This is a genomic window from Lagierella sp. (genome assembly GCF_029983815.1).
GTDB lineage: Bacteria > Bacillota > Clostridia > Tissierellales > Peptoniphilaceae > Mediannikoviicoccus.
The window spans coordinates 173,015-217,079 of sequence record NZ_JASBYU010000002.1 but is presented as its reverse complement, the minus strand read 5'-3'; the positions used below and the strand labels follow the sequence as shown (position 1 = coordinate 217,079).

37 protein-coding genes (1 of these 37 only partly in view) are annotated in these 44,065 nt (G+C 36.3%); 6 read left to right on the top strand and 31 right to left on the bottom strand.

Annotated elements, in window-relative coordinates:
- The first annotated feature begins 620 nt into the window (after positions 1-620).
- Positions 621-2,654 carry a cell wall-binding repeat-containing protein gene (locus tag Q1K37_RS02190; protein ID WP_300408920.1) on the top strand — a complete coding sequence of 678 codons (2,034 nt, stop codon included), beginning with the start codon at positions 621-623 and terminating at the stop codon, positions 2,652-2,654.
- A gap of 46 nt (positions 2,655-2,700) precedes the next feature.
- On the opposite strand, the gene Q1K37_RS02185 is transcribed toward Q1K37_RS02190, so the two are convergent.
- The 31 genes from Q1K37_RS02185 to Q1K37_RS02035 all read right to left on the bottom strand — a co-directional run bounded on the left by Q1K37_RS02185 (position 2,701) and on the right by Q1K37_RS02035 (position 39,567).
- Complete coding sequence (locus Q1K37_RS02185) at positions 2,701-4,014, bottom strand: MFS transporter (protein ID WP_300408918.1); 1,314 nt, start codon at positions 4,012-4,014, stop codon at positions 2,701-2,703.
- Between the two features lie 7 nt (positions 4,015-4,021).
- Positions 4,022-4,381 carry a hypothetical protein gene (locus tag Q1K37_RS02180; protein ID WP_300408916.1) on the bottom strand — a complete coding sequence of 120 codons (360 nt, stop codon included), beginning with the start codon at positions 4,379-4,381 and terminating at the stop codon, positions 4,022-4,024.
- Positions 4,371-6,020, bottom strand: a complete 1,650-nt coding sequence (locus tag Q1K37_RS02175; RefSeq protein WP_300408914.1) for a rhodanese-like domain-containing protein — start codon at positions 6,018-6,020, stop codon at positions 4,371-4,373. The genes Q1K37_RS02180 and Q1K37_RS02175 overlap by 11 nt, the downstream gene beginning before the upstream one ends.
- A 277-nt stretch (positions 6,021-6,297) precedes the next feature.
- Positions 6,298-7,812 (bottom strand): bifunctional phosphoribosylaminoimidazolecarboxamide formyltransferase/IMP cyclohydrolase, encoded by a 1,515-nt coding sequence (gene purH / locus Q1K37_RS02170; RefSeq protein ID WP_300408913.1) that lies wholly within the window; start codon positions 7,810-7,812, stop codon positions 6,298-6,300.
- Positions 7,800-8,420, bottom strand: a complete 621-nt coding sequence (gene purN / locus Q1K37_RS02165; RefSeq protein ID WP_300408911.1) for a phosphoribosylglycinamide formyltransferase — start codon at positions 8,418-8,420, stop codon at positions 7,800-7,802. The genes purH and purN overlap by 13 nt, the downstream gene beginning before the upstream one ends.
- Positions 8,404-9,426: a phosphoribosylformylglycinamidine cyclo-ligase gene (gene purM / locus Q1K37_RS02160; RefSeq protein ID WP_300408909.1), complete on the bottom strand. Its 1,023-nt coding sequence runs from the start codon at positions 9,424-9,426 to the stop codon at positions 8,404-8,406. Before purM ends, purN begins: the two co-directional genes overlap by 17 nt.
- 8 nt (positions 9,427-9,434) lie before the next feature.
- Positions 9,435-10,712 carry an amidophosphoribosyltransferase gene (locus tag Q1K37_RS02155; RefSeq protein ID WP_300408907.1) on the bottom strand — a complete coding sequence of 426 codons (1,278 nt, stop codon included), beginning with the start codon at positions 10,710-10,712 and terminating at the stop codon, positions 9,435-9,437.
- Between the two features lie 2 nt (positions 10,713-10,714).
- A complete protein-coding gene (purE, locus tag Q1K37_RS02150) occupies positions 10,715-11,191 on the bottom strand; it encodes a 5-(carboxyamino)imidazole ribonucleotide mutase (protein ID WP_300408905.1) in 477 nt (158 codons plus the stop codon).
- Positions 11,192-11,420: 229 nt separating this feature from the next.
- Positions 11,421-12,107, bottom strand: coding sequence for a phosphoribosylaminoimidazolesuccinocarboxamide synthase (locus Q1K37_RS02145; protein ID WP_300408903.1), 687 nt, complete (start codon positions 12,105-12,107; stop codon positions 11,421-11,423).
- A gap of 351 nt (positions 12,108-12,458) precedes the next feature.
- Positions 12,459-13,919 (bottom strand): IMP dehydrogenase, encoded by a 1,461-nt coding sequence (gene guaB, locus Q1K37_RS02140; protein ID WP_300408901.1) that lies wholly within the window; start codon positions 13,917-13,919, stop codon positions 12,459-12,461.
- A 107-nt stretch (positions 13,920-14,026) separates the two neighbouring features.
- Positions 14,027-14,713: a GntR family transcriptional regulator gene (locus Q1K37_RS02135; protein ID WP_300408899.1), complete on the bottom strand. Its 687-nt coding sequence runs from the start codon at positions 14,711-14,713 to the stop codon at positions 14,027-14,029.
- 71 nt (positions 14,714-14,784) lie between these two features.
- A complete protein-coding gene (locus tag Q1K37_RS02130) occupies positions 14,785-16,059 on the bottom strand; it encodes an L-serine ammonia-lyase, iron-sulfur-dependent, subunit alpha (protein ID WP_300408897.1) in 1,275 nt (424 codons plus the stop codon).
- Positions 16,060-16,228: 169 nt separating this feature from the next.
- Complete coding sequence (locus tag Q1K37_RS02125) at positions 16,229-17,194, bottom strand: aromatic acid exporter family protein (RefSeq protein ID WP_300408895.1); 966 nt, start codon at positions 17,192-17,194, stop codon at positions 16,229-16,231.
- Between the two features lie 159 nt (positions 17,195-17,353).
- Positions 17,354-17,959: a hypothetical protein gene (locus Q1K37_RS02120; protein WP_300408893.1), complete on the bottom strand. Its 606-nt coding sequence runs from the start codon at positions 17,957-17,959 to the stop codon at positions 17,354-17,356.
- 10 nt (positions 17,960-17,969) lie between these two features.
- On the bottom strand, positions 17,970-18,206 hold the full coding sequence (locus Q1K37_RS02115; RefSeq protein WP_300408890.1) for a helix-turn-helix transcriptional regulator: 237 nt from the start codon (positions 18,204-18,206) through the stop codon (positions 17,970-17,972).
- Between the two features lie 237 nt (positions 18,207-18,443).
- Positions 18,444-19,574, bottom strand: a complete 1,131-nt coding sequence (locus Q1K37_RS02110) for a transglutaminase family protein (protein ID WP_300408888.1) — start codon at positions 19,572-19,574, stop codon at positions 18,444-18,446.
- Between the two features lie 155 nt (positions 19,575-19,729).
- Positions 19,730-21,472 (bottom strand): proline--tRNA ligase, encoded by a 1,743-nt coding sequence (locus tag Q1K37_RS02105; RefSeq protein ID WP_300408886.1) that lies wholly within the window; start codon positions 21,470-21,472, stop codon positions 19,730-19,732.
- Positions 21,473-21,796: 324 nt separating this feature from the next.
- Positions 21,797-22,732, bottom strand: coding sequence for a hypothetical protein (locus tag Q1K37_RS02100; protein WP_300408884.1), 936 nt, complete (start codon positions 22,730-22,732; stop codon positions 21,797-21,799).
- A 149-nt stretch (positions 22,733-22,881) separates the two neighbouring features.
- Positions 22,882-23,928, bottom strand: a complete 1,047-nt coding sequence (locus Q1K37_RS02095; protein ID WP_300408882.1) for a HAMP domain-containing sensor histidine kinase — start codon at positions 23,926-23,928, stop codon at positions 22,882-22,884.
- Positions 23,929-23,930: 2 nt separating this feature from the next.
- Positions 23,931-24,617 carry a response regulator transcription factor gene (locus Q1K37_RS02090; RefSeq protein WP_300408880.1) on the bottom strand — a complete coding sequence of 229 codons (687 nt, stop codon included), beginning with the start codon at positions 24,615-24,617 and terminating at the stop codon, positions 23,931-23,933.
- A gap of 9 nt (positions 24,618-24,626) precedes the next feature.
- Positions 24,627-25,274, bottom strand: a complete 648-nt coding sequence (phoU, locus tag Q1K37_RS02085; RefSeq protein WP_300408878.1) for a phosphate signaling complex protein PhoU — start codon at positions 25,272-25,274, stop codon at positions 24,627-24,629.
- A gap of 8 nt (positions 25,275-25,282) precedes the next feature.
- On the bottom strand, positions 25,283-26,032 hold the full coding sequence (pstB, locus tag Q1K37_RS02080) for a phosphate ABC transporter ATP-binding protein PstB (RefSeq protein ID WP_300408876.1): 750 nt from the start codon (positions 26,030-26,032) through the stop codon (positions 25,283-25,285).
- Entirely contained in the window at positions 26,025-26,861 is an 837-nt protein-coding gene (gene pstA / locus Q1K37_RS02075) for a phosphate ABC transporter permease PstA (RefSeq protein WP_300408875.1), read from the bottom strand. The genes pstB and pstA overlap by 8 nt, the downstream gene beginning before the upstream one ends.
- Complete coding sequence (pstC, locus tag Q1K37_RS02070) at positions 26,858-27,739, bottom strand: phosphate ABC transporter permease subunit PstC (RefSeq protein ID WP_300408873.1); 882 nt, start codon at positions 27,737-27,739, stop codon at positions 26,858-26,860. Before pstC ends, pstA begins: the two co-directional genes overlap by 4 nt.
- Before the next feature lie 13 nt (positions 27,740-27,752).
- Complete coding sequence (locus Q1K37_RS02065; RefSeq protein WP_300408871.1) at positions 27,753-28,685, bottom strand: substrate-binding domain-containing protein; 933 nt, start codon at positions 28,683-28,685, stop codon at positions 27,753-27,755.
- A gap of 228 nt (positions 28,686-28,913) precedes the next feature.
- Complete coding sequence (locus Q1K37_RS02060) at positions 28,914-33,260, bottom strand: cell wall-binding repeat-containing protein (RefSeq protein WP_300408869.1); 4,347 nt, start codon at positions 33,258-33,260, stop codon at positions 28,914-28,916.
- Positions 33,261-33,549: 289 nt separating this feature from the next.
- Positions 33,550-34,389: a hypothetical protein gene (locus Q1K37_RS02055; RefSeq protein ID WP_300408867.1), complete on the bottom strand. Its 840-nt coding sequence runs from the start codon at positions 34,387-34,389 to the stop codon at positions 33,550-33,552.
- Between the two features lie 66 nt (positions 34,390-34,455).
- The gene (locus Q1K37_RS02050) at positions 34,456-35,367 is read right to left on the bottom strand and encodes a 1-phosphofructokinase family hexose kinase (protein ID WP_300408866.1); all 912 of its coding nucleotides are present in this window, start codon (positions 35,365-35,367) and stop codon (positions 34,456-34,458) included.
- An 8-nt stretch (positions 35,368-35,375) separates the two neighbouring features.
- Entirely contained in the window at positions 35,376-36,509 is a 1,134-nt protein-coding gene (locus Q1K37_RS02045) for a zinc ribbon domain-containing protein (RefSeq protein WP_300408865.1), read from the bottom strand.
- Positions 36,510-36,611: 102 nt separating this feature from the next.
- Positions 36,612-37,178, bottom strand: coding sequence for a hypothetical protein (locus Q1K37_RS02040; RefSeq protein WP_300408864.1), 567 nt, complete (start codon positions 37,176-37,178; stop codon positions 36,612-36,614).
- A 28-nt stretch (positions 37,179-37,206) separates the two neighbouring features.
- Positions 37,207-39,567, bottom strand: a complete 2,361-nt coding sequence (locus Q1K37_RS02035) for a glycogen/starch/alpha-glucan phosphorylase (protein WP_300408863.1) — start codon at positions 39,565-39,567, stop codon at positions 37,207-37,209.
- Positions 39,568-39,712: 145 nt separating this feature from the next.
- Here Q1K37_RS02035 and Q1K37_RS02030 point away from each other — a divergent pair, with 145 nt between their 5' ends.
- The 5 genes in view from Q1K37_RS02030 to Q1K37_RS02010 are tightly spaced (at most 9 nt apart) and all read left to right on the top strand, a layout consistent with a single transcriptional unit that may run on beyond the window.
- Positions 39,713-40,783, top strand: coding sequence for a D-alanine--D-alanine ligase family protein (locus Q1K37_RS02030; protein ID WP_300408862.1), 1,071 nt, complete (start codon positions 39,713-39,715; stop codon positions 40,781-40,783).
- Positions 40,783-42,165 (top strand): UDP-N-acetylmuramoyl-tripeptide--D-alanyl-D-alanine ligase, encoded by a 1,383-nt coding sequence (murF, locus tag Q1K37_RS02025; RefSeq protein WP_300408861.1) that lies wholly within the window; start codon positions 40,783-40,785, stop codon positions 42,163-42,165. The genes Q1K37_RS02030 and murF overlap by 1 nt, the downstream gene beginning before the upstream one ends.
- A gap of 9 nt (positions 42,166-42,174) precedes the next feature.
- Positions 42,175-42,621, top strand: coding sequence for a DUF188 domain-containing protein (locus tag Q1K37_RS02020; RefSeq protein ID WP_300408860.1), 447 nt, complete (start codon positions 42,175-42,177; stop codon positions 42,619-42,621).
- Positions 42,611-43,534, top strand: a complete 924-nt coding sequence (locus Q1K37_RS02015) for an ATP-binding cassette domain-containing protein (RefSeq protein WP_300408859.1) — start codon at positions 42,611-42,613, stop codon at positions 43,532-43,534. The genes Q1K37_RS02020 and Q1K37_RS02015 overlap by 11 nt, the downstream gene beginning before the upstream one ends.
- Positions 43,534-44,065: the start of an ABC transporter permease gene (locus Q1K37_RS02010; protein ID WP_300408858.1), read on the top strand. It continues 713 nt past the right edge of the window; the window shows 532 of its 1,245 coding nt (coding positions 1-532); its start codon is at positions 43,534-43,536; the stop codon falls past the right edge of the window. The genes Q1K37_RS02015 and Q1K37_RS02010 overlap by 1 nt, the downstream gene beginning before the upstream one ends.

Genomic DNA, 44,065 nt, shown 5'->3' with positions numbered 1-44,065 from the left:
AGCTATTGCAAGGCTTACAGGAGATTTGCTCTTTTTTTACTGTCAAATTCAGGATCTATAATAAGTTTATCCATAAATGGAAGATTTTGCAATGTTATTAGAGAAATGGGGAAGTTTTTTGCTTGCAAAACTTCCAGAAAACTTTTTTGCCTACTAGAAGTTGTTAGACGAAGTTTTATAAACTTCACAAACCGCTTGCAGAGTTTAATGTTCTCTTTCAAAATAAAGGGAAGGGAATCGGTAACCTATTTGATGGTTCCATTTCCCTTCCCTTTAAAACCCAACCATTTTCCCTCCATAAATTCAGGGACTAGCCGTCCCTGAAAACCCTGCTGCAAAAGATGTTGGAAAGCTGTTGGCTTTCCTTCAAATACTCCGTAATCGGACACTTAGAGCTACAGAACTTTTTATTTTTCAGGAATATTGTCAATATATAAAAATAACAAATCTCGCTAATCAAAAATTAGTATGGGATCACTTCTTGCGTAAGCAATCGAGCTATCATGTTTGAGTGCTTGATCACTTCCACCTCTCATTTCTCACCTCGCATTTCTCACTTCTCTTTTATTGGGTATAATCACAGTGAGGTAAACTCAATTTAATTATGGAAGGAGAAGATTATGAAAAAGAAAATTTTATCTATTTTATTGGCTGGGGCTTTGTTAGTTCCTGGAAGCAGAGCCTTGGCTTCGGAAAACTTTTCTGTTGAAAGAATTTACGGAGACAATAGGTATGAAACTGCAACTAAGATATCTCAGAAGCTTTACTCTAAGCCTAAGGCTGTTGTAGTTGCCAGTGGCGAGGTGTTTCCTGATGCTCTTGTAGGTAGTACTTTAACCATTCAAGAAAAATGGCCACTACTTCTTACAAATGCCAAGACTTTAAACGAAAAGACCAAGGATGAACTAAAGAGGTTAGATCCTGAAAAGGTATATGTTCTAGGCGGTAGTTCTACAATCTCCTTAGATGTGGAAAGGGAACTATCCAAGCTTTACCCTACTGAAAGAATCTACGGTAAAGACAGATATCTAACTGCTGAAAAGATTGGCGATTTAAGATATAAATTACTGGATAGGGAAGTATCCAAGGATAAAGTTACAAATTTCATCGTCAGTGGAAAGGACTATCCTGATGCACTTTCCAGTGGTCCTTTAGCAGGTAGAACAAAAGATGATGAAGGTTTTAATAGACTCAATCTATCTTCTAATTCTAAAGGCTTTGACAATCCTATAATTATAGGTGGTAAGAGTTCTGTTATAGGCGATTCTAGAAGGATAAAGGGCAAGGACAGATATTTGACTTCTCTAGAAGTTGCAAAGGAATACAAAAAGACCTTTGGCAATCTAGATACTGTTATCTTAGCCAGCGGCGAGGACTATCCCGATGCGCTTTCTGCATCTTCTGCTTCTGCAGTACTGGATGCTCCAATATTATTGACTAAGTCAAATAATATCAACCCAGATCTTCTGTCCTTTATTAAGGAAAATGTTAAAAAAGTTGTAGTTATCGGTGGTAACACCTCTGTAACTGAATCCAATATTTTGGATATCCTCTATGGCAAGGACTCAAACTTTAGATATGCACTGGGAAAACTTCCTGATGATCTAAAATCTAATGTAACCTATAGAAAGGTCTTGTCTGGAAATGAAAAGGCGGACATTCTAGATTTATTCTTAGAGGCTAATGAACTTACAGAGCTTCCAAGGGTTATCTCAAAGGAAAAGGCAATTGAAGTATTGGGCCTTGATAGCAATGGCGACTATGATTTGGAAGTTTTAAAGAGAGCTGCCGCTTTTAAAGTGGGTTCCAATGTGGATGTGGAGTATTTAAAGACCTTTGTAACATCTGACAATTTAAAACCTCTTATCGATAAGATTGCTTTGGGCAGTGAATTTCATCAATCTAAAAACGCGGTTAAATCAGGAAAAATTTCAGATCCATATCTAGCATTCAAATTTAAAGAGGAGTTAAAGAGTGCGGAAGTTGTAACTGGAAACAAGATATTTAAAGCCGGTGTAGAACTCATTACAAGTGACAAGACAACTGGATTTAATATAGTGTCTGATAAATACAAGACCGACTTGGATAAGGAAAAAACACTGGTTTATAGCCATGACGATATCGTGCATACCAATCAGCTGTTGGCCATTTTAAGATTGGAAGGAATTGATGGCAAAGTCTCTCTAGAACCAAAATCCTCAGCCTTTGAATACAGATTAGAATGGGGACCAATTCCAGAACCTACCAAGCAATATGAAGTTGTAAAGGTAAAAGAGGACAAATATATAGCAAATGCAGTGGAATTTAATACTCATATCGAATTTGAAAAAATAGAAGACAAATTGAGCTTTGATTCGATAGTTAAGAAATATGCACAAAAGACAACAGAAGATCCAAATGGAGAAAAAGTTATATTTGGGTCATGGTGGCAACCACTCTACAGTTCTGAAACTGAAATGAAGGAGGGTTACGGTCCACTAGTTGACAATACAGTTAGTGTAGAAAATCTTACACTTCACAGTTTTACAACAAAGGAAAAATCAGAAAACCTAATAAAGACCTTAAATGAATTCCTTGAGTTGGATAGTGCAAAAGCAAATGATATATGGGTAAATGATGCCTTTATAAGATATCTACAAGGCGAAAGTAATTAGAGAAATTTAAAACCGGCTATCGGGGTTAAAGATAGCCGGTTTTTTGTTAATGCATGCAAACTTTAATATCTTCTTTTGTTGATTCATCAATTTTGCAGTTCTTTTCTTTACGCTTTAAGTGTTTTATCCATACATAAATTAATATGCTTTCAATCCCAATTATTGCAGTAAGAATATAGAAAATATATTTATAACCAGTAATACCAGGATTTTTATCAATGATATTTCCTGCGGAGATGGATACAAACATCTCTGGTATTGATCCTACAGTAGATATCAATCCAGCAGCAGTCCCTGAATATTCTAACGGAATATTACTTTGACTAATCATTGTCCATGACATTGCATAGTTCATGTTAAAAAACACCAATATCAGAACATACAAAATAGCAACTACTGGCACAAATAATGGATTAACTGGAACTAGCAATAATATAATCTGGAGTAAAAATATAATTATATAAGCCCATAGCATCAGCTTGCCTGTTCCAATTTTATCCGTTAAATATCCACCAGTTATATTACCTCCTATCGAACCGAATCTACGTAGCACTCCCAATGTTGCTCCAAAGGCAACCGAAGCTCCAAGAATCTGTGTGGTATATGGAATATAGTAATAAACAGATAAGCAAAAAACATGGTTGCAAAAAGATAATAGACAAATTATCCAAATTGCAGGATTTCTTAATAATTTTGAAACTCCACAAAAATTAACACTACCACTTGCCATTACCATCTTATCGTCTTTTATAAAATAATAAGCAAAAACAGCCATAATTATATTTACTGAGGAATAAAAAAGAATAACATATTTCATAGCGAGCACCTTATTATCCATACCAGATACTCCTATCCTAAATAAAATTAGTGCTACTAATGCTATGATTCCTCCTGCTATATTTCTTCCACCTTCAAAAAAGCCATAAGCTTTTCCTTGATTTGTTCTATCTGACATTACTCTTATAGCTTTAACACAAGCCGGCCAAAAAGCAAAGGTAGTTGAAATTCCCCAAATGGCATAAATAATTATCAAGCCATAAAAACCTATAGGCAACAAATGTATTAATCCTGAAATTCCTGTTGCCAATAAGGAAACGACAATTATGTTCTTCACATTGAGTCCGTCCGCAATTACTCCTCCGAAAAGGTATGAAATTATACCAAAAAAACCTATTATAGATCCAAATACTCCCATTTGAGTATTAGTAAGATTATAGGTAGTTAAATATACATCATAATATTCAAACCTAAAAAATGGAAGCCCCGATATTATTGCAACTCCAAAAGCAAGCAGAATAATTATTCCAAAATTTTTCTTTAAATTTCCCTTTATTCCTATCTTTTCCAGAAAATTATTCATTTTACACCTACTTTTCGTTTATGGATTCAATATGATATGTTTTACCTTTATCATAGGTCTTTGAAAAAATTGTAAAGTCTTCATAAAAGAATCTTCCAGCATATACTCCTCTTTCACAGCCTTCACTACTCATTTCAAAATTATCCCATTCTCCAATTTTACTTTTAACGTCCTCTTGAGTAACAGTTTCGCCAATTAATTTTTGTGCATCAGATTTCGCTTTTGCTATTGATACTGTTTCATTTGAAGTAGCACTTTGCTTATTGTCACTAATATCATTATTAATCGTCATTTTTGTTACTACAAAGAAAGCTGCAACAGTTAAAAACAATAACGCTGATACAATTACCACTGGTTTATTCTTCATTTGACTTATCACCAAGTATATTTATATCATCTCTTACATCTTTATCATTTGCATCTAAAAGAGTATCTTTATATTTATCATAATGTACTTTTACTCCATTATGGTCTATAAATTCATTACCTAAATTTGACCATGGAATCCATCCTTCTCCCCACTGTTTGATTGTTTCAATGTCATTAGCCTGGCAAAAGTACGATATATGAGCCGCTCCCCAGCTATCACCACAGAAGAAAGCTACAGTATTTGTAGTATCCAAACCGTATTTTTCCATATGTCCTATTAATTCTTTCTTTGTTCTAGGAGTGTTGTCAACATTGTCAAAATATTGACCCTCTTTTTCATCTCCTTGTGGACACCATATAGAGCCTTCTATTCTTCCTGCTAAATCATGATAATCATAACCTGAATATTGCCCATCCCATTCGTCTTTACCTCTATTGTCAGCAACTTGTCCAGGAGTAGTGCCTGCTAATATTGATTTGATAGTATCCATCCATAATATTTCGTCAGGATTAGAGATAGTATCATCTCCAAAATTTTCAACTGCTGTAGGAACTACTAAAGTATCTGGAGCAGTATCTAATTCATATCCATTGTATTTCCAAGCAGTTAAAGCACCGCTCATTGCATATACTTTTACTCCTAAGCTTCTTAACATAAAACCTAACCTACCTTGAGGCGAAGTTCCTGTACCTGTTAAAATAACAATTGAATCTTTTGTAATTCCATATTGAGGACAAAGGGTATCTCTAAATTCTTCAAGAGGTATCAATCTCCATTCTTTTGCATAATCCGATCTCTTTTCAGGAACATACACCCTTGGTCTTTCATAAGAATCTGTGTTGATATGAACGGCTCCTGGCACGTGGCCTACTGAATAATATGTAGAGCCTCCAGCATTTCCCCAACCTACATCTATTAAAACCACGTTGTCCATATTATCCCCTATTACAGCTTTTGTTTCTGGCGTCATGTCCGTAGTTTTTCCAGTCTTAATATCTGATATGTTTTTCACAATTTCAGTCGGTAAAAAACGGTCGTGGTTTTTATAAGATTCCAATTCTTTTCCTGCATCAATTAATTCTTTAGCAGAAAATACTGTTACATTTGATATACCTAAATCTTTAAAATATTTAGCTACGTGGGCAGCATGATTTCCAGAATAATCATAAACTATGATATTCTTCTCTTTTGTTATTCCTTGATCTGCCATAGCTCTTTCTAAATAGGCTTCCCTCGGAGCTTTTGCAGAGTATTCACAATCCAACCATCTAGATGAGAATAGAACGGCGTTTTTCAAATGTCCTCCATTTTTTGCACCTTCTAAAGCCCATCCTGAATAGCTTTCTTGAGGCCTAGAATCTACTAGCAAAATATCTCCTTCTGGATTTTCCATAGCTCTATGAACATCTTCTATTTTTGCCATTTCAAAATCACTCATTTTAGCATCATTTCCGTAGGATTTAGATATTTCCTCTCCTTTGGTTTCTTCCGTATTTTCTGTTGTGTCTGTTTCAATAGTTTCTTGTGGTTTTGATTCTATATCTACAGATGAATTTTCATCTTTAGCCTTACATCCTACTACAAGAACTAATATCATAGACAGTACTAAAATTATAGATAAAATTTTCTTTTTCATCTATCGTCAATCCTTTCCTTTATTTTATTGTTTGATAAATTAGGAACCTTCCACATAAATCAAACTGGATTTATTATACTCCTCTCTCCACTCTCTATCAACTTTATTAATAAGTTATAGCTTGTCTTAATATTTTGTCTGTCGTTTAATAAATATCATTACCTCTATGTTTTTTATCAGTAATTACTAAAATTAAAGACCCGCTTTCAACAAAATTTTGAAGCAGGTCTTTAATTTTATCTATTTAGTTTACACAAATTCACAATCACAATTTTCTCTAATGTCTAAAATGTCTGGTGTGGGTAAAGACTATGGCCATGTCGTTTTCGTTGGCAAAGTCTATTACTTCTTGGTCTTTTATGGAACCACCAGGCTGGATGATGGCTCTTATTCCCTTTTCTTTAAGAAGTTCCATGGTATCTTTAAAGAAAAATCCGTCGGAGGCAAATACTGCTCCTGCAATTCTATCTCCAGCTCTTTCCAGGGCCTCTTCTACCGCCCATGCTCTCATGGTCTCTCCCTGTCCTATTCCCAAGGTTTGTCCATCCTTTGCAACTACCACTCCATTTGAGGCTACGGTCTTGGCACATTTCCAAGCAAATTCTAGTTCTTTTAGTTCTTCTTCTGTAGGTTTTTTATCTGTAACGACTTCCAATTCTTCTGCGTATATTACCTTGTCTTCTTCTTGAACTAAAATCCCATTTAGAACTTGTTTTATCTGTCTATTGTCGATTTCTTTTTCATTCATATTGGAAATTTCAAGTAGTCTTATATTCTTCTTGGCTTCTAGGATTTCCAACGCTTCCTTTGAGAAGGATGGGGCTGCAATGACTTCTAAAAAGATTTTAGACATCTTTTCTGCGCAGGCCTTGTCAACTTGTCTATTAAGTACAATTATTCCGCCAAAGATGGACACAGGGTCACATTCATAGGCCTTTTCATAGGCTGTTGCAATGTCCTTTGCAACTCCTATACCACAAGGGTTGGTATGTTTTACTGCCACAACGCAGGGTTCATCAAATACCTTGTTAGCTTTAAATGCCCCTGTCAGGTCATTTAAGTTGTTGTAGGAAAGCTCCTTACCGTGAAGTTTTTTAATATCAAACTTATCAAGGGGTGAAACCTCTTCATAATAAGCGGCCTTTTGATGTGGATTTTCTCCATATCTAAGTTCTTGTACAAGCTCGTAGGACTTAGTGAACTTTTGTGGAAACTCTTCTTCGGATTTCCCTATAAAATAGTCACTGATTAAACTGTCATAGCTTGCAGTCAATTGAAAGGCTCTCTTTGCTAAATCCATTCTAAAGTCTATATCGTCTTTATTTTCTTTTAATCTTTCAATCACTTCTTCATATTGGCTCTTATCTGTAACAATCAGACAATCCTTATAGTTTTTGGCACAGGCACGGATCATGGAAGGTCCCCCAATGTCGATATTTTCAATAATATCTTCATGGCTTCCACCCTTTGAAACCACCTCTTTGAAAGGATATAGACTGTTGACTACCATATCTATGGACTCAATTCCCTGTTCTTTCAAGGTCTTGACGTCATTTTCATTATCCCTTCTAAAGAGTATTCCACCATGTATAAATGGGTGCAAAGTCTTAACTCTACCATCTAAAATTTCAGGGAATTTAGTAATGTTGGAAACTTCTTCAACTTCAATTCCAGCTTCCTTTAAAGTCCTATAGCTTCCCCCGGTTGAGATGATGTCCCATCCCATACCCACCAATTCCTTAGCAAATTCAACTATATTTTCTTTATCATAAACAGAAATTAACGCTCGCATTTTTCCTCCTTTAAAGATACTTTCAACCCTTCCACCTTCAGTCGGTCTTCACAAAAATATTTTAAAGTCTTTACTAAAAGCGGATGTTCCTGCTCAAGTATCCTCTTACCAAGACTTTCAAAGTCATCATCTTCCTTTACTTCCACTACCTTTTGAAAAATTATAGGTCCACCATCGGGTATCTCGTTGACAAAGTGAGTTGTGGCTCCAGAGTATTTAACTCCCCTGTCAATGGCTGCTTTATGGACCCGTTGTCCGTAGTAGTCCTTGCCACAAAAGGCAGGAAGCAGGGAAGGGTGGATGTTGATAATCTTGTTTTCAAAGCTTCTAATAAATTCTAGGGGCAGGATTTTTAAATATCCTGCCAAGACTATTAGGTCTATGTCCAGTGACTTTAACAATTCTTCCATCTTTATAAAATCTTGTTCCACAAGGGTTTTTATGCCCTTTCTTTCCCCACGTGTTAAAACATAGGCCTTTGAATTATTAGATATTATTATTTTAACTATTCCATTTATCTCCTTGTTTTCACAAGCATCCATAATGGCTTGGGCATTTGTACCAGAGCCTGAAGCCATTATGGCAATATTTTTAGTAGTTAAGCTCAACTTCTCTATTTCCCTTTTCGATTGCACCAAGTTCTAAAAGATCCTCCCCGATAGATTTAAAGTAATCCACTGTCACTTCCTTATTTTCAGGGCTTATTACAAACACCAAACCAATTCCCATGTTAAAGGTGTTGAACATCTCTTCTCTTTCAATCTTGCCCTTTTCTTCTATAAGCTTAAAGATTTCTGGAATTTCAAAGTCTTTAAGGTCTATCCTAGCTTTTGTATCCTTTGGTAACATCCTTGGAACATTTTCGTAAAGGCCGCCTCCTGTAATATGAGACATTCCCTTGACTTCAACCTTTTCCATAAGGCCAAGCATCTCCTTAACATAGATCTTAGTAGGTACTAAAAGGGCTTCTCCCAAGGTCTTATCCATGAATTTATCCGTTAATTTTAAACCGCTGTCGGAAAGAACCTTTCTTACCAAGGAGAACCCATTGGAATGAACTCCAGAGGATTTTAGTCCAAATAATAGATCTCCAGCCTCGATTCCCTCTCCTGTAATTATCTTGTCCTTATCGGCAATTCCAACGGCAAATCCAGCTAGATCATAGTCGTCTTTTGCATATACTCCAGGCATTTCCGCAGTCTCTCCACCGATTAATGCACAACCTGCCTTGGAGCAACCTTCTGCAACTCCTTCGACAATTGAAGCCATCTTTTCAGGCACAACCTTTCCTGTACCAATATAGTCTAGGAAGAAAATCGGTTTTGCCCCTTGACATAGCACGTCGTTTACACACATGGCTACACAGTCTTGTCCAATGGTGTTATTGATTCCAAGTTCCCTTGCTATAAGCACCTTTGTTCCAACGCCGTCGGTTCCTGAAACCAATACCGGGTTTTTATAATTAAATCCCCCAATTCCGTATAATCCTGCAAAACCCCCTAAGTCCGTTAGGACATTTTCGTCATGGGTCTTCTTTACCATATCCTTAATAAGATTTACCGTCTCATATCCTGCTTCCTTATCAACACCAGCAGCTTTATAATCTATTGCCATCTCTCCTCCTATTTTTGTTCAAGGGGGTTATACCCGCCAAAATACTTTTCATAAAAAGTTCTATTTCCACAGGCCTCTCTTATTCCTTCTAGGGATAGAAATCTAAGAGAGTCACAATCTAACATCTGTTCCATCTCCTCAATCGTGTGATTAGCAGCGATTAAGTCTTTTTTATCTGGAATATCAATACTCAAATTTTCATTTTCTATAACAGGAGGTGAGGCTATTCTAATATGAATGGACTTAGCTCCCGCCTTTTTAAGAATGTCCACAGTTCTTTTAATAGTTGTACCTCTAACGATGGAGTCATCTACTAAAATCACATTTTTCCCTCTAATATTTTGCCTTATAGCTGAAAGTTTTAGGTGAACATTGAAATTTCTCAAATCCTCTGATGGGTTTATAAAGGTTCTTCCAATATATCTATTTCTAACGATTCCCTTTTGATAAGGAACCTTTGACTCCTTAGCATAGCCAAGTGCTGCAATCATTCCAGAGTCGGGAGCACCTATCACAATATCTGCATCGACAGGATGTTCCTTGGCAAGGATGGTTCCCATATTATATCTTGCTTTATACACAGATAACTCGTCGATATAGGAGTCGTCCCTTGCAATATATACCATTTCAAAAAGACATAGAGAATGGTCTTTTTCAATGGCAAAGTGAGATGCCTCTCCAAATTCGTCCACCATATAAATTTCTCCCGGCCTTAGGGGATGGACGTTTTGTGCATTTATCGTGTCAATGGCACAGGTTTCAGATGCTGCCACCACAAATTCTTTAGTCTTTCCAATGGAAAGTGGTTTAATTCCATAGTTGTCCCTAAAGGCCACCATCTTCTTATTATCCATATAGATTACGGAATAGGCCCCTTCAAGGCTTGAAATGTACTTGGAAAGTCCTGGTTCTCTCTTGTTTAAAACCCTTACTAAATCCCTCATTTCAAAGTCCTTGTTGATGATTTTACCATCTATGATAATCATGCACTGCTCTCCATCTACATCGTAGATTAAAGGCATGGTCTTAGAGTTGATATCGTCGTCCTTAAAGGCATATTTACAATGGGCAAGGCCCCTATTTCCAGAAATATCTCCAACATTCGAATCCGTGATATTATCTGATATTAGGCCCTTTCCCTTAATTTCATTTATCTTGCCGTCCTTGTATAGGCTAATGCCCATCTCCGCCTGTCCTCTATGTTGTAGAGCATGTAACCCATAATATAGATGGGGAAACACATTTAACTCTTTGTCTCTACTATATACTCCAATTAAACCTGACATCCTTAGCCCTCGTAAGTGTAATCACTATTTAGTATTTTTTCTTCCATTTCAGACTTATACTCTTCTAATTTTGTCTTTAGTCCTTCATCTGATAGGCTTAAAATCCTTGCAGCAAGTACCGCCGCATTTTCTCCACCATTAATTGCCACAGTTGCAACTGGAACCCCCTTAGGCATTTGCACTGTAGAAAGTAGTGCATCTAGACCTTCTAGCGCAGATGACTTGGCTGGAATTCCTATAACTGGTCTAGTGGTATGTCCTGCCATAACGCCTGCTAAGTGAGCCGCCATTCCCGCAATACCAATGTAGACACCTGTCTCTTCCTTGGTTTCGTCCATATACTTTATAAGAGTTCCCAAAGCTCTATGGGCAGAAATAACCTTTACTTCATGTTCTATTTCAAAACCTTTTAATGTTTTTACAACCTTATCAGCAATAGCCTTATCTGATAATGACCCCATAATTACAGTAACCTTCATTTTATACCTCCAATTAATTTCTACTAATACATTTTTGTCTAATATGCTAATACCATCAATTAAAAGTCCATATACTGGCCTTTATAATTCTATACAAAAACAAAAAAGCCTAAACAGGAAGGCTGAAACCTCCCCGTCCAGGCTTTTGTCCTTTCGGTGTCAGCGAAATAATCGCCTTGTACCGCTCGGTCCTGTGCCTTAGCCCGGATCCCTAGGTACACTTTCTAATTTAGTTAAGATTAAGATATTTTGAAAGTTCCATTGGATCGATATATTGGTCGCCTTTGTAGGCTCTCATATTTCCACCGGAAACTTCGTCAACCAATGCAATTTCATCAGAACCGTCAATCATACCATACTCAAGTTTGATATCGTATAGGTCAAGGTCGAACTTCTTTAGTTCTTCTTTGATGATTGTAGATATCTTAATATTTAAGTCTTTTATCTCTTCATATTGGGAATCTGTAAGAATTCCAAGTTCAACTAGACCATCCTTAGTAATAAGAGGGTCTTCTCTTTCATCATCCTTCAACGTAATTTCAGTATAGGCATTTAGGGGTTGACCTTCCTTAGCATACTTTCCATATCTTCTAATGAAAGATCCCACTGCAACAAATCTAGTGATTACTTCGATTCCATCACCAAATAGCTTTGCAGGCTTGATATCCATAGTACCTTCTTCCAAATCAGAGGAAATATAATGGGTTTTGATGCCCTTATCCTTTAAAATTTCAAAAAAGTACTTACTTACCTTAAGACTTTCAAGTCCTGCACCTTCCTTTGACCCAGCAACCATATTGCCGCCAGTATCAAAAGAACCGTCTGCAGTTCCTGTTAAAGTGTCCTTGAATTTGAAATAGGATCTGTCACCGCTTTGAATAAAATCTTTTGTTTTACCTTTTTTAATTTGTTCCATATCTATCACCCTTTTTATTGGAATTTAGTCGAGTAGCATATACTCGAATGTACATAATAAGCCCAGAGAGGTAGGTTAAGCGAAACCTACCCCTCTGGGCTTTTCCCCCTTAGGTGTGTACCCTATATGTAGCTTAAGAGTATCGTACCGCTTGGTCCTGTGCCTTCGCCCGGATCCCTAGGTACACTTTCGCCCACAAAATAAAATTTCATGAACTCATTACGCATACATATTAACAAGTTTTACTGGACCAGTCAAGGACAATTTAGTTAAAACTAAGTAAGTTTTATGAAAAACCAATGCCCATCATCTACTTAACTATAAGCATTTGATGGGCATATCATTATATTTTTATTTTAAATGTATTGAATAGTTTGGTGATTCCTTTGTAATAGAGATATCATGTGGGTGATTTTCTATTAGAGAAGCTGGAGTTATCTTCATAAAGTGAGCTCTTTCTTTAACTGCAGGGATGTCCTTTGCTCCAATATATCCCATACCTGCTCTTAGTCCACCAACAAGTTGGTAAACTACATCTTCAACTTTACCTTTAAATGGAACCCTACCTTCTACTCCCTCTGGAACGAATTTCTTAGAACCAGTTTGGAAGTATCTATCTTCTGAACCAGATCTCATGGCTCCAATGGAACCCATTCCTCTATATTCCTTATATCTTCTACCTTGGTATAGTACCTCTTCACCTGGTGCTTCACTGGTTCCAGCAAATAGAGAACCTGCCATTATTACATCAGCTCCTACACCAATGGCCTTGATGATGTCTCCAGAATATTTGATACCACCGTCTGCAATAATAGGCACACCGTATTCATTTGCAGCCCTTGCTGCTTCCATGATAGCAGTTATTTGAGGAACCCCAATACCTGTAACAACTCTGGTAGTACAGATGGATCCAGGTCCTATACCGATTTTTACACAGTCGGCACCAGCTTCAATCAAAGCCTTTGTTCCCTCATAGGTTGCAACATTACCTGCAATAACCTGCATTTCTGGATAGGCATCTTTAATCTTCTTAACAGCCTTTAACACGCCGGCACTATGTCCATGGGCAGTGTCGATGGTTATAACGTCCACCTTTGCTTCTACAAGGGCCTTAACTCTGTCCATCATATCTTCAGTGATTCCAACAGCCGCTCCAACAAGAAGTCTACCGTTGGAGTCTCTAGCAGAATTTGGATATTGTATAGATTTTTCTATGTCCTTAATTGTGATAAGACCGGTTAGTTTGTAGTCGTCATCAACTATAGGAAGCTTTTCAATTCTGGCATTCTTCATCTTTTCCAAAGCGTCATCCATGGAGATATGTTCTTTTCCTGTGATAAGTTTATCTTTTTTAGTCATCACATTGTCGATATCCTGCTCCAAGTCAGTTTCAAATCTAACATCCCTATTAGTCAAAATTCCAACAAGTTTCATATCGTCATCCACAATTGGAACACCAGATATTCTATAATTTGCCATAAGCGCTAAGGCATCCTTTATCTTATGAACAGGGGATAGATAAAATGGATCAGTGATAATTCCATGCTCTGATCTCTTTACCCTGTCAACTTCCTTCGCCTGTTCTTCAATGGTCATATTCTTGTGAATTATACCTATACCACCTTGTCTAGCCATGGCTATGGACATCCTAGATTCAGTTACAGTGTCCATTCCAGCACTCATTAGCGGAATATTTAGCTGAATCTTCTTAGTTAAATTGGTCTTTAAGCTTGTTTCATGAGGTAGAACATGTGACTCCCTTGGTACCAAAAGTACGTCATCAAATGTTAACCCTTCTCCTACAAATTTCATAATTGCGCCTCCTAATTTTTATTCAGTGATTTTTATTAACTAGTAATTTAACAACTTTTTATTTTTTTGTCAATATTAAAACCTATAAGTATGTACTTATGTGTTCATTAACCCTTCATAAAGTAATCAATATCCCTTCTCAACTCTTCAACAGCTTTTTTTCTGTCCCTGTTCTTTAAATAGAATAAAAACTCACTATGTTGATGACTGTAGATATTAAAGACCTCCCTGTTCCAACTATTCCAATAGTACTGAGAAAAGACAAGCATCTGTTTTTGAAATGCATTTTCTAAAATCTCGTAATAGTATTCATCGTGATAAAAGCTAGCCAAGGTCAAATGGAAATCCATATTGGTATTCCAATAGGAAACTGGATCTTCACGACAGGCATTTTCCATTTGCTCCAGATGTAAGCTTTCAAGGACTTCAATGTCCCTATCCTGAACCCTTTCCCAATATTCATCTAAGTACTTTGGTTCCAAGAATTTCCTAAGCTTTAAAATACCATCCAGATATTCCTTAGAATAGGAAACAATAACATATCCAAGCCTTGGTATAGATTTTAATACCCCTTCATTACACAGTTCAATAAGGGCGTCCCTAACAGGGGCCTTACTGATTTGGTATTTATTCATTAAGTTTTTTTCATTTAAAATGTCACTAGTACTATAGTTACCCGATACGATATCCTGCTTAATAGAATCGTACACCTTTTCTCTTAAAGTCATTTTATCCTCAACTTTTCGTCTACTTACTAATCCTACTGGCTTTTTGATTGGTAAAACCCAATTCATTTCAAAATGCTCTGCCAGATAAAAAATTAGGATTTGGTATTTATTATATACCAAATCCTAAAAAATATTAATTAATTTCCCTCTAACATAATCTCAAGTATTTTATCGTCGGTGTATTTCATGCCTTCAGAAGCCATTTTACCAATGTTTTTTACAGTCTTATCGGAACAACTTCCCACAATTCCATCCATATATTCAAATTCAATTCCTCTCTTTGCCATTTCAAGGGCAAGAAGGCTATTATCCAGGGCAACTGCAATCTTGGAAGCACAGGAAGCCTTGGCCCCATCACATACTATTCCACCGGAAGTTGCAAGGGCGTTGGTCAAAATGGATTCGATTTTTTCTTCCTTTAAGCCAATAAGATAACCAATTCCACAGGCAGCTGCTCCGCCAGCACTAACAGCGCCGCAAAAAGCAGAAAGCTTTCCAATATAGTACTTTTGATAGATTGCAATGAGGTTTGAAACCATCAGTCCCCTATAGAGTCTTTCCTTAGAAAGATTTTCCCTTTGAGAAAAGACGATTACGGGAACAGATGTGGTAATTCCCTGGTTTCCAGAACCAGAATTTATAACGACAGGTAGACTGCAACCTCCCATCCTTGCATCGGAGGCAGAGCAAGTCATAGCTTTTATCTCGTCCTTCATGTCCCCTTGAGAGGTCATCTTAATTATGGGACCAACCTTTGCACCATATCCCTTTTCAAGGCCATTTTTGGCAATTTCCATATTTGACTTTATCTGTAGGTCCAAACGCTCTAAAAGCTTTGGAACATCTTTTAAATCCACATTGTCAGCAAAGTCTATAATACTTCTTACAGATAGAAAGGACCTGTCCTCAGTACAGTTTTCCTTGTCACTTATTTCAGATTTATAAATTACCTTACCATCCACTTCAACATAGGTAATATTGTCATGGCAGTCCTTTATTTCCACCGTAACTTCTTCACTATCAGTCTTACACACAATCTTTATGTAAAGAAGATTTGTAACATTAGAAACATGGGTCTTAATAACCCTATCCTCTATCAATTTCTTAGCCCTTTCAATGTCCTCACAGGTAATATCTTCAAGGACTCTAAGATTTTTAGAAGCCTTTCCACCAACAATTCCAAGGGCAACAGCCGTCAAAATCCCCTTCATTCCCTGGGAGTTTGGAACTAATACGGACCAGGCGTTCTTTATAATATTCTTAGAACAATATACTTCGATGTCTCTTGGGTCAGAAGTCAAATACTCTTTAACCTTTGCAGCACAAAGGGCAATTGCAATAGGTTCAGTACAACCTAGCGCCTGTTGTAATTCTTCAAGTAGAACCCTTTCAAAATCCTTATAAGAAACCATAGCAACCTCCTAACTGATATCATCACTAATCATATCAGGAAAATCCCTAAATTTCAAGGTGTTATATTATGGTTTTTTTGCCATCGTAGACCATAATACTCCTCCTATGGCAATAAAAAAAGACTAACCGCAGTGGCTAGTCAAGAATATTTAATCAATCAAGTAAAATTTAGAGTAATCTATCCTTTTTCTCAGTTCTACTGGATAGTACAACCATGAATTCATCTATACTTTTCATTGTTTGATATACTGCAGACCTTATTTTAAATTCTTCCCTAGTTTGAGGGGCCGGTAAAATTTCAGTATAATTCTTCATAAACTCCATTTTTCTTCTCATCTCTTTAACGGTGGCTTCTTCAGTAATCTGTGTTGAATTGGTCTTTAATATCTCCGCCAGTTCTGTACCTTTAGTGAATTCGGGAGGGATTTGACTTAAGTCTTCGTATATATTTTTTAAAATTCTAGACTGTTCTTTCATTATGTTTATGTTAAGGGTGATGTCTACTCCTTCATCAAAATTTAAATTTTCCATTTCCCGATTAGCTAAAATCGAAGCTTCTTCTATTGCTTTGTCCAAGTCCACAAATAAATTTTCTTCAGTCTTAATATCAAATTCCTTTGTCAAGGCAATAATAAATCTATTCAAGATATAGATTATCTTCTCGTCTATCTCACAGATTTTCTCTTCTAGCTTTTTTATCTTATTCGGTGCATAGATATTGGTTAAAAAGGCCAATAGGGTTCCTATTAAGATTAAGCCTATTTCGTTTAGTATTATACTCTGGTCAACTTTTTTGATTGCCAATAAATGGGTCACAAGGACAGAGGAAGGACCTAGTCCTATCTCCACTTTAAAGAAAAATGAGATTGGAACGAAAATTAGAAGATAAAGGGCAAATACCCAATTCTTAAAACCAAAGATATAAAAGCATAGGCTTCCTATTAAAATGGCTAGGATTGCAGAGATTAGTCGTTTAACTCCCCCTTTTAAAGTTTGGGTTCTGGTCTCTAAAACAGATAAAATTGCAATAATACCTGCTGATGCAGAAAATTGTAAACCTAAGTTTTCAGCAATAAAGATTGCAAAAAAGGCTGCAAGTGCAGTTTTTATAGTTCTACTTATAACTGAATTCATATTATTCTCCTAATCTTTAATCTACTTACAATTTGATTATACACAATTGGAAAGATTAGAAAAACCGTTTACCATATTCACAAATTAAAATAAATGGATAAAAAAAACACGAACTCAAAAAACAACCTTGCCATAAAAGCAAGGTCAACTTACAGTCTATTAACTTTTTATTATCACATCTGGATTAAATAGCGTCACCGATCCTATTACACTTCTTTTTAAAACCACCTTTTCGTAACCCTTCCAACCATAATGGCTTATATAATTTTTGTCTTCCTTGCCATAAACGGTGACTGCATGAAAGATATGTCTAAGGGGTTTGGAGTCTATGGATTTTATATCCACACCGGAGTTTAGCCAACCAAAAACTATGGAAGGCCTTCCTTTATTTAAATATTCCCTTACTCCAATGCTTCCCAATGTATAATATGCTCTTCCTGGTAAATTATAGGCCCTACAAAGGGAGTTGATGGCATCGGTAATAGTCTTAGCCCAACTCTTATTATATCTGCTATATTTGCGCAATTGGTCCTGTAGCGTAAAACCCGTCGTCTTTAAGTTTCCGTTCTCCAAGAACTTTTCAGGCACAAACCCACCTAATGTCTTGTTCCAGTAATCTAAAAGAATACAGGCCGCAGTAAACCCACAGGTTCCATTTATATTTTTAGGATAGACGCTGTTTCGAATCACCTTATGGTTTGGAACATAGAAACCCCTATCCTCGTCATGATGAAATTTTCTTTCTCCATTAAAAATCTCTTTCATAAAATCCTAACTATCTATCTTCTGGTTTTACACATGGGCATTGAAACTTCCCCGTCCCATCTAAGTCAAATACTTCATAAACACATTTATCTAGAGCGTCGGCTATGGCACCGGCTAATTTCAAATTAGGCATGGTCTTCTCATTTTCAATCTTATTGATACTAATCCTTGAAACCCCTACTTTTTTTCCTAACCTATGCTGAGATAGACCTAAAGGCTTTCTAAACTCTTCTATTCTATTTTTCATTTCAACACCCCTACCCTTTTAATAATCCTATTTAAATGTACATTTATTATCTCTTGTAATATTAAATACCCTATTTATAAAATTTTATTCTAAATTTTCGCAAATAACATTAAAATAAATCCTATTACTATCATACCATTCTAATCCACTAATGTATACACCCTTGTATTTATTACAAATAAAGGGCTCAGTATTTCAACTGAGCAGCCATTTATTATAATTCGATTATATCTTTATCTATTTTGCTTTTTCCCAATTGAAAGTGTATACAAATTGGTCAGGTTTATAGAAGTCTATTGCCTTTCCATCTATTTCAGCATATGGGTAACCAAATTGATTTAATGGTTCTCCCTCTTGTTTTGGATTTAACACTAAATCTCTACCTGTAGTAAAGCCTACCCTTACAGCATCCCAATTACCATAGTAATAATCCTTTAGAGCTAGGGCTTCCTTACTGTCCTTTTCCAGATTGTCATTTAAAATTCCCTTTAATACATCGGCTATATCGATAGGGAACCAACCTGTTCCAGGTTGATAGTACTCAACCCAACAGTGTTGTGACTTTGTGATGTCAGCAGTATCGTCCTTACTAAGTCTAACGCCGAAGGTTTCCCTTGCAGGTATATCTGACGCTCTACAAAGGGCAATGAATACAGAACCGATATCGGTACACTTTCCAGCCTTTGTATCAAGTAGTTGATCCACATCTCCAAGTCCACAACCTATAACGTCATTGTCCCTGTTCATATTGTCGTAGATCCAGTCGTAGATAGCCTTTACCTTCTCTTCAACTGTAGTCTTTCCCTCTGTAATTTCCTTTGCTTGTTCCTTTATAGGACCATTTATATTTAAAAGCTTAGAATCTGATAAGTACTCTTTGAATTCATCCTTGTTAAAGTCTGTTTCCTCTTTAATTTCAGGTCTTAGGGCTTCTCTTCTTGTGACATCAAAGGAATAGCTAACCTTCTTTTCAGTAGCTTCAGGTTTAAACTCCACATATATCATCTTGTTTCCAAGTTCGTCTTCCTCTACAGTCGCAGTTCCAACTGCTTCATCTATTTTGATTTCTTCATTGGAAATATCTTGAAATTCATCGGACTGAGCATATGGAATCCAAAGTCTTGAAGACTTTTCACTCTTGTGGGATGATAAGTCAAATTCCTGTGTTACCTTTCCTGAGACTTCCTCCGCTTCACTATCATTTTCCTTTTCTTCCTTGGTCTCTTCAGTAGCGACTGTTGCTTCTGTAGCTTCAGTCGTAGCCGCTGAAGAGTCCTCTGTTGCCTTGTTATCATCAGTTTTGTTACATGCTGTAATTGTGAATGATAAAAAAATAGCAAACAAAATTAAAATTAATTTACGTTTCATCCTATTCTCCTTTTTTTTATTATGGGTATAACTTTGTACCCATTTAAATTTATTGTATAGAATCCTTTACGCGCTGTCAATAATACCACAAGTTTATAAATATATTGAATGAAATAATGATAGTGACCAGTTTTAATGACCACTATCATCTATAATTATCTATAATAATTGTCTAAACATTTTAAAGATTTAGATACTTCTTTCATTATCTCTTCAATGGCATCGTTATAGTCCATTTCGCTGTTTTCCATTTTTTCACGGGTAGAATATTCGACAATTCCTTCTCCCGCTCTCTTGCCTACTGTAACCCTAAGAGGTATACCAATTAGGTCTCTGTCATTAAATTTAACTCCAGCCCTCTCTTTTCTATCGTCAAGGATAACTTCCACACCCTTTAGTCTTAAGTTTTCATATATCTTGGTTCCAAGTTCCATCTGATCCTCGTCCCTCGTGTTCATAACGGAGATGATTACATGGTATGGCGCAACTATCAATGGCCAAATAATACCATTGTCGTCATGATTTTGCTCAATTATGGCAGTTACCGTCCTAGTTATACCTATGCCATAGCTACCCATGTAAAAGTGCTGTTCTTTTCCATTTTCATCAAGGTAGGTTGCATCAAGTGCCTTGGAATATTTCTCTCCCAATTGGAAGATATTACCCACTTCGATTCCCCTTGCAGATTTAAGGGGTTCCTTTGTCTCAGGGTCGATGTCCCCTTCTTCAATCATAAGAAGATCCTTTACCACTTCCCCGTCAAAGTCCCTTCCATAGTTGGCATCTTTATAGTGGTAGTCCTTTTCATTTGCACCTATTACGAGATTTTTCATCTTCGTGATTCGTTCGTCGATGATAATCCTTACATCTTCTGGAATTTCAGAACTAGGTCCTGTAAATCCTGGTGATGAATTCAACTTTTCTTCTATGTCAATGTCAGTCATCATCTCAATTGCATGTTCTGGAACCTTTAAGTAAGAAACCAACTTAGAAACGTTGAGCTCTCTATCTCCAGGTATGATGACTAAAACAGGTTTTCCTTCCACCATTAAATCTATAGCCTTGGCACAGTGACTACTTGATGTGTTGGTAAATTCCTTGACATCTTCGATGGTCTTACAGTTAGGGGTGAAGATCTTAGTAAGTTCCTTCATCTCCACATCTTCTTCATCCACTTCATAGTAAACTTCTGCCTTTTCGTCTGTGGCAGCAAAAGTTGAAGAGTCACTGTAGAAGATTACCCCTTCTCCAGTTTCTGATAGGGCTATAAATTCATGGGAGTTGTTTCCACCCATGGCTCCACTGTCTCCTGCCACTACCTTATAATCAAGCTTTAATCTATCGAATATCACTTCATAGGCCTTCCACATATTTTCATAGGCTTTATTTAAACCTTCCATGTCCGTATCAAAGGTATAGGCGTCCTTCATCAAAAACTCTCTAGATCTATTTATACCAAACCTAGGTCTTTTTTCATCCCTATATTTATATTGAATTTGATAGATATTTAAAGGCAGCTGTTTATAGCTTTTGATTTCGCCCTTTATCAAATTTGTAAAGTATTCTTCGGCAGTAGGTCCAAGACAGAACTCCCTGTCATTTCTATCCCTAAGTTTAAACATCTCTGGACCAAAGGTTGCCCATCTTCCAGACTCCTCCCAGATTTCCCTTGGTTGTAGGGCGGACATTAAAATCTCTTGAGATCCAAAGTTGTCCATTTCCTCCCTTACGATATTTTCAATTTTACGAACCACTCTATAACCCAGTGGAAGATATGAATAAATACCCGATGCAGTCTTTCTGATCATCCCTCCTCTAAGGAGAAGTTTATGGCTGGCTATTTCAGCATCAGCTGGATCTTCCCTTAAAGTAGGCATATAAAACTTTGACATTTTCATAAATAAGTCCTCCTTTTGTAAATCAAATACAATAAAATTCATGTAAAAATAGATAGTCAAACCCTTAAAATTCGTTTGATAACTAAAAAAACCTTCCACCTAGAAGGCGAAAGGTTACGCGGTACCACTTCTTTTAAAATTAAATAATCCACTTGAAAGCTATAAGGCACAACCCTGCAGTTTTGTCTGCAACCTCCAAGACAGGTTCCCAAAGTTTACCAGAAAGTTTTCACCAACCACTTTCTCTCTTTAATGGCTTCCAAAGGTATTAGTTCTTTTCCCAGGTAAAGTCTATGTTATCACAATTAACACCTTTTGCCAATACTACATAATCAAGTCCCTTACCCTCTTGTCCCACTTTCTATTGGATATTGTTGCTACAATCATAAGCACTATCCACCCTAAAAGGGTCCAACTGATTAAAATAGAAAATATGAGTAGCGGAACTTTAGCATTGCCCCTACATTTGAAAAAGGGTATTAGCAAAAACAGAGCTGCTGAAGTAGTCAAAGCTATAAAGAATCTAGGTGACATCCCATCAAATATCGAAAAATATCTAGCGAAGAAACCTTTAAAGGTTTCTGCTCCAGTAAAGCAAACAAATAAAACTACACCAAAGACGATTATATTGAAAATAAAATTGGTTACAGTTCTCATTTGATTTTGTCTTCTTAGCCTTTTTAACTCGCTCTTTGGTATAAACCCCTCTGGAACATAGTCCTCTCTAAAGTCTCTTTCATCTTCAAAGCTGTCTTTGTCGTAAAATTTCTCTTCACTGTATTGAGACTTAGGCTCTTCTTTTTTAGAATTGCCCTTTTTCTTAAACCGTTCAAAAAAATTAGATGAACTTTTCTCCTCTTCGTAAAAACTTTTGGATTTGTTCTCTCTAATGGATTCAAAGAGGTCATAGTCGGTCCTTTCAAAAAGCCTTCTCTTCTTTGTATCCTCTAAATTGTCCTCTTCTTCATCCTCTAAAATTCTAGAGGTGTTATCCTTATCAAAATCCTCTTTGTCTTCAACATTTTCCTTATTGAAAATCGGTCTTTTTCTTTGACTTTCTTTAAATTCCTTCTCTTCTTCTTTTTTATAGTCTTCAAGAAATCCACTAAAGTCATATTTAGAAGGTTCTTTCTTCTTTTCTAGGATTTCAAAATATTCTACATTCTTATTTTCCGCCTTTTTAACCTTTACAGGCATGCCACAATTTGTACAATATTTGAAATTTTCTTGTAATTCTTCTCCACAAAATTCACATTTCATAATCTCACCTTAGAAATTTTTATAACTATAAGATATAAATGCCAATGGGAATTTAAATCTATCCCATCTTTTAAAAAATAGCAGTTATAAATATTATACCCTAGTTTAATCCTCACATTCAAATAAGGCCTCAAATTGAAAAAATGAGACTATGAATTTTCTCCCATGGTATAGTCGGTCTTTTCCGGACCCTTTTTTGGAAATGTAAATATAAACTCAGAGCCTTCTCCAATTGTACTCTTTACCCTAATATTACCGTTATGGGCGAGGGCCGTATGTTTTACTATAGAAAGACCAAGTCCTGTTCCGGCGTTTTTCCCTCTGGATTTGTCCGCCACATAAAACCTTTCGAATATTCTTGCAGTGTCTGGTTTTGAAATTCCTATTCCAGTGTCCTTAACCCTTACAACCGCCTCATCCAGGTTACTATAGACAGTAACTTTAAGCATTCCGCCCTTTTTATTGTATTTTACTCCATTGGAGAGTAGATTATTAAGTAAATTTTTTATTTTTTCTCTATCTGCAGTCACCGTAACCGGGTCCATATTACGTATTATGTCCACACCCTTTACTCTAGCCATATTGCTTATGTCCTTTATGCTCTCATCGACTAAATCCATTAAATCAAAGGTGGTTAAATCCAAACTGATGGCTTCCTTGCCCGTAAACTTTGATAGGGCAATAAGGTCGTTAATAAGCTCTAAGAGTTTTCCTGCATCTTGAATTATTATTCCAGAAAACTCCTTTGCCTTATCCCCTGTGGCTATTCCAGTTTGAATCATTTCAGCATGGCCTATAATAGAAGTTAGGGGAGTCTTTAATTCATGGGTAACATTGGCAGAGAACTCCGACCTAAGTTTTTCCATGGTCTTATATTGGGCCATGGAAAACATGGAGTTACCCTTTTCATTTTCTAAAATGTCCAGAAGCTCATTTATATCCTTATCATATTTTAAGTCCAGATTGTCGTCGTTGAACACTTCGGAAATTATAATAGCAGAAAGGGATTTTGGATTGTACTTACCCTTCTGATGTCTAAGTAGAAAATAGGTTAAAATAGCGCAAAGAACCAAAATAAGACCTGTATAAGTCGTCAGGTCTTTTTTGGCATGAAAAACATAATCTAAAAGTATTTTAAAAACCAAAAATACCCCTAAATAGGATAATCCTACTTTTTTTACAAGATTCATATCCATTTTTAGTCCTCATCTACGATCTTGTAACCGACATTTCTCACAGTTACAATATATCCGTCCCTATCAAGTTTTTGTCTAAGCGTCCTTATATGAACGTCGATGGTCCTAGTCTCTCCTTCGTAGTCAAAGCCCCATATCTCTTCAGTCAGCTTTTGTCTTGTTAAAACAATATCTTTGTTTTCGATAAGGTAGTAAAGAAGCTCAAATTCCTTATAGGTTAATTTCACTTCTTCTCCACCGACTTTGACAACTCTTTTAGAAAGGTCCATCTCTATATCTCTAAAATAGATTTTCCCGCCATGTACTTCTGGTTGTGACTTGCCATATCTTCTCAACACAGCCTTAATTCTGGAAATGAGTTCCATAACTCCAAAGGGCTTAATGACATAGTCATCTGCCCCCATATCCAGTCCTCTAACCTTGTCGATTTCCTCATCCTTGGCTGTAACCATAATTACGGGAATATCCTTATATTCCGAATTTTCCTTCAGAAATTTTAAAATCTCATACCCATCCTTACCTTCCAACATTATGTCCAGTAAAATCAGGTCTGGTACTTTTTCTTCCAAGCCTTCCATTAACCCTTCAGCATCCACATAGCCATTGGCAATAAAGTTGGAATTGTTCAAGGCATAAACAACTAAGTCTCTTATATTATCTTCATCTTCAACTAAGTAAACTGTCCTCATTCATCATACCTACTTTTGTACGTGTTGTCCTGTGATAGAATATTCAACCCATTCTGAAATATTCTCTGCATGATCTCCTATTCTTTCAAGATACTTTGCAATCATCAAAATATCAATTGCATATTCAGCTCCGATTGTATCGGCTCTGATTTCTCCCACTACATCTTCTCTGACTTCGTCGAAAAATCCATCAACTCTATCATCATGTCTACTAATATTGTCTACAAGGGATAGATCTCCTGTCACAAAACTCTTTAAACTTTCCTTTAACATTTCAATAGAAGTATCAGCCATTACAATAATCTTTTGATATGTTTCGTCCTTTGTAACCTGTGGAATGGTCATAACAATTTCCGCTATGTCCACTGCGTGATCTCCTATTCTCTCCATATCTGTAATCATCTTTAACGCAGATGAAATTAACCTTAGGTCACTAGCCACTGGCTGTTGACGTAAAAGCAGCTTTAGAGCTCTCTCTTCGATCTTTCTCTCGTATTCATTTACATCTTCATCATTGTCCATAATGAATTTAGCCTTAATAAGATCCTTATGTCTAAAAGCTCTAACGGCTTCTATTATTCTAACGGAGATCAAATCTCCCATCTCTGTTAATTCATCATTTAACAAATTTAATTCTTCATCAAATTTACTTCTCATTTTTCCCCCTAGCTGAAACGTCCTGTAATATAGTCTTCAGTTCTTTGGTCTCGAGGAACACTAAATAATTGTTCAGTATCAGAAAATTCCACTAGATCCCCTAACAAGAAGAAACCTGTCTTATCAGAAACCCTTGTTGCCTGTTGCATGTTATGAGTTACGATTACAATTGTGTATTCTTTCTTGATTTCGTCTAAAAGTTCTTCTATCTTAGAAGTTGAAATTGGATCCAGTGCCGAAGTTGGCTCATCCAATAAAATTACTTCCGGTTCAACAGCCATAGCTCTTGCTATACAAATCCTTTGTTGTTGCCCTCCGGAAAGAGCCAATGCAGATTTATTCAAATTGTCCTTAACTTCATCAAAAATAGCCGCTTGACTTAATGACCTTTCAACTATTTCATCTAAAGTCTTCTTGTTCTTGATACCATGTGTCCTTGGACCATAGGCGATATTATCATAGATTGACATTGGGAATGGATTTGGTTTTTGGAACACCATCCCTACTCTCTTTCTAAGTTCATAAACGTCTATTTCAGAAAAAATTTCCTTTCCGTCCAGATATATATTACCCTCTTTTCTATAGGATGAAACCAAGTCGTTCATTCTATTTAGACTCTTTAAAAGAGTGGACTTTCCACATCCTGAAGGTCCGATAAAAGCAGTAACTTCATTTTCTTCGATATCCATATTTACATTTTTTATAGCATGGAAATCCCCATAATATGAATTAAAATTTTCGATTTTTATCTTACTCATCTATTTGTTCCCTTCCAAGTTTTTTAGCCAGCACTGTTGAAGCACCGTTTATTAATAATATTACAATTAATAGAATTACGCCTGTCGCATAGGCTTGGTTAACATTCATACCTTCGGAGGATAGGGCATACATGTGTAGTGCCAATGTTCTACCTCCAGAAGCCGGACCTACAACTTTCTTAGGTATTTCGGCAACGGTACCTGATGTAAATAGAAGTGCAGCAGTTTCACCTACAATTCTACCTATACCCAATATTACACCTGCCAAAATTCCCGGCATTGCACTTGGTACAACTATCTTTAAAATAGTTCTTACCTTTCCTGCACCAAGACCAAAGCTAGCGTCCCTTAGAGATTGAGGAATTGCTATCAATGCTTCCTCAGTACTTCGCATAACCAATGGAAGTATCATAATTGCAGTAGTCATTGCTCCTGCTAAAAGTGAAATATTCCATTTCAAATATATAACAAAAAATAACATACCAAATAGACCGTAGACAATTGATGGTATCGCTGACAGTGTATCGGCTGTTACTCTTACAACTCTTACTATTCTATTTTCTTGATCCGCATATTCTGCCAAATAAATTGCAGTTAAAATTCCAAGGGGAACTGCAACCAATAAAGACATTAAAACCATTATCAATGTATTTATAATCGCTGGGAACATAGAAACATTGTCACTATTGTATTTAAGGGCAAATAGTTTAGGTTCCAAATGAACTACTCCCTTGATTAGAATAAATGCTACTACAAATAATAAGCTTAATAATGTAAGAACTGAAAAGAAGTAAACTAGAAATTTTAAAACTCTTGAACCTGTTTTCATTCCTTAATCCTCCTTCTTTTACTGATTACAAATATTATATTGATTATCAATATGAATATAAACAAAACTGCTCCCGTTGCTATAAGGGCTTCCCTATGCAAATCAGCAGCATAACCCATTTCCAATGCAATGTTCATAGTCAATGTTCTAACACCTTTAAATAGACCATTTGGCATTCTTGGCTGTCCACCAGCTACTAAAATTACCGCCATGGTCTCTCCTATAGCTCTACCCATTCCTAAGATCACAGCTGATATGATACCTGACTTTGCAGCAGGTAGTACAACGGTGAAAATAGATCTTTCCTTTGTGGCACCTAGTGCCATTGCACCTTCATAATAACTCTTTTCTACGGAATTTATCGCTGCTTGAGACAAAGATATAACTGTAGGTAATATCATTATTGCAAGTATTATAATTGCAGCAAGCATCGTCAATCCGTTTTTGTTTATAGCCTTTGCTATAACTGGAACAACAACTGTAAGACCAAAGAAACCATAAATAATAGAAGGAATACCTGCCATTAAGTTAATTCCAGCAGTAAAGGTAGAATGCAGTTTTTTAGGGCAATACTTAGCCATGAAAACCGCAGTGAATATACCCGTTGGAACTCCCAGTAAAACCGCCCCTAAAGTTACATAGAAACTTGATAGGATGAAAGGGAAAATTCCAAATTTAGCTGGATTGGCATTAGGGGCCCATTTGGCCCCTAAGATAAAGTTCTTTATTCCAATTTCTTTTATAGTTGGTAGTCCTCTTGAAAAGATGAATAGACAGATTACAACTACGGCTAGGATAGAGGTAAGTGTAGACACAAAGGCTATCCCTTTAAATGCATTCTCTTTCCTATAAAAATTTCTTCTCGCTTTATCTACCATTGCCATCTCTCTCTTACTTAACGTCTTCCCACTTAGTTAATTCTCCAAGGTAGATATTTTTCAAACTATCTAGAGAAATTTCTTCAACTGAACTATCTTTGTTAACAATTACTGCAATACCGTCCATTGCAATAACGAATTTCTTTAAATCTTTTTCACTATCTTTAAGCTCTCTTGAAGCCATACCTATGTTTGCAACACCTTCTTTAGCGTTTTGAACACCAGTAGTTGAGTCTGACATGTTAACTTGGATTTTTACATTAGGATTGATTTTTCCATAAGCTTCAACTAGTTTTTCCATTACTGGAGTTACTGATGAAGATCCAGCTATTGCAATGTCTCCACTAACGTTAGGGTCAGGTGTAAATTCTTTAGCTTCAGGACTCTTTACATATCCTTCTTCTTCAACAACCTTTTGTCCATCTTCACTTAGGATAAATCCGATAAAGTCAGCTTCTGCTCCTTGTGGTTCTTCCTTAGTTACAATGTTGAAAGGTCTTGCTATTTTGTAGCTGTTGTTTGCAACATTTTCAGGAGTTGCTTCAACACCGTCAACCTTTAATGCTTTAACAGTGTCATTTAATGATCCTAATGAGATGTATCCAATAGCATTTTTGTCTCCTGCAACAGTAGTCATAACTGCTTCAGTGTTGTTTTGGATAACAGCTTCTTCAGTAGTCATATCGTTCTTGTCACCGTCGATAACTTCTACTAGTTCTACGAAAGCTCCTCTTGTTCCTGAACCATCTTCTCTAGAGATAACAGAAATTTCTCCTGTCATTCCATCTCCTGTTGTTTCTTCTGATCCTTGTTCACTTGTTTCAGTAGCTTCTGTTGTTGCTCCTGAACTCTCTTCTGAACCATTATTGGTTCCTGTCTTGTCACATGCTGTAAATAAAAGAACTACAGCCATTAAAATACCTAAAATTTTAAATTTGTTTTTCATTTTTACCTCCACAATCTTAGTGTCTTAACTATACCAATGGTTTGTTAAATAAAAAGATTGTAATTGTTAAATCCATGTTAAAGTTAACCACTTTTCCCTATTTTATACTAAAAACTCTAAATAATAAGGTTTTCATGATTTTTATAGCTATTTATTTTGTTAGAGTTACCTTAGATTTGAAGTAAAAAAAGACACCGAAAGGTATACTTTCAGTGCCTTTTGTAGGTATTATTTTATTATATCCTCAGCAACGGAACTCTTTCCACCAAAGATATTTACAATTTCAATGTCCTTATCGTCCATATATGCCTTAACATATCTATCAAGTTTTTCAGGTCTTGTTAGTAGTACTGGCATATTGTTATTAGCTGCATAAACGCCAACAACTAGGGCATCAGGGAAGTCTTTTCCATTTACTAAAGCCATCTCTTTAGTATTTTCAAAGTATTTTCTTGCTATCTTCACAGCTGTTTCATATCTGTCTGCTCCTGCAAGTCTTATAGACTTTTCAAATTGGGAATCCACAGTCTTATCTACAGAGTCCTTACCTCCTACTATTATAGAATTCTTGATTGAGAATTCTTTTAATAGGCTTTGAGCATATCCAATACCAGTTCCATCGTAAAGGATGATTGGCATATTTTCTCTTGCTGCAACTGGTGCAATTGCTAAAGCGTCAGGATAGTCTCTTCCGTCTGCGACAATTACAGTATCTTGGTTAGGATTTGCCTTTAAGATAATTTGGGCTACCTTTAGAGAAGTTTCATATCTATCTGATCCATATATTCTTGAAACTTTACCAATTTCTTTAAATCTATTTTCTTCATTTGTGCTAACTGAAGAATCACCACCAACGATGATTACCTCTTTTGCTTCTAGTCTTGTTAGTTCCTCAACTACTTTATCAAGAGCTTTTCCCTCGTCGGATAATAGAAGAGGTGCATTTTTATATTTAGCAAGAACTGTTGCTGTCAAGGAGTCTGGGAAGTTTCTTCCATCTGCAACGATGACAACTTCAGATTTATCGTACATCTTCTTGCTTATTTCAATGGCAGTTTCATATCTGTCATTACCCTTTGTCCTTGTAGTTTCTACCTTTGAAACCTCAGTAGGCTCTGTAGAGTCCTCTGTTTCAGATGGTACACCTGGACTAGGTTTTACTGGTTCTGTGGTATCAGGTTTATCAGTTGAATCTGATGGTTCTGTAGTCTCTGTATTGTCAGTTGGATCCCCTGGATCTTTTTCATCTTCGACTACATTTACAGTGACTTTGGCCTTAAGTTCTTGAGGATTTGTAATACCTTCTGGTAATACTAGTTCTCCCTCTAGTACATAAGTTCCAACTTCATTTTTGAAATTATCCAAATTCCAGTTAACCTTTAAGCCCATAGTGTCGTCAGCAGCTGTCAATTTATTCAGTGTTCTAGCAAATAGTACAGGTAATTTTTCTAATGCTGAAAGGATGTTGTCCCCTTTGGTTTTCACATGGATAATAAAGGCCTCTTGTGGAATATCTCCATTTTTTACATAGTACTTGCCATTTTTGGTATTACTATTTGAAATATTTGAAACCTTACCTCCATCACTATATTCAATAGAGTATCTTCCAACTATGTCATAGTCTTGAGAATTTAATGAGATATTAAAAACATAGTCTTCATAAGACGAAGTTACTGTGAAATAATCCTTATTTGCTGTTACTTTTTGGTTTGAACCAAATCCCCCTTCATCTGTAACCTTTAATAGGTCTGGGTAGTCTTTTGCACTTACAACATCGCCATTTTCGTCAACAACCTTAAAAGTTGTAACTTCATTTCTTCCCTCTTTAGTAATTCCTAAACCAGTTGTAGGTTCCTCTGGTGTAGTATCTACCGGAGTTGGATCTACAGGATCTTCTGTTCCAAATGGTTTTACCTTTATTACAAATACCTCTTCTGGAATCTCTCCATTTTTAACATAGTACTTGTCATTTTCAAAATTACTATTTGTAATATTTGAAATTTTACCAAAACTATCATTTTCAATTGAGTATCTTCCAACTAATTCATAGTCTTGGGAGTTCAATGTGATATTGAACACATAGGCTTCCATATTAGAAGTTACTGTGAAATAATCTTCATTTGCTGTAACTTTTTGTACTGAACCATACCCTTCTACATCTGTAACCTTTAATAAATCTGGATAATCCTTTGCACTTACTAACTTATTGTCAGTTGTAACAACTTTATAAGTTATGGTTTCTTTGTTGCCATCCTTACCAAGACCAAGCTTTACAGTAGGTTCTTCTGGAGTTGGATCTACCGGTGCTGGGTCCACAGGATATTCTGTTCCAAATGGTTTTACCTTTATTACAAATACCTCTTCTGGAATCTCTTTATCGTCTACTTCGTAATAGGTAGGTGTGGTATTGGAGTTTTTAACAACAGTCACTTTTCCACCCATTGTCCCTTGGTCATAGTCCATACCAAATTCGTAGGTTCCAACTAATTCATAGTCCTTGGAATGAAGTTGAACACGGTACTCTTCAGTCACTCCATCGGTCTTCATAGTGAAATAGTCGCCATTAGAAACTGCTCTTTTCACATAGTCAGGGTTCATGTTATATCCAGATATAAGTCCTGGATATTCCTTTGAACTCAATACCTTTCCATCGGTTGTTACCACTTTATAGGTTATAGTTTGATGCTTACCATCTTTAGCGATTCCAAGTTTTGGATTTTCAGTTGGAGTTTCAGGAGTTTCAGGCTCTTGACCCTTTTCCTTTACATGAATCACATAGAATTTTTCTGGTTCTTTATTGGCATCATGGCGACTTAAAGCTTCACCATTGGCCTTTACATCCCTTACAGTTCCATCCTTATAGATAGTACAGTATTCCTGTTTAAATCCATATTCGCCAACCATTTCATATTTGTCTGAAACTATTTCAAGATTGAAGAAGTGGTCATCCCCAGTAGTTACATATTCATAAAAATCTCCTACTGGATTAAAGTAGATTTCCTTCTTGTATTCATCTTGGGAAACTCCCTTTAACATTCCAAGATGATCCTTAGAACTTAAAAGATTTCCATTTTCATCGACTATCTTATAGGCAATAGAAGTTGCACCAAACTCTTCACCGTCTCTAAAGTTTCTTCTAAAAGTTCCTATTTTCGGCTCTTCATCCTTAGTTTCGATTCCACCTTGGGCTAACTTAACCTTTACCATCTCTGGTAATAATTTGGAGATGTCCTCTCCCTTTTTTATAGTAATTTCGTCTTGGTCAATAACTTCTACTATTTTTTTAATACCTGTATCTTCTGGATCTTCAGGTTTTGGTTCTTCCGGTGTTTCAGGAGTTGGGTCTTCTGGTGTAGAACTTGTATTAATATCTTCAAAAGCACTATTCTTTACAGAATCCTTAGTTTTTAATTGTTCCTTGTAACTCATTAAAGTGTTTAAAGTGTCATCATTGAAGAAAGCTTTAACTTGATTACTTGCATTTTCAAGTTTTTCTAAAGTAGGGATATCTTCCTTATTTAAACTTCCCTTATTTAGACTGTTGAATATCTGCTTTGCTTCAAGATAGGCATATTGACTTGTTTCATAGCCAGGATATCCAGGGTTTCCTTGAACCCATAGGATTTCTAATTTAGGTAAAGCCAGTAGTGGTTCTAGATCTTCAATTCTATTGTTGGTCAGTACCAATTTCTTTAAGTTTACTAAACCCTTCAATGAACTTACGTCTTTGACATGGTGTCCTCCAAGGTCAACCTCCTCTAGACTGGTTGAATCCTTTAAAGGCTCTACAGAGTCTATTAAATTTTCATTAATCGGTTTTGTATAGTCTACTTTTGGAGCTGAGGCAAGAATTGTCTTTAATTTAGTTAATCCTCTCAAAGGCTCTAAACTCCTAATAGGGCTAAAGTCAGATCTAATATACTCTAGATCCTTCATATTAGATGCAAAATCATAATTATCTATTCTAGTAAATGATAAATTTAGAATCTTCATCTTTGTGAAGTTGGAAAGTATAGAAGTATCTTCGATTTTAGCATCGGAAAGATTTAAAAATTCCAACTCAGTCATATTCTTTAATGGACTGATATCCGTAACTCTATTTTCGTCGGTTCCAAGGGATCTTAAGTCCAAGTGAACCATCTTATTAGCATTCTTTAAAGGCGTTAAATCAGTAAAGATTTGATATACCGCACTAAACCATTCAAGGTTTGTCGCATATTCAAGTTCTGATATATCCTTAACCTTTATTCCTATCTCCTTACGGTCGTGGGCACCACATTGTTCAGGGGATAGTCTGTGAATTCTTCTTAACATTCTTTTGGTTATAACCGCGTCATCCACATCATCCACAGTTCCTCCAAAAAGAAGTACAATACCCCTCTTTAGGTTCCAGTCGGATATCTCTACTACATCATCATCGTCTGGCAGTGGTTTTAAAGTTTCATCAATTATGAATCCACGTTCATCTTTTTCATAGTCATTGTCCACTGCATTTTTTTCTGCTGCATATCCTAGGTTTCCAAAACTACCTATGAAAATGCTTAAACTCAACAAAATTGCAATAAGTTTTTTCATTAAATCATCCTTTCCTTTTTTAATTAATCTATCCAATTATAAATATACCCTAATCGTTTGTCAATTAACATTCAAATTCGTCACTTTCTAGTTTATGGTTATATTCGTGTTAAATATTTCCGATTGCATAAAGCAAAACAAAATTAACTTTTTCCTTTATAGCTTTATCTAATAAATTCCCTGCAATTTATTTATTAATTGTTTTATCTAATCATTATTTATTGATAAGCAATCAAAGTAAAACTAACCCATAAAAAAACCGAGACTAAAAAAGTCTCAGTTGAAAAATCTATAAATTTTTACTTGATATCCACGCCTTAATGGTCTTTCCATTACGTAAATTTGTTATGGTTCCGTAGCACCACATTCTTGAACCATCGGTTTTAACCTTGGTTATTTGAATAGGGTCTCCCGAAATTGCTAGTCCCACAATCTTTCCTTCTAGGTTTGGTTCCTGTCTAAGATTGGACCTAGGAGACTGAATCTTCACAGTCTTTCCAACCCAGTTTTTTGGATCTTCCGGCAAATCTTCGGTCTTTATATCCCCTACATCAACATTGGTCTCGGAATCCTCTTCTTCAGAAGCCACTTCCTCCCCTTCGCCAACAGCTTTATTTACAGTTGCCAAAAGTTTCTTAGACTCCTCGATCTCTCCAGCTATTTTTACATAGTCTTTTATTATGGATGAAGCTAGATAGACATTGTCGTCCTCCATAGCCTGCTTCACTTGATTAAGTATATTGGTTTCGGCTTCCTTTAACTTTTCCTTAGCCTGTTTATTAAACTGGGAGTTTTCTCTATCAATTCTTCCAAATATTCTAACGGCAGAAAGATAGTCACCTTCATCTAACTTATTTATTCCCTGTTCATATACCTTTGCCTCGGTTTTCATTTTAATAGTGTCATCTCGTTTTACCTTATACTTTTCGTCGCCGGTCTTGGTATAGAGTCTTGCATAGATGGTTGAAGCAGGGCCATATTCCCCACTGGAAATATAATTTTCCGCTTCCCTCTCCAATTTTCCCAGGCTCGATTGACTGACTACATAAGATGCAACTAATGAGATAATAAGAACAAAAATAATTGCGCCAATTCCTATGGCAAATCGATTTATCTTTTGTAATTTCATTTACAATACCCACCTAAATATATTCTTACTATTTATCATACTACAATTATGCCCAATGTGGAAATACTAGCACCGCCTATGGACCACAATTTCTTTTGAAATCTTTTCAATCTGCTCTCTTCTTGCCAAGTCCTTAGAGAAAGCAGTGGCAGTGGCACAGGCCATGGCAATTTTGAAAGATTCCTCTAGATCTGCAGTTCTAATATAAGTAGCAATAAAACCAGCAATCATAGAATCTCTAACCCCTTCGGTTCTAACCTCGTCTCCCTTAACTCCATCTCCCTTGTAGACACAGTCTCCACTAAAGAGGTAGGCACCATCTTTTCCTAAGGATATTATTGCATGTTTTGCACCCATTGCCAATATTTTCTTTCCACATTCAATAAGTGTGGGTTCATCTTCAATTTTAATATTAAAAATTTCTTCAACATCGGAGATATTTGGCTTGACCATCAAAGGCCCTCTTTTTATAAAGTCCTTTAATTTTTCCGCTGTTGAATCCACGATAAATTCTGCACCATTAGCTTTACAAATTGAGATTATCCTGTCTTGAATGTCCTCGTCCACATTTGGAGGAAGACTTCCCATAAGGATAATGGTATCTCCTTCTCTAATTCTTGAAATAAAATATAAAAATTCCGATTGTTCATTAAATGAGATATTAGGTCCTTTGCCATTGATGATGATATTTTGTTTATAAAGTTTAATATTAATCCTAGTTTCATCGTCAATTTCAATAAAGGAGGTGTTTATTCCCTCCATATTTAGCCAGTCCTTAATAAACTCTCCCGCATATCCACCTAAGAATCCTGTAGCTACTGAAGGCATCCCCAGCCTTCTAAGTACTCTTGCAACATTTATGGACTTTCCTCCTGGAACCCTTAGATCATTTTTCATTCTATTTTTATAATTTTCCCTCAATTCATCGACTTCCACTATATAGTCGACGGAGGGGTTTAAACTAATGGTATAAATCAAAGTATCACCTATAATCTTTCAATCATCATGGTAATCAGCGGTCTAAAGAATATTACGCTTGCAATTTCAAGGCCTACTATCACGAGAGATGTAAATTGCAGATTTTTGATATTTCTATTACCCTTCCACTTGTCCTTTAAAGTCCCTTGGACTATGAGTATCTCCAATAATAGGGAGATGATGTATAGAACAAATCCCCTTGGTTTCAAGGAGTAACCTAGCATCAGGCCTGTTCCCGGCACAAAGGCAAATACCAAATGAAGAATCAATCTAATTGTGCATACTAAGGTAGCAAATATGACACAGTTTGAAAACTTTCTATGGCCATCTATAGGCTTTAAAAGATCCATCTTATCGAAGGTCATAATAGCATAGGGCTTTAGTATCACTATGGTCAATGCACCAAGGGAGACAACTATGGTTATCAAAAACCTATTGAAACTTAGGGTCTGTACTGGACTTGAATTGCGGATGACTTCTATATTTGTCATAAGCAAAAAAATCGAGGAAAGGATGATGCAGATATCTCTATAGTAGTTTCCTGGTTTTTCCAAAAGTTTTATAAATTTTTTCACCCAAGAATAGATAGAGTCCACAGCTTTATTGTTGACTTTAGCAATAATATTACCTATTTTTGTAAATTTAATCGGACTTTCCACCGAATTTTTATATTCCTTTGAGGAATTTGCTTCTTCAAAGGTAAAATCATCTTTTTCCTCTGTAAAATCAACTTCTTTATCTTCCAGAATAGGGTCTTCATTTCCTATAACATCCTCTTCTGAAACCGTCCTAGGATTTTCTTCTTCAAATTTTACAGTTTCTTCCGTTGTCTTTTCTTCAGAAATAGCTTCATTTAAATCTTTATCCATTGAAACGGTCTCAGTTTTTCCAGCATTTTTTAAAATTTCGTCAAAACGTCTTGCCTTTTCCTCTTTAGTTTCATAGATACCCTTATTTTCATCTTCCCTATCATTATATCTATCTATTTTTATATTATCTTTTCGAGTATTATCAATTTTATTTTCAATATCTTGTCCGTGAACATCAAATTTACATCTAAAGAATTCGGATATATTCAATCCACACATTGGACAAAATTTAGACTTTTCAGGTATTTTTTCTCCACATTCAGGACAATACATAAGATCACCTCGTGAATATTATAACACCATTAACCTACAAATCCTTAGATGTTGATTTGTTGTAACTTTTGAAAATAGATGGATAACACCTATTAAAAATTTCTACCAAGTAATTCCAAATTTACCAGTCTTGGCATTTTCAATCATTTGACTAAGAACATCCATTGAACTATCCAAAGACCAGTCTATCTCTTCGTGCATAATCCTAATGACGATGTAACCCTGCTTTGTTGCAACTATGTCCACCAAACTGTCCTTTAAGGCGTTTGGCAAAGCTATGGTGGAACTGTCATTTACTTCTTTGCATTTCTTTATCCAGAACTTTCTAGGATATCCCAGTTTCAAATCCTTTGGATAATTTTCTAAGGAGATTTTTCTATCCTGAGTAAATTTTCCCATGCCATCGTAAACAAAGATCATCCTATGTTCTTCATTGAAGGCAGTCAACATGATATCATCCCAAAGTGACTTTAATTCTTCCATGTCGTACTTGTTGTCAAAGGCCCTTAGAATATTTTCAAGGTCCTTATCCCCCTCTATTGTAGGCTCTAGGAAATCAAGTTTTTGATTGTATTCCACGTCCCCTTCAAAGTAAATCCTTATAGCCTTTTTCCAAGCTTCTATCTGTTCTTTTTCCTCGTGTTTTCTACTAAAAATACTATTACTCAAAAATCTCCCTCCCTTCTTTATAGATTAACTAGATATTCCATATCTCATCGGCATATTCCCTGATGGTTCTATCAGAGGAGAACTTGCCGGCATTTGCAATATTCATCAAACTCTTTCTTGCCCAGTCTCTCTTATCCCTATATGCTTCATTTATCTTCTCATGGGCCTTTCTATACTCATGGAAGTCATATAGGACAAAGTAATTGTCAGCATATGGATTTCTCTCATTTACTAGTGCATTGTAAATTTCTAGAAACATATAGGAACCATTGTCATTTATTTCATCTGAAAGCAAGGTGTCAACTGTCCTCTTTAGGATAGGATCCTTTTCGTAAAGCTCTCTAGGGTTGTAAGTGTCTTCGATTTGGCGTAGTTCTTCCACCTTAGCTCCAAATAAAAAGTTGTTCTCTACCCCTGCCTCATGGAATATCTCGATATTGGCACCGTCAAAGGTTCCAAGGGTTAAAGCTCCATTTAGCATAAATTTCATATTACCTGTTCCAGAAGCCTCTTTCCCTGCAGTTGAGATCTGTTCTGAAATATCACAAGCAGGATATATCTTCTCACCGTAGGTAACACGGAAGTTTTCCACGAATACCACCTTTATCTTCTTAGATACCACTGGGTCGTTATTAACCAGCTTTGCAACCTCGTTAATAAATTTTATAATGGATTTTGCTCTAAAGTAACCTGGTGCAGCCTTTCCTCCAAATATAAAGGTTCTCTTTGGTATATCTATTTCTGGATGTTCCTTGATGGTGTGATATAGATATACGATATGAAGGGCATTTAAAAGCTGCCTTTTATATTCATGGATTCTCTTTACTTGAATGTCGAAGATAGAATCCGGGTCTATGTCAATTCCCTCATTGGACTTGATATATCTTGCTAACTTGGCCTTGTTGTTTTGTTTTATCTCCCAAATTTTATCAAGCACATCCTCATCATCTACATATTTTTCCAAATCCTTCAATTTAGAAAGATCCTTGGTCCAACTGTCGTCGCCAAAGAGTTCAGTTATATAGGATGCAAGTTCTGGGTTACTATAAAGTAGCCATCTTCTAGGCGTTATACCGTTGGTCTTGTTTAAAAATTTATTTGGATATAATTCGTACCAGTCCCTTAAAGTTTCCTGCTTTAAAATCTCCGTATGAAGTTTTGCAACCCCATTTACCTTTATAGATGTATAGATTGCAAGGTTTGCCATCTTAACAAGTCCATTTGATATGATTGCCAAATGGTCTATGGTCTCTGGAGAATATCCCCTTCTCTTTAACTCTTCCTTAAACCTTCTATCTATTTCTCTAATTATCTCTAGGCACCTTGGGTTGGTGGTATCTAAAATATCCTCAGTCCATTTTTCCATAGCCTCTTCCAAGATGGTGTGGTTTGTAAAGGCAAATACTTCACTGGTAATCTTCCATGCATCATCCCAGGACAAAAAGTTTTCATCCATAAGCACTTTCATAAGCTCTGGTATGGCCATAACTGGATGGGTGTCGTTTAGCTGAATGATATGATACTTTGGAAAGTTTTTAAACTTGATATCAAGGGGATAATTTTTCTTATACCTTGCTACCATATCTTGAATGGATGCAGATACGAAGAAATATTGTTGCTTAATCCTTAAAATCTTTCCCGCTTTTTGTGAGTCATTTGGATAGAGCACTCTGGTTATGTCCTCTGCCCTATTCTTTGCAGACATGGAGTCGTCGTATTGGAAGTTGTTGAATTTCATAAAGTTAAATCCATCTACCGCCTCTGCCTGCCATAGTCTCAAGGTGTTAACCCTTCCAGACCTATAGCCTATTACAGGACTGTCATAGGGAACTGCATATACCATTTGATCTTTGAATTTTACAATTTTTGTATCCGCCTGTCTTCTAACGGACCAATTGTCTCCAAGGGCAGTCCAGTCATCCCCCTCTTCCCTTTGAAATCCCTCTTGGAAGGACTGTTTAAAGAGCCCTTGAGAATATCTAACTCCATATCCTTGAAGTGGCAAGTTTTCTGTAGCAGCAGACTCCATAAAGCAAGCTGCCAGCCTTCCCAGTCCTCCATTTCCAAGGGCCGGGTCCTCTTCAACATCTTCAATGGTGCCCAAGGACACTTTAAGTTTATCTAAAGCCTCTTTTACCTCGTCATAAATTCCATAGTTTAAAATATTATTTCCCATGGACCTTCCTATTAAAAACTCCGCTGAGAAATAATAGGCCTTTCTATTGTACTTGTCTTCTTTTCTAGTTTTAATCCAATCTTCATTAATCCTTGACATTATCGCCAATGAAAGTCCATCATACTTTTCAACTGTTCCCACTTCATTAATCTCTTTACCGGTCTTGTACTTAATCAAATCTTCTACTATATCAATAAGTCGTCTTTGAGTCATTTGAACCTCCATTTATAAGTCCTCTTTTTTTCAGGATACCCTACAGTAATATACCCCTTAATTTATATTATAGTATACTTAAATTGAAAAGACAGCAAACTTATAGTATTATAAACCTATTCAGAGGAACAGGAGACAGTAAAATTTGAAAAATATATATGTAATCTACGGTGGAATATCCGTTGAGCACGAAGTGTCCATCCTTTCTGCTCAAAATGTAATCAATGGATTGGACAGAAAAAAATTTAGAGTATATCCTCTATATGTAGACAAAAAGGGACGTTGGATTCCCTATGGTGAATGTAGGGACTTCATAGAGGACTATAACCAATTAAAACTGGAAAGTAGCGACAGCCTTTGCGGTTCTATTTCCAAGTTTTTAACTGATTATTATAAAGAGGAAGAGGACAATGTGTTCTTCCCAATAGTCCATGGTACTTATGGAGAAAACGGCGAACTACAAGGCTTCTTGGAGATTTTAGATGCTCCTTATGTGGGAAATTCAGTACTTGCTTCTGCAGTTTGTATGGATAAGTCCCTTTCAAACGAAGTCTATGAAGAAAATGGTATACCACAAGCAAAGTTTAAAGTTGTAACTAAACTTAACTACAGGGAAGCTTTGGAAAATAGTGATGAAATAGTCAAATATTTGGGCTTGCCGATTTTTGTAAAACCTTGTAACTCCGGGTCATCCATTGGTGTTACCAAGGTTGTAGAAGAGGATATGTTAAAAGAAGCTATCGAAGAGGCTTTGAAGTTTGACAATAAAGTCCTATTGGAAGAGGCTATCCAAGGTGACGAGTTACAGGTTTCAGTTATAGGAAACGACGACCCAATCGCCTCCCTACCTGGTGTATCCAGAGTTCAACAGGAGTTTTATAACTATGAAAGCAAGTACTTTGACGATAGCACTATTCATATAGTGCCCTTTGAACTTCGTGAAGGGGAGACAAAAAAAGTTCAGGATTTGGCAAAAAAAGTTTACACTCTTTGCAATTGTTCTGGCTTTGCTAGGGTAGATATATTCTTAAGGGATAGCGATAGAAAGATGTTGGTAAACGAAATAAATACCGCTCCTGGTATGACCAACCACTCCATGAGCACCATGCTTTGGAAGGTTACTGACGGAACTGAGTTTCCTCAACTTTTGGAGAAACTCATAGATTATGCAATAGAAAGGTATAATAAGGATAAGGAACTTATAAGGGAAATATAATGATTGAGAGAAAACTATTAGACATTGCAACTATGTGCAATGGAGAGCTTTACAATATATCCCATAGGGATGTTTTGATTAAAGGTGTCTCCACAGACTCAAGATCTGTAGAAAAGGATAATCTTTTCATTCCCATAGTTGGAGAAAATTTTGACGGCCATGACTTTGCCTTCGATGCATTGGACAAGGGTGCCGGGGCAATTATCTGGGAGAAAAAGAGGTTTTTGCCTAGAAATGACATTCCTGTAATCCTAGTTGAAAATAGTTTTGATGCCATGGTCCAATTGGCAAAGAGCTACCGACTTTCCTTGGATTGTAAGGTGGTTGCCCTTACTGGTAGCAATGGCAAGACGACTACAAAGGATATCATTGCTGGGTTATTAAAACAAAAATATAAGGTACAAAAAACCGAAAGAAATTATAATAACGAATACGGTTTGCCAAAGACCATATTCTCCTTAGACGAGGACTGTGAAGTGGCAGTTTTGGAACTTGGAACGGAAAAATTTGGAGATATTGCACTATTGACGGATATATGTCGTCCCGACTATGCAATTATCACCAATATCGGCGACTCACATCTATTGAAGTTAAAGACCAAGGAGAATATTGCAAGGGCAAAACTAGAGATATTAGAGGGTTTAAGCGAAGATGGAATCTTCCTTTACAATTGTGATGACCCTGTACTTCGTAAAGTAGTTAAGGAGTTTAAACTTCCTGAATCCACTTTAACCTATGGTACGGGAGAAGGCTGTGACTTTGTCATTGAACCAGGAACAGCAGATGCTTCTGGAACCACTTTCTCCTTGGATAACCATATCTATTCTGTGCCACTACTTGGTTATCATCAAATGTACAATGGCGGTATAGCTATAATCATAGCTGAATTCTTTAAATTGGATTACCCATCAATTGCAAAGGGACTTACGGACATCGACTTGACGGGTATGCGCAATGAGCTTATCCACTTAAAGACCTTCGATATTTTAAATGACTCTTACAAGTCAAATCCTCAGTCTTTGGAAGCTTGTCTAAAGACGGTTTACAGTCTAAAGGGCTACGATAAAAAAATCGCCATCATAGGAGATATGTTGGAGCTTGGTGTAAACGAAGTCCAAATCCATAAGGATATCGCCGATGAACTGGATCCAAGTAGTTTAGACTATGTATTGACCATTGGGGAATTGGCAAAAAACATTTACAAAGCTGCTAAGCTTAACTTCCCAGAGGAAAGGTGTTTTCACTTTGAGTCCAAGGAGGATTTGTTAATCAAGTTGAAAGAAATTTTAACTCCTAATACCCTAGTTATGGTAAAAGCCTCTAGGGCAATGAAACTAGAAGAGATTGTACAAAGACTAGAAGAATATGGAAAATCCTTATAAGAGGTATATATGATTATTTATGTAGATGGAGATAGCTGCCCAGTCATCTCCATTATTAAAAATATTTGTGAAAAAAAGGGTATTGAATACATGGTGGTAAAGGACTTTTGCCATGAGCTAAATCTCCCTGAAGAGAACTGTGTCACTGTGGATTCAGAAAAAGACTCTGCCGATCTTTTTATAGCCAATAGAATCGAAGATGGAGACTTCTTAATCACCAATGACATGGGGCTTGCTTCCGTGGTCTTGGGGAAAGATGTAACTGTTATCAATTTTTATGGAGAGATTATCAATGAATATAATGTGAATGCATTTTTATTTCAAAGACATATTTCTCAAAGGGAAAGAAAAAACAATATCTATAGAATAAGACATAAAAAGAGAAGCCAGCAAAATGACGACGATTTTGAAAGGGTTCTCTTATCCAAATTGACAGGAGGTAAATATGAAGCTTGAACTTAAGGATGTCTGCAAATCCTTTTCCGGAAAAGAGATCTTACACAATGTAAACTTTTCCATAGAAAGCGGTAGAGCTATGGGTTTTCTCGGAAGAAACGGTGCAGGTAAGACTACGACTATTAGAACTTTGATGAATGTTTTTAAGCCAGATAGTGGCGAAATACTACTTGATGGCAAAAAGTTTAAAAGATCCGACTACAAGATTGGCTATCTTCCAGAGGAACGTGGACTCTATGGCAAGATTCCAATTTTAACTCAACTGACCTATCTAGGAGAGTTAAAGGGAATGAATAAAAGCGATGCCAAGGAATCTGCTAAAAATTTATTAAAAGAGGTGGAATTGGAGGGGTATATGAAACAAAATCTAGATACCTTATCCAAGGGAAACCAACAAAAAGTTCAAATTTTACAGGCTATAATAGACGATCCAGATATTGTAATCCTAGATGAGCCCTTTAGCGGTTTGGACCCAGTCAATGCATCGGTATTAAAGAATATAATCCGAAATTTAATTGCAAAGGGAAAACTTGTAATCTTCTCCAGTCACCAGATGTCCTATGTTGAAGAATTCTGTGACGATATCACTTTTATTAAGGATGGACAGATAATACTTTCTGACAACTTAAAGGATTTGCAAAATCGTTATGGCAATGGCAGATATAGAATAAATATTTCTGGTTTAGATGAAGATGTCGACCAAATTTTAAAACAGGCTGGTGCTACAAATGTGGAATTTGATGAAAAATCCAATATTGTAACTTTAACTTCAACCGATTCTTCTAATTTCTTAAGGAATATACTGGATAAGGGCTTTGTGGTTGAAAGTTTTTCCGACTACATTCCTTCATTGGAGGATATCTTTATTAAATTGGATGAGGAAGTAAACTCTAGGAAAGGAGCAAATGTATAATGAGAGATACACTAGTTATATTTCTATTTGAATTAAAAAATAGACTTCAACAAAAAAGCATAATAATCACAACCATAATATTTGCTGTACTTGCATTTGCAGGACCCTTTATTCCTAGGTTTGCCCAAGACTTCATGCCCGCCGACGAAGGCGGCACAGAAGGACAGGGCAAGGGAAAACCTCAAGTAGTAGGATTTATAAATGAAAATGGTCAAGTGAATTCAGATTTTATAAAGGCTTCCATGGAAGGCTATGAAACAAAGGAATATAAGGACTTGGAAACTATGAAAGAAGATATCAAGTCTAAAAAGGTGGAGTCAGGATTTGTATTTAAAGACGAACAAAATATAGATGGTTACTACAGAAACCAAGGCCTTTCAATAGATGAAATCACCCAGTCCCTAATGGATAATGGTCAAAACTATTTAAGGGATGAAAATCTTAAAGAAAGGGGAATAGACCCACAGGCTGTAAAGGAAGCTGAAGAGATAACCCTTGAAGTAAATCCCAACTCCCTGGGAAGAAATGCTC

What these genes read in the sequence shown, in the direction of transcription:
- Q1K37_RS02190 (WP_300408920.1), top strand. Translation starts at nt 621, where the DNA reads ATGAAAAAGAAAATTTTATCTATTTTATTGGCTGGGGCTTTGTTAGTT.
- Q1K37_RS02185 (WP_300408918.1), bottom strand. Translation starts at nt 4,014, where the DNA reads ATGAATAATTTTCTGGAAAAGATAGGAATAAAGGGAAATTTAAAGAAA.
- Q1K37_RS02180 (WP_300408916.1), bottom strand. Translation starts at nt 4,381, where the DNA reads ATGAAGAATAAACCAGTGGTAATTGTATCAGCGTTATTGTTTTTAACT.
- Q1K37_RS02175 (WP_300408914.1), bottom strand. Translation starts at nt 6,020, where the DNA reads ATGAAAAAGAAAATTTTATCTATAATTTTAGTACTGTCTATGATATTA.
- purH (WP_300408913.1), bottom strand. Translation starts at nt 7,812, where the DNA reads ATGCGAGCGTTAATTTCTGTTTATGATAAAGAAAATATAGTTGAATTT.
- purM (WP_300408909.1), bottom strand. Translation starts at nt 9,426, where the DNA reads ATGGCAATAGATTATAAAGCTGCTGGTGTTGATAAGGAAGCAGGATAT.
- Q1K37_RS02155 (WP_300408907.1), bottom strand. Translation starts at nt 10,712, where the DNA reads ATGTCAGGTTTAATTGGAGTATATAGTAGAGACAAAGAGTTAAATGTG.
- purE (WP_300408905.1), bottom strand. Translation starts at nt 11,191, where the DNA reads ATGAAGGTTACTGTAATTATGGGGTCATTATCAGATAAGGCTATTGCT.
- Q1K37_RS02145 (WP_300408903.1), bottom strand. Translation starts at nt 12,107, where the DNA reads ATGGAACAAATTAAAAAAGGTAAAACAAAAGATTTTATTCAAAGCGGT.
- guaB (WP_300408901.1), bottom strand. Translation starts at nt 13,919, where the DNA reads ATGAAATTTGTAGGAGAAGGGTTAACATTTGATGACGTACTTTTGGTA.
- Q1K37_RS02135 (WP_300408899.1), bottom strand. Translation starts at nt 14,713, where the DNA reads ATGAATTGGGTTTTACCAATCAAAAAGCCAGTAGGATTAGTAAGTAGA.
- Q1K37_RS02130 (WP_300408897.1), bottom strand. Translation starts at nt 16,059, where the DNA reads ATGGTTTCTTATAAGGATTTTGAAAGGGTTCTACTTGAAGAATTACAA.
- Q1K37_RS02125 (WP_300408895.1), bottom strand. Translation starts at nt 17,194, where the DNA reads ATGAATTCAGTTATAAGTAGAACTATAAAAACTGCACTTGCAGCCTTT.
- Q1K37_RS02120 (WP_300408893.1), bottom strand. Translation starts at nt 17,959, where the DNA reads ATGAAAGAGATTTTTAATGGAGAAAGAAAATTTCATCATGACGAGGAT.
- Q1K37_RS02115 (WP_300408890.1), bottom strand. Translation starts at nt 18,206, where the DNA reads ATGAAAAATAGAATAGAAGAGTTTAGAAAGCCTTTAGGTCTATCTCAG.
- Q1K37_RS02110 (WP_300408888.1), bottom strand. Translation starts at nt 19,574, where the DNA reads ATGAAACGTAAATTAATTTTAATTTTGTTTGCTATTTTTTTATCATTC.
- Q1K37_RS02105 (WP_300408886.1), bottom strand. Translation starts at nt 21,472, where the DNA reads ATGAAAATGTCAAAGTTTTATATGCCTACTTTAAGGGAAGATCCAGCT.
- Q1K37_RS02100 (WP_300408884.1), bottom strand. Translation starts at nt 22,732, where the DNA reads ATGAAATGTGAATTTTGTGGAGAAGAATTACAAGAAAATTTCAAATAT.
- Q1K37_RS02095 (WP_300408882.1), bottom strand. Translation starts at nt 23,928, where the DNA reads ATGGATATGAATCTTGTAAAAAAAGTAGGATTATCCTATTTAGGGGTA.
- Q1K37_RS02090 (WP_300408880.1), bottom strand. Translation starts at nt 24,617, where the DNA reads ATGAGGACAGTTTACTTAGTTGAAGATGAAGATAATATAAGAGACTTA.
- phoU (WP_300408878.1), bottom strand. Translation starts at nt 25,274, where the DNA reads ATGAGAAGTAAATTTGATGAAGAATTAAATTTGTTAAATGATGAATTA.
- pstB (WP_300408876.1), bottom strand. Translation starts at nt 26,032, where the DNA reads ATGAGTAAGATAAAAATCGAAAATTTTAATTCATATTATGGGGATTTC.
- pstA (WP_300408875.1), bottom strand. Translation starts at nt 26,861, where the DNA reads ATGAAAACAGGTTCAAGAGTTTTAAAATTTCTAGTTTACTTCTTTTCA.
- pstC (WP_300408873.1), bottom strand. Translation starts at nt 27,739, where the DNA reads ATGGTAGATAAAGCGAGAAGAAATTTTTATAGGAAAGAGAATGCATTT.
- Q1K37_RS02065 (WP_300408871.1), bottom strand. Translation starts at nt 28,685, where the DNA reads ATGAAAAACAAATTTAAAATTTTAGGTATTTTAATGGCTGTAGTTCTT.
- Q1K37_RS02060 (WP_300408869.1), bottom strand. Translation starts at nt 33,260, where the DNA reads ATGAAAAAACTTATTGCAATTTTGTTGAGTTTAAGCATTTTCATAGGT.
- Q1K37_RS02055 (WP_300408867.1), bottom strand. Translation starts at nt 34,389, where the DNA reads ATGAAATTACAAAAGATAAATCGATTTGCCATAGGAATTGGCGCAATT.
- Q1K37_RS02045 (WP_300408865.1), bottom strand. Translation starts at nt 36,509, where the DNA reads ATGTATTGTCCTGAATGTGGAGAAAAAATACCTGAAAAGTCTAAATTT.
- Q1K37_RS02035 (WP_300408863.1), bottom strand. Translation starts at nt 39,567, where the DNA reads ATGACTCAAAGACGACTTATTGATATAGTAGAAGATTTGATTAAGTAC.
- murF (WP_300408861.1), top strand. Translation starts at nt 40,783, where the DNA reads ATGATTGAGAGAAAACTATTAGACATTGCAACTATGTGCAATGGAGAG.
- Q1K37_RS02020 (WP_300408860.1), top strand. Translation starts at nt 42,175, where the DNA reads ATGATTATTTATGTAGATGGAGATAGCTGCCCAGTCATCTCCATTATT.
- Q1K37_RS02015 (WP_300408859.1), top strand. Translation starts at nt 42,611, where the DNA reads ATGAAGCTTGAACTTAAGGATGTCTGCAAATCCTTTTCCGGAAAAGAG.